The sequence below is a fragment of the Paenibacillus sp. MDV22-iso6 genome (genome assembly GCF_058408365.1).
On the sequence record NZ_JBZVDZ010000001.1, the window covers coordinates 401,800 to 459,470 of the forward strand.

At 45.3% G+C, this 57,671-nt stretch carries 45 protein-coding genes (2 of these 45 only partly in view); 35 read left to right on the top strand and 10 right to left on the bottom strand.

The genetic code is table 11. The features are described from left to right. The 4 genes in view from AC4PM4_RS01770 to AC4PM4_RS01785 are tightly spaced (at most 58 nt apart) and all read left to right on the top strand, a layout consistent with a single transcriptional unit that may run on beyond the window. Nucleotides 1–464: the end of an ABC transporter ATP-binding protein gene (locus AC4PM4_RS01770; RefSeq protein WP_063563553.1), read on the top strand. 526 nt of this gene lie to the left of the window's left edge; the window shows 464 of its 990 coding nt (coding positions 527–990); the start codon falls outside the window, past its left edge; it ends in the stop codon at nt 462–464. Nucleotides 465–479: 15 nt separating this feature from the next. Continuing rightward, a complete protein-coding gene (locus AC4PM4_RS01775) occupies nt 480–1,733 on the top strand; it encodes a M20 metallopeptidase family protein (protein WP_079694384.1) in 1,254 nt (417 codons plus the stop codon). After that, complete coding sequence (locus AC4PM4_RS01780) at nt 1,726–3,432, top strand: M28 family peptidase (RefSeq protein ID WP_079694383.1); 1,707 nt, start codon at nt 1,726–1,728, stop codon at nt 3,430–3,432. The genes AC4PM4_RS01775 and AC4PM4_RS01780 overlap by 8 nt, the downstream gene beginning before the upstream one ends. A 58-nt stretch (nt 3,433–3,490) precedes the next feature. After that, on the top strand, nt 3,491–4,255 hold the full coding sequence (locus AC4PM4_RS01785; protein ID WP_491612570.1) for an SDR family NAD(P)-dependent oxidoreductase: 765 nt from the start codon (nt 3,491–3,493) through the stop codon (nt 4,253–4,255). 49 nt (nt 4,256–4,304) lie between these two features. Here AC4PM4_RS01785 and AC4PM4_RS01790 read toward each other — a convergent pair whose 3' ends face one another. Next, nucleotides 4,305–5,222 carry a LysR family transcriptional regulator gene (locus tag AC4PM4_RS01790; RefSeq protein ID WP_218670775.1) on the bottom strand — a complete coding sequence of 306 codons (918 nt, stop codon included), beginning with the start codon at nt 5,220–5,222 and terminating at the stop codon, nt 4,305–4,307. 253 nt (nt 5,223–5,475) lie between these two features. Between AC4PM4_RS01790 and AC4PM4_RS01795 the strand changes: the two genes are divergently transcribed. The 3 genes from AC4PM4_RS01795 (at nt 5,476) to AC4PM4_RS01805 (ending at nt 8,539) form a co-directional block, all read left to right on the top strand. Then, on the top strand, nt 5,476–6,063 hold the full coding sequence (locus AC4PM4_RS01795; protein ID WP_063563558.1) for a TetR/AcrR family transcriptional regulator: 588 nt from the start codon (nt 5,476–5,478) through the stop codon (nt 6,061–6,063). Nucleotides 6,064–6,126: 63 nt separating this feature from the next. Beyond that, nucleotides 6,127–7,608: a DHA2 family efflux MFS transporter permease subunit gene (locus AC4PM4_RS01800; RefSeq protein ID WP_064640890.1), complete on the top strand. Its 1,482-nt coding sequence runs from the start codon at nt 6,127–6,129 to the stop codon at nt 7,606–7,608. 277 nt (nt 7,609–7,885) lie between these two features. After that, nucleotides 7,886–8,539 (top strand): protein kinase family protein, encoded by a 654-nt coding sequence (locus tag AC4PM4_RS01805; protein ID WP_491612572.1) that lies wholly within the window; start codon nt 7,886–7,888, stop codon nt 8,537–8,539. Between the two features lie 97 nt (nt 8,540–8,636). On the opposite strand, the gene AC4PM4_RS01810 is transcribed toward AC4PM4_RS01805, so the two are convergent. Then, entirely contained in the window at nt 8,637–9,617 is a 981-nt protein-coding gene (locus tag AC4PM4_RS01810) for an alpha/beta hydrolase (RefSeq protein WP_491612574.1), read from the bottom strand. Nucleotides 9,618–9,883: 266 nt separating this feature from the next. Here AC4PM4_RS01810 and AC4PM4_RS01815 point away from each other — a divergent pair, with 266 nt between their 5' ends. Next, a complete protein-coding gene (locus AC4PM4_RS01815; protein WP_063563561.1) occupies nt 9,884–10,855 on the top strand; it encodes an MBL fold metallo-hydrolase in 972 nt (323 codons plus the stop codon). A 64-nt stretch (nt 10,856–10,919) separates the two neighbouring features. On the opposite strand, the gene AC4PM4_RS01820 is transcribed toward AC4PM4_RS01815, so the two are convergent. Further along, nucleotides 10,920–11,501: a LysE family transporter gene (locus AC4PM4_RS01820; RefSeq protein WP_063563562.1), complete on the bottom strand. Its 582-nt coding sequence runs from the start codon at nt 11,499–11,501 to the stop codon at nt 10,920–10,922. Nucleotides 11,502–11,635: 134 nt separating this feature from the next. Here AC4PM4_RS01820 and AC4PM4_RS01825 point away from each other — a divergent pair, with 134 nt between their 5' ends. The 5 genes from AC4PM4_RS01825 (at nt 11,636) to AC4PM4_RS01845 (ending at nt 16,161) form a co-directional block, all read left to right on the top strand. Next, nucleotides 11,636–12,190, top strand: coding sequence for a helix-turn-helix domain-containing protein (locus AC4PM4_RS01825; RefSeq protein WP_063563563.1), 555 nt, complete (start codon nt 11,636–11,638; stop codon nt 12,188–12,190). 90 nt (nt 12,191–12,280) lie between these two features. Further along, nucleotides 12,281–12,958 (top strand): response regulator transcription factor, encoded by a 678-nt coding sequence (locus AC4PM4_RS01830; RefSeq protein ID WP_063563564.1) that lies wholly within the window; start codon nt 12,281–12,283, stop codon nt 12,956–12,958. Next, nucleotides 12,955–14,046, top strand: a complete 1,092-nt coding sequence (locus AC4PM4_RS01835) for a sensor histidine kinase (RefSeq protein WP_491612576.1) — start codon at nt 12,955–12,957, stop codon at nt 14,044–14,046. The genes AC4PM4_RS01830 and AC4PM4_RS01835 overlap by 4 nt, the downstream gene beginning before the upstream one ends. A 231-nt stretch (nt 14,047–14,277) precedes the next feature. Further along, entirely contained in the window at nt 14,278–15,435 is a 1,158-nt protein-coding gene (locus AC4PM4_RS01840) for an FAD-dependent oxidoreductase (protein WP_491612578.1), read from the top strand. Nucleotides 15,436–15,450: 15 nt separating this feature from the next. Continuing rightward, nucleotides 15,451–16,161, top strand: a complete 711-nt coding sequence (locus AC4PM4_RS01845) for an MBL fold metallo-hydrolase (protein WP_491612580.1) — start codon at nt 15,451–15,453, stop codon at nt 16,159–16,161. A gap of 100 nt (nt 16,162–16,261) precedes the next feature. Here the strand turns inward: AC4PM4_RS01845 and abnB are convergent, their stop codons facing one another. After that, nucleotides 16,262–18,676: an arabinan endo-1,5-alpha-L-arabinosidase AbnB gene (gene abnB, locus AC4PM4_RS01850; protein WP_491612582.1), complete on the bottom strand. Its 2,415-nt coding sequence runs from the start codon at nt 18,674–18,676 to the stop codon at nt 16,262–16,264. A 388-nt stretch (nt 18,677–19,064) separates the two neighbouring features. Between abnB and AC4PM4_RS01855 the strand changes: the two genes are divergently transcribed. The 6 genes from AC4PM4_RS01855 to AC4PM4_RS01880 all read left to right on the top strand — a co-directional run bounded on the left by AC4PM4_RS01855 (nt 19,065) and on the right by AC4PM4_RS01880 (nt 30,148). Further along, nucleotides 19,065–22,916, top strand: a complete 3,852-nt coding sequence (locus AC4PM4_RS01855; RefSeq protein ID WP_491612583.1) for an alpha-L-arabinofuranosidase family protein — start codon at nt 19,065–19,067, stop codon at nt 22,914–22,916. 167 nt (nt 22,917–23,083) lie between these two features. Then, nucleotides 23,084–23,989, top strand: a complete 906-nt coding sequence (locus AC4PM4_RS01860) for an ABC transporter permease (protein ID WP_491612585.1) — start codon at nt 23,084–23,086, stop codon at nt 23,987–23,989. 15 nt (nt 23,990–24,004) lie between these two features. Beyond that, complete coding sequence (locus AC4PM4_RS01865) at nt 24,005–24,895, top strand: carbohydrate ABC transporter permease (protein ID WP_491612587.1); 891 nt, start codon at nt 24,005–24,007, stop codon at nt 24,893–24,895. 76 nt (nt 24,896–24,971) lie between these two features. Beyond that, nucleotides 24,972–26,723, top strand: a complete 1,752-nt coding sequence (locus AC4PM4_RS01870; protein ID WP_491612588.1) for a sensor histidine kinase — start codon at nt 24,972–24,974, stop codon at nt 26,721–26,723. Nucleotides 26,724–26,727: 4 nt separating this feature from the next. Further along, nucleotides 26,728–28,386: a response regulator transcription factor gene (locus tag AC4PM4_RS01875; RefSeq protein WP_491612589.1), complete on the top strand. Its 1,659-nt coding sequence runs from the start codon at nt 26,728–26,730 to the stop codon at nt 28,384–28,386. Between the two features lie 118 nt (nt 28,387–28,504). Next, nucleotides 28,505–30,148 carry an extracellular solute-binding protein gene (locus AC4PM4_RS01880; protein WP_063563573.1) on the top strand — a complete coding sequence of 548 codons (1,644 nt, stop codon included), beginning with the start codon at nt 28,505–28,507 and terminating at the stop codon, nt 30,146–30,148. Between the two features lie 73 nt (nt 30,149–30,221). Here AC4PM4_RS01880 and AC4PM4_RS01885 read toward each other — a convergent pair whose 3' ends face one another. Together AC4PM4_RS01885 and AC4PM4_RS01890 are read right to left on the bottom strand one after the other, a co-directional pair. Beyond that, on the bottom strand, nt 30,222–31,832 hold the full coding sequence (locus AC4PM4_RS01885; RefSeq protein ID WP_072732685.1) for a response regulator: 1,611 nt from the start codon (nt 31,830–31,832) through the stop codon (nt 30,222–30,224). Continuing rightward, nucleotides 31,813–33,564 (bottom strand): sensor histidine kinase, encoded by a 1,752-nt coding sequence (locus AC4PM4_RS01890; protein WP_072732686.1) that lies wholly within the window; start codon nt 33,562–33,564, stop codon nt 31,813–31,815. Before AC4PM4_RS01890 ends, AC4PM4_RS01885 begins: the two co-directional genes overlap by 20 nt. A 335-nt stretch (nt 33,565–33,899) precedes the next feature. Here AC4PM4_RS01890 and AC4PM4_RS01895 point away from each other — a divergent pair, with 335 nt between their 5' ends. From AC4PM4_RS01895 to AC4PM4_RS01905, 3 genes are read left to right on the top strand one after another with little or no spacing between them, the layout of a single operon-like run. Beyond that, nucleotides 33,900–34,823, top strand: coding sequence for an ABC transporter permease (locus AC4PM4_RS01895; RefSeq protein WP_063563576.1), 924 nt, complete (start codon nt 33,900–33,902; stop codon nt 34,821–34,823). 40 nt (nt 34,824–34,863) lie between these two features. Further along, complete coding sequence (locus AC4PM4_RS01900) at nt 34,864–35,760, top strand: carbohydrate ABC transporter permease (RefSeq protein WP_063563637.1); 897 nt, start codon at nt 34,864–34,866, stop codon at nt 35,758–35,760. Nucleotides 35,761–35,799: 39 nt separating this feature from the next. Continuing rightward, nucleotides 35,800–37,413 (top strand): type 2 periplasmic-binding domain-containing protein, encoded by a 1,614-nt coding sequence (locus tag AC4PM4_RS01905; protein ID WP_090949649.1) that lies wholly within the window; start codon nt 35,800–35,802, stop codon nt 37,411–37,413. An 81-nt stretch (nt 37,414–37,494) separates the two neighbouring features. Here AC4PM4_RS01905 and AC4PM4_RS01910 read toward each other — a convergent pair whose 3' ends face one another. Further along, a complete protein-coding gene (locus AC4PM4_RS01910; protein ID WP_063563578.1) occupies nt 37,495–37,758 on the bottom strand; it encodes a hypothetical protein in 264 nt (87 codons plus the stop codon). A 233-nt stretch (nt 37,759–37,991) separates the two neighbouring features. Here AC4PM4_RS01910 and AC4PM4_RS01915 point away from each other — a divergent pair, with 233 nt between their 5' ends. The 6 genes from AC4PM4_RS01915 (at nt 37,992) to AC4PM4_RS01940 (ending at nt 44,709) form a co-directional block, all read left to right on the top strand. Further along, a complete protein-coding gene (locus AC4PM4_RS01915) occupies nt 37,992–40,028 on the top strand; it encodes a catalase (protein ID WP_491612591.1) in 2,037 nt (678 codons plus the stop codon). Nucleotides 40,029–40,112: 84 nt separating this feature from the next. Continuing rightward, nucleotides 40,113–40,871 (top strand): TrmB family transcriptional regulator, encoded by a 759-nt coding sequence (locus tag AC4PM4_RS01920; protein WP_064638684.1) that lies wholly within the window; start codon nt 40,113–40,115, stop codon nt 40,869–40,871. A gap of 106 nt (nt 40,872–40,977) precedes the next feature. Then, complete coding sequence (locus AC4PM4_RS01925) at nt 40,978–42,141, top strand: MFS transporter (RefSeq protein WP_491612593.1); 1,164 nt, start codon at nt 40,978–40,980, stop codon at nt 42,139–42,141. A 241-nt stretch (nt 42,142–42,382) separates the two neighbouring features. Beyond that, nucleotides 42,383–42,958: a sugar O-acetyltransferase gene (locus AC4PM4_RS01930; RefSeq protein ID WP_488730793.1), complete on the top strand. Its 576-nt coding sequence runs from the start codon at nt 42,383–42,385 to the stop codon at nt 42,956–42,958. Between the two features lie 41 nt (nt 42,959–42,999). Next, nucleotides 43,000–43,587 carry a sugar O-acetyltransferase gene (locus AC4PM4_RS01935; RefSeq protein ID WP_072732690.1) on the top strand — a complete coding sequence of 196 codons (588 nt, stop codon included), beginning with the start codon at nt 43,000–43,002 and terminating at the stop codon, nt 43,585–43,587. 117 nt (nt 43,588–43,704) lie between these two features. After that, a complete protein-coding gene (locus AC4PM4_RS01940; RefSeq protein ID WP_491612594.1) occupies nt 43,705–44,709 on the top strand; it encodes an ROK family protein in 1,005 nt (334 codons plus the stop codon). Nucleotides 44,710–44,838: 129 nt separating this feature from the next. On the opposite strand, the gene AC4PM4_RS01945 is transcribed toward AC4PM4_RS01940, so the two are convergent. Then, entirely contained in the window at nt 44,839–46,272 is a 1,434-nt protein-coding gene (locus AC4PM4_RS01945) for a glycoside hydrolase family 1 protein (RefSeq protein ID WP_072732692.1), read from the bottom strand. A gap of 166 nt (nt 46,273–46,438) precedes the next feature. Here AC4PM4_RS01945 and AC4PM4_RS01950 point away from each other — a divergent pair, with 166 nt between their 5' ends. The 3 genes from AC4PM4_RS01950 (at nt 46,439) to AC4PM4_RS01960 (ending at nt 49,167) form a co-directional block, all read left to right on the top strand. Then, entirely contained in the window at nt 46,439–47,407 is a 969-nt protein-coding gene (locus AC4PM4_RS01950; RefSeq protein WP_063563584.1) for a LacI family DNA-binding transcriptional regulator, read from the top strand. Nucleotides 47,408–47,488: 81 nt separating this feature from the next. Then, nucleotides 47,489–48,697 carry a macrolide family glycosyltransferase gene (locus AC4PM4_RS01955; protein ID WP_090949654.1) on the top strand — a complete coding sequence of 403 codons (1,209 nt, stop codon included), beginning with the start codon at nt 47,489–47,491 and terminating at the stop codon, nt 48,695–48,697. A gap of 176 nt (nt 48,698–48,873) precedes the next feature. Next, complete coding sequence (locus tag AC4PM4_RS01960) at nt 48,874–49,167, top strand: DUF3817 domain-containing protein (RefSeq protein ID WP_090806051.1); 294 nt, start codon at nt 48,874–48,876, stop codon at nt 49,165–49,167. 113 nt (nt 49,168–49,280) lie between these two features. Here the strand turns inward: AC4PM4_RS01960 and AC4PM4_RS01965 are convergent, their stop codons facing one another. Further along, nucleotides 49,281–49,424 (bottom strand): hypothetical protein, encoded by a 144-nt coding sequence (locus AC4PM4_RS01965; protein ID WP_176854328.1) that lies wholly within the window; start codon nt 49,422–49,424, stop codon nt 49,281–49,283. Nucleotides 49,425–49,623: 199 nt separating this feature from the next. Between AC4PM4_RS01965 and AC4PM4_RS01970 the strand changes: the two genes are divergently transcribed. Beyond that, on the top strand, nt 49,624–49,944 hold the full coding sequence (locus AC4PM4_RS01970) for a thioredoxin family protein (RefSeq protein WP_491613056.1): 321 nt from the start codon (nt 49,624–49,626) through the stop codon (nt 49,942–49,944). Between the two features lie 121 nt (nt 49,945–50,065). Then, nucleotides 50,066–50,914, top strand: a complete 849-nt coding sequence (locus AC4PM4_RS01975) for a methyltransferase domain-containing protein (protein ID WP_176854330.1) — start codon at nt 50,066–50,068, stop codon at nt 50,912–50,914. 3 nt (nt 50,915–50,917) lie between these two features. Here the strand turns inward: AC4PM4_RS01975 and AC4PM4_RS01980 are convergent, their stop codons facing one another. After that, nucleotides 50,918–56,002 carry a DUF7507 domain-containing protein gene (locus AC4PM4_RS01980; RefSeq protein WP_491612597.1) on the bottom strand — a complete coding sequence of 1,695 codons (5,085 nt, stop codon included), beginning with the start codon at nt 56,000–56,002 and terminating at the stop codon, nt 50,918–50,920. A gap of 181 nt (nt 56,003–56,183) precedes the next feature. Between AC4PM4_RS01980 and AC4PM4_RS01985 the strand changes: the two genes are divergently transcribed. Next, nucleotides 56,184–57,206 (top strand): LacI family DNA-binding transcriptional regulator, encoded by a 1,023-nt coding sequence (locus AC4PM4_RS01985; protein WP_063563590.1) that lies wholly within the window; start codon nt 56,184–56,186, stop codon nt 57,204–57,206. 198 nt (nt 57,207–57,404) lie between these two features. Then, nucleotides 57,405–57,671 carry the start of an ABC transporter permease gene (locus AC4PM4_RS01990; RefSeq protein WP_052016450.1) on the top strand. It continues 645 nt past the right edge of the window, so only the first 267 of its 912 coding nucleotides appear in the window; its start codon is at nt 57,405–57,407; its stop codon lies off the right edge, out of view.

Below are 57,671 nucleotides of genomic sequence, written 5' to 3' on the forward strand. Positions count from 1 at the left end.
TGGCCCTTGGACCGAAGCTCATTATATGTGATGAACCCGTATCAGCGCTGGACGTATCGATTCAATCCCAAGTCATTAATTTGCTGGAAGAGGTCCAAGAAGAGCTCGGCATTTCTTATTTATTCATTGCACATGACCTTAGCGTTGTACGCCATATTGCCGACCGTATTGGTGTGATGTATTTGGGCGAGATGGTGGAGCAGGGGCCCGCGGAAGCCTTGTTCGCCGATCCTCTGCATCCTTATACCAAATCATTATTGTCTGCGGTACCGATCCCGAATCCCCGTGCCAAAAGGGAAAGAGTTGTATTAAGCGGTGAGATTCCATCGCCACTTCATCCACCTGCGGGCTGTGTTTTTCATACCCGATGCCCATACGTTATGGAGACATGCCGACAGGTCGTTCCACAGAAAAGATTCGTCGCTCCAGACCGTGAAGTGCAGTGTCATTTATACGATGAATAGAGGAGGAATGAAACAATGAGTTTTCGTAGTTCAGCCGAAAAGTGGAAGGACGAGGCTATACGGCTTCGCCGCCATATTCACCAGAATCCTGAGCTTGGTCACCAGGAGTTTGAAACAGCCAAGCTGGTTGCTCAATTTTTGGAGGATGCTGGTCTCGAAGTAGAGACGGGTGTAGGCGGCACAGGGGTTGTTGGGCTTTTGAAAGGTGGACGCGAGGGAAGAACCATTGGAATTCGTGCCGATATGGATGCACTGCCTATCGTAGAGCAGACAGGATTGCCGTTTGCCAGCGTTCGCGAAGGGGTGATGCATGCTTGTGGGCACGATGTGCATACTGCCATTCTTCTTGGAACAGCAGCGGCATTAAGTGAGCACAGGGATGAGCTTCAGGGAACAGTGAAGTTTATATTCCAGCCTGCAGAGGAAGTTCAGGGAGGCGCAACGGATCTGATTGCTGCAGGTGTTTTGCATAATCCGGAAGTGAATGCGATCATTGCGCTCCACGTGTGGCCGGATTTGCCTGCTGGCAAGATTGGTTTGAGAAAAGGGGCCATGCTGGCAGCGGCAGATGCTTTTGATATTCGAGTGACGGGAAAAGGTGGACATGCTGCCTATCCACATCGAACCATCGATCCGGTCATCATTGCTGCCCAGATTATAACTGCGTTGCAAACGGTAGTATCCCGAAACCTGTCTCCACTTGATTCTTCCGTCATCTCGATTACGAAACTGCAAAGCAATAGCAATGCGTATAACGTTATCGCTGGGGAGGTTCAACTCAGAGGTACCATTCGTACGCACAATCCTGAGACGCGTGAAGCTGTGCCCGTATATATGAAGCGCCTCATTGAGGCCATTGCCGAAGGGTTCGGTGGTAAAGCGGAATTTGATTACTACCGCGGCGGTTCTCCTGTAATAAACGATGATTATATCGTCGATGTGATTGAACAGGCAGCGGAAGATACTATTGGCCGGGAGGCCGTGGTGTATCTGAAGGAGCCATCCATGGGCGCCGAAGATTTTGGTGCGTATCTCGAATTTGTGCCGGGTGCCATATTCCGACTCGGCACAATAACAGAAGAAGATGCCCGTTCAGAGCTTCCCCTTCACAGTGATTCCATTATTTTTGATGAGCAAGCGATTGTTACAGGAATATCGGTTCTTGGAGAAACAGCCATCCGTTATTTGAACCAGAGCAGTGATGATGAATCAAGGGTTGCCCTGGGTGTTGCAGCAGGCAATGAGGAGAGAGGGAATCGACATGACTGAGTTGAAGCAACAGTCGGAGGTGCACTCCATACTGCATGAGATCGACCGTGATCTCCTGCTTGAATATAACAGACAGATTGCGAAGGAGATTCGTTTGTCGGGTTCCGAAGAGGAACTACGGGCTTTCCATTATATTAAGGAACAGCTTGAGGATTTTGGGTTGACCACCGAGCTTACGTTTAACAAAGCCTACATCAGTATCCCTGTCAGAGCAGAACTTAAGGTCGGCGGCATTTCTTTTGCAGCTATTACGCACTCCATGTCAGCCAAGACGGAACAGTTGAGCACACTTCTGAGATTCATTGAGCTAATGGATATAGACCAGACCGACTGGGCCAATCAAGTGACAGGTCATGCGGTGGTCGTTCATGGGCTTGCGAATGGGCCCACGATTTATCGTTTGCAGCAGTTGGGTGCAGTAGCGGTCATATTTATCAATAGCGGTCCGTACACGCATGAAATGATCGTTTCCTCCGTGTGGGGAAATCCGACACCAGAGGATGATGGCTATCCGTCTATTCCGGTTCTGTCGGTCAACCATTCAGATGGAGAGCAGATCAAGTCTTTAATCGCCGTGGAAGAAAGAGAGAATGTAGAGATTACGTTGACCGCGGAAGTGCGCACAGACTGGGTGAACATTCCGACCTTGATTGCTGAGATAAAGGGGACGGAAGAACCAGAATCCTTTGTGTTGTTTAGCGGACATGTGGATTCATGGCATTATGGGGCGATGGATAACGGCTCCGCCAATGCCGTCATGGTGGAGACGGCACGGGTATTATCATTGCATCGTAACACGCTGCGGCGCTCCGTTCGGTTCGCATTTTGGTCAGGCCATTCCCACGGCAGATATGCCGGCTCTGCATTATACAGCGATCTTCATTGGGAAGATTTGCACGAAAACGGGGTGTTGCATATCAATATTGATTCCGTGGGCGCCAAGGGAGCGAGTCACCTCGGTGCAGCCAATACAATGTCAGAGACACGGACACTATGTGCTGATGCCATACGCACCGTAACGGATGAACCTTTTCGCGGTTCTCCGTTTGGAAGGTCGGGAGATCAGTCTTTCTGGGGTGCTGGACTTCCGTCTGCTTTTATGGGGCTGTCCTATCAGCCTGAGGGCTGGTTTGGCTGGTGGTGGCATACGACAGAGGATACGCTGGATAAAATTGATGGAGATTATCTGGCCCGTGATTGCAAAGTGTACGTAGCTGCCGTCTATAATGCTGCCTCTGCTCCCATTATTCCAATTGATCAGAGACACGCGATCCGAACCCTTTCCGAACGAATGGGCTATTATAGAGAGCTTATCGGAGACAAGCTTGATCTTTCGCGCTTAACAAGCAGGGTCCAGCAGCTACAGAATGCCACAGACCATTTCTATGACCGGATAGGTTCCTCGTCCCTGGCGGATGCTTCTGTTACAGAAGCGAACCGAACGATATTGTCACTTAGCAGATGGCTGGTTCCCATCAATTATGTTCGAGGCAGCCGGTATGATCATGATGCGGCAGGCAGTCATACACTTGTGCCTGCGCTGTCAGACATCGAACTTCTGGCGGTAGCCGAAGTAGGCAGTGAAGCCTTTTTCAGACTCCAAACATCACTTATACGTCAGGTGAATCGAATTGGCTATGAGATAAAGCAGGCAGAGCGACTTGTCGTGGAGGCCGGAAAGAATCTCGTTTGGAATTAACCCAAGGTGAAGCAGACTGTTTACAGCAAGAACATCATGGTATAGAGGAGCGACAGTCATGCCGGAACGAACATTTGCAGGGAAAAAGGTAGTTATTACTGGAGCGGCAGGTGTATTTGGCCAATGGATTGCACAAGCATACGCCGCCGAAGGCGCGAGCCTTTATCTGTCCGATATCCGGGAGGATGCACTAAGGAATACAGTAGATGAGCTGAAGCAGGAGGGAGTGGATGTTCATTGGCATGTAACGAATCTTGTGGATGAAAAGTCCATTAATGAATTGGTTCAAGCGGTCGAACAGCAATGGAAAGCGCCGGATATCGTCATCAATAATGCGGGAATATATCCATACCGCACACTCATGAACATGACGCTTCAACATTGGAATGAGACGATGGATCTAAATCTGGCAGCACCATTTCTGCTTACTCAGCATTTTGCCAAACAGATGATTGCGAGCGAGGTCGAAGGTTCCTTCATTAATATAAGTTCTGGGGCAGCTTCCACCGCAGGTGTCGGCATGGGGAATTATTCGGTTTCGAAAGTAGGAATCGAGATGCTGACCAAAACCTTTGCCCTGGAGTTGTCCCCCTATCGCATTCGGGTAAATGCAGTTGTGCCGGGTTATGCACCCGGCAGTGAGGTTAGTGTGATGACGAAGGAGCATACGGAACATATGATTAACATTACACCGCTAGGCCGAACATCAGGTCCAGATGACGCTCCCCAAGCGATATTGTATCTGACTTCTGACCAGGCTTCATTTATTACAGGCAGCATACTAACGGTAGATGGTGGACGCACGGCAGGCAGACTCAAGTAGTAGTTTGCGCCCTGAAAAAGAAAATAGAATGGCAGCTGGTGAGTCAATTCTATGGCATAGCCAGCTGGGAAGGGAGTTCAAATTCAGGAACATATAAATTGCTCTGAAGCAGCGCAGCTCGAATGTCTAGCATCAGCTTTTCGCTCGCGGAACCAAGCGGTATATTTCGCTTACGCAAAATGCCTGCAATGGGCCCAACCTTGAGATCGGCAATTTTTTGGATAACTGTACCGGGAATGGCTGGGCAGATTGTTGCAATCGGAGCGATGGTTATGCCTAATTTGGCTTGTACATAATATTTGTGAGATCGGATATTACTTATTTCGATTCCCTGATAATCGCTGTCGATTTTCTCGGCCAATAGCTGCTCAATACGGATGCGAATCGGGCAATTAGGGGGTGTGAATAGGAATTGTTGTCCTTTCAGATCTGCCAAATGGATTTCATCACCCTGAGCAAATGGATGTGAATCATACAACAGCAATGCCATCGGTTCAAAAAGCAGCGGTTGAAACTCGGTTTCCATACTCGTCTCAGGAGAAGGGCAGACGGCAAAGTCAAGCTGCTCATCAATTAGCAGTTCATTAAGCAGCTTACTGTCCCCGATGCGCACACTGAGCTTAATCTTGGGATTCTGTTTTACAAAAGAAGACAGAATAGCAGGAAGCCGATGGCTGGCTGTTGGCTCAGATACTCCGATTCGTACAAACCCCGCTTGTCCCTGTTGAATGTCGGTGATCGTATTTGTCAAATACTCGTATTCCTTCAGAAGTTGATCGGCTCTGGCGTAAAATATTTTCCCCGCTTCCGTCAATTTAATCTTTTTGCCTCTATCCAGTAATTTCATACCCAGATCAGCCTCAAGTTTCTGCATATGCAGCGTAATGGCGGGTTGTGAATACTGCAAAGCTTCTGCTGCCTGTTGAAAGCTCCCGAGCTTTACAATCGTTTGAAAGGTCTTGATCATTCGCATTTCCATGGCAAACACCTTTCTATTCATTATTGTAATGATCAGTATATCATGGTTAATGTATACTATCCCAATAGGATATTATGTTTTTATAATGTTATCAAGGATAATTTGCTCCCTGTTCTTTCCGTGCACTGAATTGATAGCGCTATCACGAATATTGGCCGAAATATAAGGGTTGACAGTGTTTTTCGAAACGGTTTTAATTATATAGACCGATTGTTATAATTCATTTAAGGATGTGGCTTTATTGAGTGAAAAGTCTAATGCTAGAGAACTAATCGTCAGCACAGCAGCCAGACTGTTTTTTTCACAAGGATATCATGCGACCGGTCTAAATCAGATTATTAAGGAGAGCAGTACGCCAAAAGGCTCGTTATATCATTATTTCCCACATGGCAAAGAAGAGCTCGCTCATGAGTGCATTCAAAAAGCCAATGAAAACATTCTGCAGAAGTTTGAAGAAGTGTTTGCTGCTCATGATAATACGGGGGATGCCATTCAGCAATTTATTCATGACTTAGCCATTGAAACGGAGGCGGCAGGTTTTACGGGTTTTCTTCCATTTAGTTTCTGGGCAGCCGTGGAGACCTCGTGCATCAGTCAACAATTGCGAATTGCCTGTCAGGACGTGTTTGCAGGATGGCAGCAAATCATTACGAAACATCTGATTTTGGATGGCATAGGTGAAAAGAAAGCACAAGAGATGGGACTACTCGTCATTTCCTTAATGGAGGGCGCATTAATTATCAGCCTGACCAACCAGGACAAACAGCCTTTGCTGACGGCTGCTGATTATTTGTCCGTTGTGGCGAAGAATGCAAAAGAGAAGCAATAAGCTTCGTAAAGAGAAATAGAAATCGTCAGATTGTTTGAGGAGGATGGGATCGTGGAGGCTTCCATGAAGGCTGGTTCTGTACAGGATCAACAAGAAACAAAACAATATAAAGTATTTCCGATTTTATTCGCCATGTTACTTAGCGGCTTTATTGGTCTGTTCGGTGAAACGGCACTAAATGTGGCATTGACACCGCTTATGGGCTTGCTCGAAGTTGGACCTACTACCATTCAGTGGTTAACGACAGGTTATTTGCTCGTTTTGGGTATTTTGGTGCCGGTTTCCGGTATGCTGTTACAATGGTTTTCGACGAGACAGTTGTTCACGACTTCTCTGATTTTTTCGATTGCAGGAACGATAGTTGCTGCTATTGCACCGAGCTTTGAAATTCTGTTGGTGGCGCGGGTATTGCAAGCTATAGGTACAGCTCTGTTACTGCCACTAATGTTCAACACTATATTGGTTATCTTCCCGATTGAAAAGCGTGGCGCTGCCATGGGATTGATCGGTTTGGTTATCATGTTTGCACCAGCAAGTGGACCGAGTATCTCGGGTCTGATTCTGGCCAATCTGAGCTGGCACTGGATTTTCTGGATCTCCTTGCCGTTCTTCATTATTTCATTGGTATGCGGCTTGCTGTTCTTACCGAATATCTCGAAGCTGACCAAGCCCAAAATTGATGTTCTTTCCATTGTGCTCTCCACACTTGGTTTTGGTGGTATCGTGTACGGATTCAGTAGTGCAGGAGGACATGGGGAAAGTGGCGGTGGCTGGACCAGTCCTATCGTTGTAGCCACACTGGTTATTGGAGTATTATCTTTGCTGCTGTTCAGCATCCGTCAATTGAGAATGAAACAGCCGATGATGGATCTGCGGGCGTTTAAATATCCAATGTTTACAGTTGGCTTGATTCTGATCTTCCTTTGTATGATGATGATGTTGTCATCCATGCTGATCCTGCCGATGTACCTGCAACAAGGTATGGCGGTTACGGCTCTGACTGCCGGTCTGGTTCTGCTGCCGGGCAGCTTGCTGAATGGATTCTTGTCCCCGGTTATGGGGCGTCTGTTTGACAAATTCGGTCCGAAGTGGCTTGTGATTATCGGTCTTGCGATCGTAACTGTTGTACTCTTCTTGTACACTGGAATCACTCCGACAACGACTCTGGGCAAGATTATTACGCTGCATATCTTCATGATGATCGGGATTTCAATGATTATGATGCCTGCACAAACCAACGGCTTGAATCAATTGCCACCTGATTTCTATCCTCACGGAACGGCGATTATGAATACATTGCAGCAGGTATCCGGAGCTATTGGTACAGCTGTTGCGGTAAGTATACTGAGCGCAGGTCAGACCCGCTTCTTGAGCGGTGTGACGGATCCTGAGAGCCCAGAGAATCAGTTGGCAGGTTTCACATCCGGTGTACAAAATGCATTTATTTTCGCACTGGTTCTTGCTGTGATTGGTCTGATCACTTCACTCTTCGTAAAACGAGTTAAGGTCGGTGCTCAGCAGGGCCAACAAGGTCCTATGCATTAATTAAAAGTCATATAAGAAATGAAACGATGCTCTCTCTTCAATAGAGGGCATCGTTTTTTTGTACCTTGACATGAAACGGGTTCCATCCATTAGAGTGAAAATAAACCTGACAGTCGAAAAGAATAAATCTCGATGTTGGAAGCAAATAGTTCATGTTCTGGTGAAATTGTATATGTTCATATGGAATTTTAAAGATAATATAGAGAGTAGATTAATGAATGATAACGGATAGAGGAAAACGTTTTAGAGTGTATTTTATAATCGAGGAGACGTCTTTATGAGAATCGTTAAATCAATTCCTGCGAATATTGAACAATTGCTAGATCGTTATGAGAAAAATGGTCATCTGACCATGCAAGCTTCACTAATGGGAAAGCAGTCGGTTGTTTATCGTTTACAAGAGTACTGCCTTAAGGTATATACTCCTCGTGGAAAAGTGGATGGAGAATTTGAATGTGAGGCGCTCTTATCATTGCAAAACAACCTTCATGTTCCCGAACTGTATGCGTACGCTCCTGGGAATTTTGTGCTGACAGAATGGATCGAAGGATTCAATCTGAGACAATATCGGGCAACGTATGGACACATACCGCACAATCTAATATATGATATGTTTTCAACAGAACTTCAGCAGATTCAGGCAGGTTATCGTGATTGGGATGTCATTCGATATGAGAATTTGTTATGGACTGCAACAGGGGAGGTCAAACGAACTGATTTTTGGCTATGTGAACCTGTTAGTTGCCTGCGGATTCGAGAGCGATTACAACAAGAGATTATTCGAAAGATTGAGCGGATATACAGCGGTGATGGAGCTGACCTGGGGGAGATCGTGCATTATTTTGATCGACACGGTCTCACGACCACGGAGGTCCAAGAGGCATTAGCACATTTCAGATCGCTAACACCGAGGATGGCACTAGCACAGTAACGGCACTAACGAAATAAAAACCCTGACGATTACCAGAATCGTTAGGGTTTTATTTTGAAACGAATTGTACTGCTTGTTTAGCGTTTGTTCAGGGAATCTACTTCTTGACCAGTTCCAATATTTCATTGGCAACAAGATCCGGGTGATATTGATGAATATAATGCTCGGTATCCATAACAGTTACATGTTTGGAATGTTCCGACCAGGACGTAAATTCAGCTTGGGTTTTATCCCATATCGGCTCACTGGCTCCGAAGTAATCTGCTGTCAGTATGGTAAGTGGAAACGGGAAGGGCTTTTTGTTGTCGACGACAACCTTGGCATTGGCTGTCATTTCACGCAACTCATCCACGGTGTTGGCATTCCCATAGTTAAGCAATAGAGCCGTGGTATCTATTTTCTTCAGATCATCTGGTACAAACTTCAGGCCGTTGCGATTGGCATTGGAAGCTTCCACAACAGCGTCAGACTGTAAAGTCAACCGAAACAAACCCGTTTTGATCCGGAATTGGTTCATGAAGCCACCAATCACACTTGCTATATCGTCAGTGTCATTGGCGTAATATTCCGGACTTCCCCCATCCAACATGACAATACCTTGAACTTCATCCGGATATTTTTGCGCAAACCGGAGTGTTTCCAGCGAACCGAGGGAGTGGCCCACCAGAACGTATGGTGGCTTTTGCCCAGATACCTCTAATAACTCGTGCAATTCATCTGCCACGGTATCGACATCGCGTTTCTTATCGGTCATATCGCTATAACCATAACCAAAGCGATCGTAAACCGCGAATTTCGTATAGGGTGCAAGCTTTTCGTAGAGCGGATAAAAGTCTACATAAGGATCAGCTGTGCCCCACCCGGATGCAAGGACAACTGTTGCATCTCCTTGACCACCCGTATATAAATGCATATTGTCACCATGTATGCTGTAGAGCTTGCCAGGCGGAATAAATGTTTTCTGATCCTGACGGGTACTCACTTGTTGATAGATCAAGCCCGTAACCAGAAGGAGAAGTAAAGCCACTGCTCCGAATATAAACGTCTTAAATAATCTTCTGCGAAATTTTTTCATCATCTCTCACATACTCTCTCTGTATTTTCTCTATCATATATGCCCAATCTTATTGGAGAGAAAACAGAGTCTTAATTCCACCTTAATTTTCGAATTGGTCCATTGGCTCCATTGAAATGAAGTTAATTGAAATATTACATTCAGATAACCGAAGGCGAATTGATTATAAACGAGCAATGATTTAATATAAAGGCTAATATTGCTCCTGTTTTACTCAAGATTGAATGATCGCTCGAATGATTGATTATAGAGAACAGAAGGTATGAATAATGACAAAATACGAAAATCAGGTTCCGACATCCGCAGGTATGAGCTTCAGCTCCCTCGTGAGCATGTTGAAAGATTCCATGCGGAAAAGTATAGAGCGAAGACCTGCGGGTAACATTCCCGTAGAAAAATATGAACCAGCGGAATCGTTAAATGTATCCGATCATCCGCAGGTAACATGGTTCGGTCATTCGGCTTTTTTGCTTGAGATCGAAGGACACAGATTGCTCTTTGATCCAATGCTGGGCAACCGTCCATCTCCTGTATCTTGGGCGGGTACGAAACGATACAGCACTAACCTGCCAATTCAACCCGAGGACTTTCCAGCCTTGGATGCGATCATTATATCGCATGACCATTATGATCATCTGGACTATTCCTCTATCCGCAGATTGAAAAATAAAACACAGCGGTTTATCGTCCCACTCGGCGTGCGTCGAAGACTAATTCAACTGGGTGTGCCCTCGGAACAGATTACCGAACATAACTGGTGGGATGAGCTATCCTTCAAAGGTCTGACATTAGCCTGCACGCCGGCGCGGCATTTCTCGGGCAGAGGGTTGTTGGACCGCAATTCGACACTGTGGTGTTCGTGGGTTATTGCTGGACAAGAAACGAAGGTTTTCTTTAGCGGCGACAGCGGATACGGTCCTCATTTTAAGGAAATCGGCAGTAAGTATGGACCCTTTGACCTGACCCTGATGGAATGCGGACAATATGATGAGCGTTGGTCCAACATTCATATGATGCCGGAAGAAACGGTACAGGCTCATTTGGATGTAAGGGGAGGGCTGCTCATCCCGATTCATTGGGCAGCATTTACGTTGGCCTATCATGCCTGGAACGAGCCGATTGAACGAATCACCAAGGCTGCACATGCCCTGAATGTCACCATTGCAACACCCAAAATCGGTGAGAAGGTTGTGCTGCATACGGGAGCTTACCCAAGCCAACCGTGGTGGAGATCAAACTGAGGTAATTTGAAATAAACATAAAAGCGTCCAGCCATTCGATGGGAGGACGCTTTTTCTCTTGCATTTATTTTAAAATCGATAGGGCGCTATAGATGAGCAAAACACCCATTAGAATATTAAAAGGACGTTCATATTTCAGTAAAAAGCTCTGAAATAACATACCGCATAACCCCCAAGTCATATTGGCACTAATGCCAATGATGGTTAGAAGTAACGAAAATACGATCATATGAACATGAGAGTCTCCAAGAGGCATAACAAATACCGAGATGGCCGTAAGACCATACAGAATGACTTTAGGGTTGATGAATTGCAGGGTGAAGCCAAAGAGAAACGTAAAACGATTGACCTTTGGATCTTTGGCATTTGCAGGTTTACTTCGCATGATTTTGATCGCCAAATAGATCATGTATACACACCCCAATATGTTCAGGGCCGGTTTGATCCTAGGGATGTATTGATGCAGAATAAGGTTGAAATAACTAGACAGGAACATAATAAGCAAGCAGCCAGCTGCTACGCCGGCAATAAACGGAATAATTTTTTTGAATCCCTCGTTTCTTGCGTGAGTCATGGCGATGATGTTGTTGGGACCCGGTGTGAATGAAGCAACGATTGCGTAAGTCAGTAACGGAATGATATTCATAAGTCCTCCACATTTCATTCTTGTTGTATGTTATATTTAACTGAAACGTGCGATATAACGTACGATCTTTATAATTGTACAATATGTACGCTATATAGCACAATATAATCTTTTAAAACAGAGGTGACTGTATATTGAAAAACATTAATGTTGTTCTGGCTCAGAATTTGAAGCAGCTCAGGGAACAAAGAAAGCTTAGTCTGGACAAGGTTGCCGAAATGTCTGGAATTAGCAAGACGATGCTGGGTCAGATAGAACGTGGTGAATCCAACCCTACAATAGCGACGGTATGGAAAATTGCGAACGGCCTGAAAATTTCGTTCACTGCCTTAATCCACGAGCCAAAGTCGGACACTACAGTTGTAACGGGCAGTGATATTCAAGCATTGATGGAGGATGAGGGAAAGATTCGGATTTATCCCCATTTTCCCTTCGAAGAAGGACGCCGTTTTGAAATGTACATGATGGAAATGGATGAAGAGTCTTCTTTGAATGCTGAACCACATATAGAAGGAGCAGAGGAATTTATTACAGTTTTTGAAGGGGAAGTTACGATTCGGGTTGGTGCAGAGGATTATACGGTAAAACAAGGGGAGTCGATCCGTTTTCGCGCGGACAAACCCCATGGCTATAAAAATTCGGGTGCCTCTGCGAATAAATTAAGCATGGTCATTCATTATTCAAAATGAGATGGTCATACGAATAGATTCTACGCTATTTATATTTTGTTTAAATTCGTGTCGTACGATCTTCCTGAATGAGTGAAAGGGGGTCCGGTAATGAATCAAATTCTAATTGTCGATGATGATGTTTATATCCGCGAACTTGTAAGTACGATCCTGAAACAGGAGGGATTTCTTACAATTGAAGCGGTTGATGGACATGATGCGCTGCAAAAAGTAGCAGAAGTGAATCCAAGCCTTTGCATTATAGATATTATGATGCCAAATATGGACGGTTTTGAATTGTGTCGCGAGCTTCGGCGCTATCATGAGGATATTCCGATTTTAATGCTAACTGCGAAGGAGGATATCACTCAAAAAGTCAAAGGATTTGAAATGGGTACGGATGATTACCTCACCAAACCGTTTGAACCTGCTGAACTGATAGCCCGTACGAAGGCATTGCTGAAGCGTTATAAAATAAATGCCTCCCAATCGGTTACCGTTGGACGAATCACGCTAGACAGAAGCAGTTATGCTGTCATTATGGAGGGGAATACTCATACGATTCCTATGAAAGAGTTTGAATTGTTATTTAAGCTTGCGGGTAATGCCAATAAAACACTCTCCCGTAATCAGTTGATTGAGGATTTATGGGGGTATGATTTTGAAGGAAATGAACGCACACTGGATGTACATATCAATCGGTTGAGAGAGCGTTATCAACCGGAGACGGCAGGTTTCAAGATTACAACCATTCGAGGATTGGGTTATCGATTGGAGGAGACACCTTGAAGAAAGAAGGGGCTTTCAATCGAGCGGAGATGGATATGTTTATAAGGCGAACGATTTTCTTCCTGGTGCTCTTCTGTGTATCTCTATGTGTTGGATATGTGCTAATGCAGTGGATCTATAAGGTGACTGGGAATCCCCCGGAACTGATTGCCCATCTTCTTACTGCGATTGTTGGCTTGGCTCTTATGCCGTTGGTAGGTTACGTGTGGGCATGGATCCGTGGCGAAGAACGGAAGGATCGCAGATTCATTTTCAATAAACAACGTACAGAATTGCTTGAAGCGATGAGCAGGATTGCCAAGGGAGATTTCAATGTTTCTGTGAAGATGGAGGTCGAACAGGGCCCGTATCAGGAGGTGGTGGACAGCGTAAATACCATGGCTAGAGAACTTGGCTCGGTGGAAAAGATGCGCCAGGATTTTATATCCAATGTATCTCACGAGATCCAGTCCCCGCTCGCTTCCATCAGTGGGTATGCCTCGTTGCTGAAAAATAAAAGTGTGAATCAAGAGCAAATCGTGTTATATGCAGATATTATTGAAACGGAGAGTAAGCGATTATCCAAGCTGAGTGGTAATTTGTTGCGTCTTTCCGCATTGGAGTCCGATTATACTTCCATGGAGAAGAAAGCTTATCGTTTGGACAGACAACTTGAGAACATCCTTCTTATGCTGGAACCCCAGTGGGCTGAAAAACAAATTCATTTGGATGTATCTCTGCCTGTGACTACGATTATAGGGAACGAGGATTTGCTAAGTCAGGTGTGGATCAATCTTCTGCATAATGCAATCAAATTCACACCAGAAGAAGGAACTATTGGGGTAAAACTTGATTGTCATCAAGATGAGGTCGTATGTGCAATCACGGACAATGGCGTGGGCATCTCACCAGAAGATCAGCTGCACATTTTTGAACGGTTTTTCAAGGCGGATAAAGCTCGAACCCGTTCCCTGGGAGGCAATGGACTTGGGCTGTCTCTTGTCCAAAAAATTGTGATGATGCATGGCGGACAAGTTACTGCCAAAAGTGAGCTGGGACAGGGATCGGAATTTGTTGTGAGTTTACCCCTGATCACTGAAAAATCTTGAAATTAGATTGAATGTGTGGAATATGGGATCGGATTTAGTGGAGCATCAGTCGTTTAACGACTGGTGCTTTTTTGGTTTTTCGTCAGATCTTCAGATGTGAAACATTCTGACGAGAAGATGAATATGCTGATTTCTTTATCCATTTAAATTCAGTTTAACTTCAAGCGCTAAGATGAGTTTGTGAACAGGAAAACAACATGAAATTAACCAATAAATCTAGGAGTGATTGCTATGAGTAATCAACATAAACGTATCGCTATTATTGGAGCGGGTCCTGGTGGACTCACGCTGGCAAGGATCTTGCAGCAGGCAGGGTACAGTCCTGTCGTGTATGAAAGTGACCCGTATCCGGCGTATCGCGAACAGGGAGGTACACTTGATCTGGATCAGGAGAGCGGCCAAAAAGCATTACAGATGGCCGGACTACTCGATCAGTTCCATGCCATTTGCCGCTTTGAAGGACAGGCGTTAAAACTTTCAAATAAAAAAGGAAACATTCTGCTTGATGCCCAGGGAGCCCTTGATCACACAGAACATGACCGTCCAGAAATCGACCGTTCCGTGCTGCGGACGATGCTGCTTGACTCGCTGCAGCCGAATTCCATTCAATGGGGGTGTAAATTGTTGAAGGCTGTACCGCTTGGTCAGGGACAACATGAACTGCAGTTTGACAATGGGTTTACCGAAACCGTTGATCTGGTCATTGCAGCAGATGGTGCTTTTTCCAAAGTTCGTCCATTGGTCAGTGATGCAACCGCAGAATATTCGGGTGTGAGCATGGTTGAACTTAACATCCTGAATGCCGCAGCCCAGTTTCCCGAACTTGCAGCATTTAATGGGATGGGAAGTATGTTTGCCCTGGGTGATCACAAAGGAATTATGGCACAGCTGAATGGGGACAAACGGATTCGGGTTTACCTGGGTTTCAAGGTGGAACGAGATTGGCTGGAACAGAGCAATATTCCTTTTGAGAACTTGGAAGAAGCGAAGAAAAAGATATTGCCGTTATTTGAAGATTGGGACGAACAACTGAAGAGTTATATCCGATGTGCTAACGGGGCAATCACACCCAGACGAATATATATGCTGCCTGTCCCTCACCAGTGGGAACATAAATCTGGCGTTACACTGATAGGCGATGCCGCCCACCTGATGTCTCCCTTTGCGGGAGCAGGGGCCAATCTGGCAATGCTGGATGCTGCCGAGCTTGCCAATTCCATTATAAATCATGCTGATCTTGACAAAGCCGTGCAGGAATATGAAACCAAGATGTTTGAGTACGCGGCGGAAACGGCAACCGTTACCCAGTCCAACATGGAATTGTTTTTCTCTGACAATGCCATTGAAGCATTATGTGAACTAATGAATGAACTCACAATCCAAGCGTAAAAGGAGATCATAAAAATGAAAAAATCAGGTGTAATTTCTCTCGAACTCGGTATTGAGCTTCCGCAAGGCATGTGGACATTCACGCCTTCGCTGTTATATTCGGAAGATGAATTAATTCTTGTGGACACAGGCGTGGCGGGAATGGTGCAAGAAGTATCCTCCAAGTTGAAGGAAGCTGGATATTCCATTGAACAGTTAACAGGTATTCTGCTCACGCATCAGGACCCGGATCATATTGGCAATCTAACCGAAATCATCAAGACCTATCCGGGTAAAAAGGTGTATGCACATGCTGCTGATCGTCCTTATATCGATGGAGAGCTTCCCCTTCTAAAACAAATGCCTCCAACAGTGCAGCTCAAAACGTCCCATTTCCCTTTAGTGTCTGGAGCTGTCGTTACAGATACTGTTGAAGATGGCGACGAATTGGCATTCGGTGGCGGAGTCATTGTTATTGAGACGCCAGGACATACACCTGGGCATATCAGTTTGTACCAACCTGCTTCCAAAACATTAATTGCTGGTGATGCCATGTTAATTCGCGGGGGACAACTGCAAGGACCTAACCCCGTGCAGACACCGGATTTGAAGCAAGCTTACGAATCGCTAAGCAAATTTGCTGCATATGACATCGAAAAAATCCTCTGTTATCACGGTGGTTGGTATGAAGAGGGAAATGTAAACGAACGAATCGCGAAAATTGCAGCAGCCGGACCGCAGGGATAAATACAGACGATTTAAATGATAATACCAATAAAGAAGCCTGAGAAATGGGCTGCTTTATTGGTATTTTTTTTGGATCCAACACCTTTGGCAAGTTTCCTGATTAAGGCTTTTCTTTTGCCTGACGCTGTATTTCTGTGGAGGTTAACGCTTTATCATATACTTTTACGTTATCCATCGAGCCTTTATAGAAGGGATCGGCTGTATAGCGGCTTTTGCCCAAATAAGCTTCCGTTACTTGCAGATCCTTCGGGTTAAACGTGATTTCCGTGCTGCTTGCTACGGATTTTCCATTCACATACAGAGTGGCGGTATCTCTCTGAAGGGTAACAGCGACATGCACCCATTGATTGGAGGGCAGCGGTTCAGCAGCAATTAGGCTCTGATCCCGTCCCTGATCATGAATGGTGAATTGCAGTGCTCCGGTATGTTGGGCGGGAGTAAGGAACATATGTCTGTTCAGGCCATTTCCAAAGTCGAAAATTCGCTGCCAGGCTCCCCCGCCACTCCAGTTGACCCATGCACTAAAGGTGAAATCCGTCGTATCGGTAATGATACCAGGCATTTGGATGTAGCTGTCGGTTCCATTAAAAGCAGCAGCCTGATTCTTACTGCTAATAGCAGAAGTCGCCACATTAAAAGCTTGGCCATGGTATTCATTTTTGCTGAAATCCTGTGCGATTTTTGCAAGTTTCTTTTGATCAAAAGTATATTCTCCAAGCAGTGGACTTACCGCTTGCTGTGGAATGATAACGTTAAACGTTTTGGAGCTTACCGCACTACCTTTGCGAATCGTTGCCGTTAATGCTACCTTGGCATCTCCCTTACCTGTGCGAGGACGATTCACTATTCCGGTAGCGGACAGCGCAGAGGTGTTGGAAGATTTCCATGTAATCTCTGCATCACGAGTTCCCTTGGTCGGGAGGGACAGGTTGAAGAATATGTTCCCTGTGTCGCCGATACTCAGATCCTTTTTCACCGCATTAACAATATCCTGATCCTTCAGTGCAGCCATCTGACTTCCCCAGATTGCCACGCCCGAGGAGGAGAGAGCGCTAAAGGTCAGAACCGTCTTTTGGGAATCTGGCTCCCATTCATGCGTGAAGACACCTTTATACACAATATTATTCGATGTGATTTGCACCTGATTGTCTGCATCAAGACTCCATGTTCCCGTCACCGCACCACTAATCTGCCCATCTGCTGTGAACTGAACGGTCTGTGAAGATTTGATCTCGGCCGTAATTTCCTTCCCGTGATTCACCCATTTGTATTGACCAGCAATATCCTGGGTTTTCAATGCGGCAGTATCCTCTTCTAAGCCCGCATAGCGATAGGGAGAAACAACAGGCCATCCTTCCGAGTTCATATGCATCTCATGGACGCGGACTTCATGCTCTTCGCCGCGTCCTGGAAAGCGGGAATGGAAGATCAGAAATTGTTTTCCCGTTTCAGCGTCAACATAAGCGGAGTTATGTCCTGGTGATACATAGCCGATACCTTGACCTGTGCCGGGGTCACCGATCTGTCTTTGAAACAGGAAGTTTCCTAGTAATTTGACGCCAAATGGCTCGATCGAACGGTCGTCAAACAAGGGTTTGTCCTTGTCCGCCTTGACGTTGATCATATCGTTTCCTTCAGCATCGAGGAAAGGGCCGTCCGGTGTTTTGGAGCGAGCTACCCGAATGTTATATCCCCCGTCAGCACCCAATCCGCCATAGGACAGATACAGATAATAATAGTCGGTTTCGGGATTATAGAGCATATAAGGTGCTTCAATTCGGCTGTGATTGCCTCCGGTCAGTTTTTTGCCATAACCCTGATTAGGGAGAGGTTTCCCCGTCGTTTCGTCCATCTCCAGAATGAAAATCCCCCCGGAATAGGAACCGTATACCATCCAGAGCTTGCCGTTTTTATCGAAAAATACATCTGGGTCGACCACATTCGGATGTATGGTTGCATCATATATAGTGCCATCCTCACTAATCTCATCCCACATGCCGGATTTGAGCAGAATACCCTGATCCTTATAAGGCCCTTCAATGTTATCTGCCACAGCAACACCTAACGCAGAGCGGGGAGAATCCCCTTTGCATGCATTGTAGTACATATAAAATTTGCCATCCGCCAATTGGATGACGTCTGCTGCCCATAATGTATCGGTCTGCGCCCATTGCAGGGCTTCAGCGAATTCCTTGGTTACATTAGGGACAACAGGGTTGTCATCCGTAACCCCGGAGGCGACCGAATCCCAATTCATCAAATCTTTGGACTTTGCCACTTGAAGATGTGAACCAAAAATATAAAAGGTATCACCCACCTTAATAACGGAAGGGTCATGAACGGAAACATTCCTGAATGCTGGAACCGCATTCTCAATGGATGTGGAAACTTGCGGGTTGGAACTGATTGCCCCCGGACTATCCGCGAATACGGAGACGGGAGCCAAAGCTGTTGTCGTAAGTAATGCAGAGCTCAGTAATGAAATATTAAGTACGCTTACCCAATAACGTTTCATACGTTTCCCCTTTCCCAATACCTGAAATGAAAAATCACCCTATTCATTGCCGCAAACGTTATTTGCTCTGACAGCCCTCCTTTTGGTTCTCATAAATTATCAAGCGCTTTCATTTGCTATATTATCAATCAATTTATATATTTGTAAACCATAAATATCAGGGTTAGGGTGACTTTAGGATGGAGAGGGAGATAAGCAAAAGGTCGATGTATTCGAAATAATTCCTATGATATAACGGATTTTTTGTAATTTTGGGATTGAAATCTTTACTCGGAATAAGATACTATACGATTAGATCATTTGTTTATGTATTTATCAATCAATTTATATTTATACGAATTAAAGAAAGCTTATCTATGATAATTTAGGCTACATAGGAGGAATGAACATGAATACATTTCATAATCAACTAATTGCACACTACAAGTTTGAAGATGCAGCCGACATTGGCAAGGATAGTTCAGGAAATGGGCACGTTGGAGGCGCCGCAGGAGAGAAAATACCCGACATTTCCGAAGTGAATGGCAGATGGGCGGTTACTTTTACTGGAGGATCGAACGGAACATCCTATTTGGAATTGCCTTCGAATTTGCTGCAAAATGTAAGCGACAACACTGGAGTAACTGTTGCATCATGGGTCCATTTAGGCAAGGGATCGAACGTGTGGGAGCGGATTTTCGACTTCGGCAAAGGAGAAAAGGGCCCCTATTTATTTCTGACTCGTCAGATGCGGGGCACGTTATATGCAGGTGATGATCTGGTTGTAGACCCGGGACGTGGATTTGCCAGTGGGGAATGGATGCATGTTGCTTTGTCAGTAGCAGGCAGTCAGGGCGGCACACGCAGCAGCGCGGGTCCGGTTGTATATGTGAATGGAGAGAAAGTAGCGGATGGCTCCATCAGTCAGACGTCTAGTGGCAACTATGCCAAGCTGCGCAGATGGTTTGATTCGTTCGTAGATCCTGCGAATTATAGCCGCAATTATATTGGACGTTCTCAGTACGCGGCAGATGTGGATTTTGCAGGCTCACTATCTGATTTTCGGATTTATCAGGCGGCTCTGTCCATGGATGAAGTGATCGAAGTCATGTGCGAGTCCCTGACGGATGAAGAGATTGTGAAGCTGGCAGGAGATAAATATTTGTCTGCTCCAGCCCGGATTATTACCAAAGACGTGTCATTGCCTGTAGATTTGCTGGGGGGCAAGGTAAACGTTCAATGGAAATCAAGTCAGCCAGAAGTTCTGTCAGCGAATGGACAAGTTCAACCCCTGAGCTCAGCACAGGAGATTCGTTTGAACGCACTTTTGACCAAGGGTGGAATTACGCTGAACAAAAGTTTTGATGTGTCCATTGTGCCAGAACACCTTCCGCCTTATACCGTGACAATTCATGGGGACCAGCAGGTGGCGGATATTAGTGAAGTGATGTATGGCCTATTCTACGAAGATATCAACAATGCAGCAGATGGGGGAATCTATGCGGAGTTAGTTCAGAACCGCTCGTTCGAATCTTTTGCATTCGATACGTACTCACATGACTCTGGAGAATGTGGTTGTTCGACAGGTCGGAACCGTGATCCTTTGTTTGCCTGGTCCGGGGATACCGAGAAAATGATCGTACAGCATACCGACGGAATAAACACTCATCTTAACGTGGAAGACCCGGAAGTGAACGCTTATTATGTAACGGTTCAGGCGGGTGCGACCATTCGAAATCGCGGATTCTCGGATTCCAATCAGCATTGTGCCATGTCCATTAAGAAAGGAGAGGCATATGATTTTACCATCTGGGCCAAGGCTGTATCCGCAGGAACGATTACGGTTCAATTGCAGGACGGGAACGGTGATGCCATCAGCGATTCTGTTACCCTGCAAGTTGAGGGCGGTAACACATGGAAGAAGTACGGGATCGCCTATTCCGATACCCGTGTCCTTGTGGCTAATGCCGAATTCAGCGGTCATGCAAGTGGCAGCCATGTGTTGACTCACCCCAATTCTCCCAACATCACCAATTCCAACGTGACCTTGACCGGAACGGAGACCGCGCTTGGGCAATTGGTACTTTCCTTTGAAGGAGACATTTCCATAGACATGGTGTCGTTGATTCCGCAGGATGTATGGGGAGCCGATCCAAAAGAGCAGGGAGTATCCGCTTCAGCACATGCCAACTACACCGGGAATCCGAACTATCGGCTTAGGAAAGATCTGGTTCAAGCCCTTGTTGATCTGCATCCAAAGTTTCTGCGTTTTCCAGGTGGATGCATTTCCGAAGGTTCGTTCATTTGGGACAATGTGTATGACTGGAAGGATTCGGTGGGAGCGGTAGAGCTTCGCAAAGAGAACTATAACGTCTGGGGTTACATGATGACGATGGGTCTAGGTTATATGGAGTATTTCCAACTGGCAGAAGATTTGAATGCTGCTCCGGTTCCGGTTATGGCCTGTGGTGTTCTGTGCCAGGCTCGATCGGATTACGCACATCCGGCGGGTGGCGCTTTGAGGGATTACTATATCCGAAACTTTACAGACCTGATCGATTTCGCGCTCAGCACGGATATTGAACATAACGAATGGGCTGCCATTCGAAGTAGCATGGGACATCCTGAACCATTCGATCTGCGTTATCTTGGCGTAGGTAATGAGAACTGGGGAACCGAATTTTTTGCCAACTTTGAAGTATTCAAGACGTCAATTGATGCGTATATGAAACGTAATTATCCTGATCATGAGCTTCATATCATTTCGACAGTCGGCGCCCAGGCGGACGATGATGCGTACCAACAGGGCTGGAAATTCCTGAGCGGCAATCTGACCGGATCAGCTCAGGTTGCTTTTGCAGATGGCAAAGAGGTCATCGAGGAGACGGTCACTTGGTATGAGAACCAGGACAACTATATGGATACCATTGCGGATGAGCACTACTATCGCTCCAATGACTATTTGCTGAACAACGTGGATCGGTACAACTATTATGAGCGGGCTTATCATGAAGACGGCAGTATGGATTGGACAGAAACATCCAAGGTATTTGTGGGAGAATATGCATCCACGGACAAAAATACACTGGCAGGTGCGATCGCAGAAGCTGCAGTCATGACCGGTTTTGAAAATAATGCGGACGTTGTTCGCCTGGCTGCCTATGCGCCGCTGTTCAACAAAGTACTGACGGATGGTACTTACCGCTGGACGCCGGACTGCATCTGGTTTGATGATGAAACGGTGTGGTATACACCGAATTATTATGTGCAGCAGCTTTTTGCCAAGTATGTGGGTGAGCAGGTGCTGGGCACTTCATTTTCAACGTACAGCAAGGGTCAACCGATAGCACTCATTCCACGTGGAGGCATCGAGATTGCGACAGGCAATGCGGACATTGTGGTGAAACGGATTACGGTCACATCGAACCAGGATGGCAGCGTGCTGTTTACAGAAGATTTCAGGCAGCAGACAGCGCTGAATGAGGTGTGGAATCAGATTCCGGGATCGGCAGGATATACGCTGGAGACGGGAAAAGGACTGATTTTAAAAGCGCAGTCAAGCGGTCTGAATGGGTTATATCTACTGAATGATGAATGGTCAAATTATAAAGTGGAAGTCGAGGCTGAGCGCATAGCGGGTGAGGATGGCTTCACCATCGGTGTGGGGTTGACGGATAGTTCACCTGAGAAAAAGGATGTCATCGAATACGCAATCGGTTATGGCGGCAATGCAACGGGAGTCAAAGTATATAAACAAGGTGTAGAAGGCTACACTCTGGGCGATTATTCTTCCAGTTCAGCGGCGGGGAATCTCCGGGCAACCAACTATGAACCGCTGGCGAACGATACGAATTATACGATTACTGTCAATTATGGTGGCGATACAGGGAAGAATCTAATCTGCTCTTATACCGATGGTCACACGACCAGCAGAATTCTGGATTACAAGCTGGAAGCATACAACCGGGATGTATTCCATTCCGTTACGAGAGATGCGCAGCATGTGTATGTGAAGCTGGTGAACGCAGATGGGGTGGACAAAGCAACCCAAATTCACCTTCAAAATCTGAACGTTACCTCTGTTGCGAAACGGATAACACTTGGCGGAGATGAAGAATTGCTACATGTTCCTAATGTGAACCAGAAGAATGATGAGAAAATTGTTCCACTAGAACAAGTGATTCATCTGCAGGAGGATTCGGTTGTTTTGCAGCTTCCTGCTCATTCGGTCAATGTATTGGTTATGGATGTCCAGAAATAATAAGTTTTAATATTTCAATAGTAACCTGATGCAGCCTTAGAACCGCGATACTCGCGGTTTTTTGGTGTTCCGGGAAGAGAGTCAACAAAAGATACCTAAAGTAAATAGCCTACACTATTGCCGATTCCTGACGGATTCTATAATGAATTTGAAGGAGGAGACAGCTCATGCGTTCCAACTACAGACAATTTATACGAAACGTTCCGCTTCATCTCATGATATTGCCTGGATTGATCATTATTATTGTATTCGGTTACATTCCGATGGCGGGACTCTCCATTGCCTTTCAGAATTTCTCTCCCATTGCCGGATTCAAAAATATGAACTGGGTCGGCCTGGACAATTTCAGGTATCTATTCGATCTGCCGGGGTTCGGTCAGGTCGTATGGAATACGGTATTTATTTCCGCGATGAAAATTGTGTCCGGTTTGGTCATTCCCGTACTTGTGGCCTTGCTGCTGAATGAGGTGCGCAAAACAGGTTTTAAACGAACAATTCAGACGGTCATCTATATGCCGCATTTCTTTTCCTGGGTTATATTGGCCGGTATCATTGTAGACGTATTGTCCCCTAGTACAGGAATTGTAAATATGCTGCTTAAGGCGATAGAGGTTGAACCTGTTCAATTCCTGGCCAGTAACGAATGGTTTCCTTACATACTCGTCATTACGGACCAATGGAAAGAATTCGGATTTGGCACGATTATATATTTGGCCGCACTGACAAACATTGATAAATCCCTGTACGAAGCATCTGTCATGGATGGAGCAGGAAGATGGAAGCAGACCTGGCATATTACGCTGCCTGGCATTCGTCCCATCGTGATTCTAATGGTTACACTGAGTCTGGGTAACGTGCTTAACGGTGGTTTTGACCAAGTGTTCAACCTCTACAATCCACTGGTCTATGAATCCGGAGACATTCTGGATACGATGATCTATCGGATCGGTCTGCAAGATGCTCAGTATTCGGTATCAACCGCATTGGGTCTCATTAAGTCAGTCGTTTCGTTTATCTTTATCGGACTTGGTTATTTCCTCGCCTATCGATTAGCCAATTATCGGATTTTCTAGAAAGGAGGCAAGAACATGCATCACGCTTCGAGAGCCTATCGTTGGTTTCTGGGATTGAATTATGTCATCCTGACCCTTCTTGCCTTGCTATGCCTGTTTCCTATTGTGAATATTCTGGCGATTTCGTTTAGTTCAAGTGATGCAGTCAAGGCGGGGAGTGTGACATTCTGGCCGGTGGACTTCACCTTATCCTCGTATAAATACATTCTCGAAAATCAGCAGTTTCTAAATTCATTCGGTACAAGTCTTCTCCGTGTGGTACTCGGAGTTGCGACCAACCTGATCTTCACGATTCTTGTAGCCTATCCGCTCTCCAAAGAGGCAGCAAAGTTTCGTTCCAGAACGTTCTATGCGTGGGTTTTTGTCTTTACCATGCTATTCAGTGGAGGATTAATCCCGGGTTATCTGATCGTCAAGGAAGCAGGTCTTTTGGATTCCATCTGGGCTCTGATATTACCGGGAGCGGTTCCGATCTTTAATGTATTGCTTATGCTGAATTTCTTCCGGGGTTTGCCGAAGGAGCTGGAAGAGGCGGCTTGGATGGATGGCGCAGGCCATTTCCGCACGCTATGGAGCATTTACCTTCCCATTTCATTGCCCAGTATCGCAACCATTACATTGTTTGCCATGGTGGGACACTGGAACGCGTGGTTTGATGGCATGATCTATATGAAAAGTCCGGAAGGTTATCCGCTAGCCACGTATTTGCAATCGATGCTCCAGCAAGTGACGATGATTCAGAGTGAAATGATGACCCTGGAGGATGCAACTCTGTTAAGTCGGGTGTCGGATAGAACGACCCAGGCATCCCAAATCTTTTTGTCCGTTATCCCCATTTTGCTGGTGTATCCGTTCCTGCAAAGGTATTTCGTTCATGGACTTGTTGTCGGTAGTGTAAAGGGATAAGATCGATGGAGGAAAACCAATGGGAGGAGCCGATTTCCGGCTCCTTTTTGCCGTTGAGGAGAGGAGTGAAAGGGAAATGAGAATCGCGGTGGGCACCTGGAAAAATGCATCCATCGTCGTCAAACTGATGATTGCTTTTGTGCTCGTCATCCTGCCCCTATATGGGATCAGCATTATGATCACGCATACCAGCTCCAAGCAAATGCAGACGGAAGTGGAGAAGGCGCATGAATCAAAGCTATATTTTTACCACAATCATCTGCAATTCGAACTGGAGCGAATGAGTGGGCTTGTTACCGAATTTTCGTTCGATGAAACGATGTCTACCCTAAGTACACGAGCTGCGATTATGAGTAGATATGAGGTGACTTCCAGTCTCAATAATATCCACAACAAGCTGGGGCAGATCATGGTGACGAGTCCCTATATCAGCGATGTTGTGTATTACGTTCCGGCTCTGCATAAACGAGTAAGCGCGGTGGACGGAATTCGCAATGTAGAGGATACAGAATGGAAGGATCTGCTGGAAACTATGGGAAATCTGAATGGTGAGTTGTCTTATTCTGATAACAATCTTTATTTTCTCAAAAGCAATCCGTATAACATGAATCATGAAGAACCACCCAATTTTATATTAGGCATACGCTTGTCTGCAGAAGAACTGAAGCACAGATTACAGCAGCTCGCGGAAACAGGAGGCAGTGATATTACGCTGAGCTTCGGAGAGAAGCGCAATGTCGCCATTTCCTCTTCAGACGAACCTACATCGGCGGCATTATTGCAACGGGTATCACCGGTATCACCTGTATCCATGCAAGTGACGAGATTTCAATCCGATCCATATCTGTATTATTCGCTTTATGATCCCGATCACTCGTTCACGCTGACAGCCAGTATCCCTAATGATGTGCTCCAAGCTCCGCTGGAACAATACAACCTATGGCTGTGGACGTTGACGCTTATTTCAATTGTTATCATTATGATCTTCTCCTTTTCGATCTACAGGTCAATTCACAAGCCGTTATCTGTGCTCATTCGCGGGTTCAGAATGGCGGAGCAGGGCCAGACAAATATTCATATTCCGCAATCCAGACGCGATGAATTCGGTTATTTATACTCTCGCTTCAACCACATGATAGAGCGCTTACATATTTTGATTGATGAAAATTATGTTGCCCGGATTCGAACCAGCGAGGCAGAACTCAAACATTTGCAGTCCCAGATTCAGCCTCACTTTCTATATAACAGTCTGTTCAGCATCAAGCAAATGGCCGAGGTCGAGAATGTTGAATTAATTCAGGAATTCACCGACTATTTGGGTCAATATTTCAGGTATATGTCCAGGGATTCTCATTCCGAGGTATCGCTCGGTGAAGAGGTGGACCATGCCTTGGTCTATGCTTCTATTCAGAAAATTCGATTTGGCTCAAGAGTCCAACTGCAATTGGAGGAACTAAGTAGGGAGTATCGAGACATCGCCATTCCTCGAGTCATCATTCAGCCGATTGTGGAGAACGTTTTCGAGCATGCCCTTGCCAAGCGCAGTCAGGGAGGAATTCTGAAATTATCCTATCAAGTGGACCATCACAAATTGTCCATTCGGATAGAAGATGATGGTGATCAATTAAAGGATGAAATCCTGAGCAGCCTGCAAGCATCCTTTCAGGAATCTGCGAACCCGAGACATGGGGATGAAGAGATTACGGGACTAATGAATGTGAATCAACGTTTACGGATCAAGTTCGGGACGGGCTATGGTCTTTGTGCGCAGCGTAGTGAGTTGGGCGGTTTATGCATGATTTTAAATATTCCATGGAGACGGGAGTAATCGTATGCAGCGCATGTTAATTGTCGATGATGAACCGGTTATTTTGGATGGTCTTTATGCATTCTTTCAAAAAGCGGATTTTCAGGATATGGAGATCATTAAGGCATACTCTGCCTTTGAAGCAATCGAGTGGTTGAATTCTGTCAAAATTGATATCGTGCTCAGCGACATCTGTATGCCAGGCATGGATGGCATGGAACTGATCGAAAAGATTATGGATCGCTGGCCACGATGCAAAGTGCTATTGCTGACAGGTCATAACGAATTTGATTATGCACACCAAGCAATACGTAACCCTTGTGTTGTGGATTACCTGTTAAAGACAGAGGGCATGAGTCATATTCGCGCAGCGGTAGAGCGGGCGTTAACACAAATATCGGAGGAAAATGATTTCCGTTACCAGCATGCCTGGTTCCGCAGCAAGCTGCCCAGAGCGCTGCCGCAGCTACAGAGACAGTTACTGCTGGATCTCCTAAAACGAACGGAAAGACATGATACCGCCTCGCTTCAGGAAGAGTTGGATGCGGTCCAGTTACCTTTCATGTCCAACGAGCCTGTAATTCCGGTCATTATACGGGTTGAGGAGTGGAACAACTATCAATCCCAGGCGGACCGAAGTTTAATTCGCTATGCGGTTGCCAACGTTGCGGAGGAGCTGCTTCAGGATAAGGCCAAGGTCAAGGCTATTGATCTGGATTATCAGGTGATCGCCTGCTTTGTTCAGCCAAAGGTGGAGCCATCGAGCTTCCATACAGGACAGCAGGAGAAGTGGGAACAGACACTGCGTTTCGTCTATGGAACGCTGGAGTCTGTGCAGCAATCCTGTGCGGATTGTCTGAATCTGTCCGTCTCCATTATGGTGAGCGAACAGGCGGTGGAGTGGATGGAGTTAAGTCAGGCGATTACACAGCTGCGCCTGTCGATCCATGAGGGCCCTGGACTTGGGATGGAGAAGCTTCTTCGGGTCAAAGTGCAGCATGATTCGCCATACACCCCCAATAGTCTGAATCAGCAGAGTGTTGCAGCTCTTCATCTGGATCAGATCAGGCAGCGTGTTACAGCAGGTGACAGAGAGTGGATGGAGTCGTTTCACAAATGGACCGAGGCTTCAAAAGAAGGACTTCAGGACCCTTTCTTTCGAATGAAGATCTATTCAGGAGCAGGTAATGGACTGATCGAGCTTCTTCATGAACTGGGCTTGTACGAATCAGCGATGAAGGAAATTGCGTTATCTCGTATGCTTCATTTTGACATCCATACTCCTTGGTCTGATCTGGTGGTTTTCTATCAATCGGCATATGAATGGATTATCTCCAAAAGAAGTGTTACACGCATCCATGATCAGTCGCAGATTCTAATTACGATTCATCATTATATCAAGCACCATCTGGAGGATGACCTATCGCTAACCCGAATTGCACAGGAGGTTTCCCTTAATCCGTCATATCTGTCCCGTTGGTACAAACGTATTACAGGCAAAGGCATATCCGACTATATCCATGACCGGCGCATTGAGCGCAGCAAGGAATTACTTCTCGGCTCCACCTGCAAAATGCATGAAATATCCGCTAAGGTCGGATTTAGTGATCAGCATTATTTTTATCGTTTCTTCAAAAAGGCCACCGGCTGCACGCCGCAGGAATATCGGGATCAAAAAAGTTAGATCAAGTCTGAAATGGTAAATCAAAGATACCAGATGTCAACGGGGTACACTCGAAGTGATAGCGCTTTCTTTATACAATAAAATTATACCTCACGGGGGAATAAAAAGGGGGATTCGCATGAACATGTCATTAAAGAAATTCTCATTGTTAACGTTAACCATGGTTCTGGCAACCACGCTTGCAGCCTGTTCATCGGGTACGGGTAGTGCTGAGAATGAAGCGCAACCGAACAAACAGCAGGATGCGGGAGGCCCGCTTACGAAATATGATCCACCCATCAAATTAACATCAACTATGAATGAAACAGGGAAAGAAACGCTCGCCGAAGGCGATACACACGCCAATAACATATGGACCAGAGGATACAAGGACGAGCTTGGGATCGATGTCACCTATGACTGGATTGTCCCGGATGCCAATTATAACGATAAAATGAACGTCACCCTGGCGAGTGGCGATTTGCCAGATGTATTGAAAGTAAGTGCTGTGCAGTTCGAACAACTGCACGAAGCTGGGATGTTGGAAGATTTGACAGAGGTTTATGATAAGTATGCATCCGATCTGGTCAAGGAATTTATGTCTGCTGAGGATGGAGCAGGCTTGAAACCGGTAACCAAGGATGGGAAAATTTACGCGATGGTGAGTTTCCCAGGCTCACTTGATTCCTCAGATATGGTCTGGATTCGTCAGGACTGGCTGAAGAAAGTGGGACTGGAAGCGCCAAAGTCTATGCAGGATATCATTAAGATTGCGGAAGCCTTTACCTTTGAAGATCCTGACGGAAATGGTAAAGATGATACGTATGGTATTGCACTCAACAAGGATTTGCCAATTAATGCGTTCCTGCTCGGCTATCATGGTTATCTCGAAACCTGGATCAAGGATGCTTCAGGTCAGGTTGTGAATGGAACCATTCAGCCTGAAGTGAAGGAAGGATTGCGAGAACTGCAAAATCTGTACCAGAAGGGCGTTATTGATCCTGAGTTTGGAGTGAAGGACTTTGCAAAAATGATGGAGGATGTCAACGGGGGTAAGTCAGGCATATTCTTCCTCCCACAATGGGCACCATTTCAAGTCAGCAGCATGATCAAGAAGGATAAGAACGTGGACTGGCTGCCTTATCCGGTTCAATCTATTGATGATCAGCCTGCCAAAACGCAGAACCACCTTAGCTTGGGCGGCATATTCGCCGTTCGTAAAGGATACGAGCACCCGGAAGCCTTAATCAAGCTGCTGAATTTCCAAGCAGAGAAAATGTTCGGTGAGTCAGCCAAGGAAGAGCGTGCTGCATATTTGAACGGGGTAACCGGACTCGGTTTTCAGAATGCGACCGTATCCAATCTGCCTGCCAACAAAAACGTAAAAGCACAAGATGAAGTCGAGCAGGCGCTCAAAACGGGAGATACTTCCGGATTAGAGCTCGAAGCAAAGCTATTCTACGATGATATTATGGATTACCGCAATGGAAATCTGGATAAGTGGCATATGGAACGTATTTTTGGACCGGAAAGCTCGCAGGGTGTCATTAAATATTATCGGGATAACGACCTCATTGTCATGAATGAATTTATCTACGCCCCGACGAGAACCATGAACACCAAACAGGCAACCTTGGATAAATTGCGCGCTGAGACATTTCTGAAAATCATCTATGGCAACCTGTCTATTGACGAGTTCGATAAATTTGTTGCAAATTGGAAAAAGCTTGGCGGAGACCAGATCACTCAGGAAGTGAATGAAGTCATTAATGCGAATAAATAAGGCATAGCAAAACAGCAAATGCCACTCTGCGTGCGATACGCAGGGTGGCATTTTGTATTACAAGCGAGAAAGGTCATCCTGTTTCATGAGAGTTCTCTTTCTGCTTCTTGCGATATTCATTGGGGCTGCAGCCCATCTCTTGCTTAAACAGTTTGGTGAAGTGAGAGTAGTTGGTATAACCGACATTTCCAGCAATGGTATGCACCGATTGTGCGGTGGTCTCCAGCAAATGTCGGGCCGCCACAAGACGGGTATGGATGACATAATGGCCCAGTGAAATGCCCATTTCTTTCTTAAACAGTCTTGCTAGATAATCTGGATTCAGATAGACCATCTCCCCCAGGTTATTCCTCGTTAGATCTTCTCCATAGTGAGTGCGTATATAATGGGTAATCTCATGTACAACCGACTTGGGCTGCTCGGCAACATTCAGATATTCCGCAGCCGTATTGACCAGGTAGGCAATATAGGATTGCATGTCTTCAATAGAATGCAGAGATTGCATGAACAACTGATCATTCGTTTTGCCCATATACAGCTTGTGCACTTCGATCTCCTTACTCTTCAATTGGGCATACACAAGTTGCACCAGATCAAGACGCAACAGACTTAGAACAGCGGTGCCTACCACCTCTTCACGGACAAGTTGATGCATATAACGCCCTGTTTCATCCAGAAACGCCTGGAAGCGATTTTCATTCAACAATTTCTCCAGCAATCCCAGATCAGGCGGTGTGTAATTCAATTCAGGTCTATTATAGTTTTCCAGTAAAAAGGTTTGGTTGCGGTGTTTGATTCGTTCTTCATTCATAAGCAACAACTCGTTGATGGTATGACGAATCTGACCCAGTGGCAGAGAGAACCCGATACTACAGCAGACATCCGACTTCAGGTAATTATTAACCTCCGGGATAAACGAACCGCACATGGATTCGATCAGCTGTGCATCCGGCGCTCTGTTCCATTTTAGAATAATCATCCAGTTATGATCCTTGATCTCGGTAATGGCTTCAATGGAGAAGAGAGTGTCCTGAAACCGTTCAACCATCACATTCAAACAAGCGTAATCGAACAGGTTCTTGTCGGTCTTGCCCAGCGTATGATCATACGGAAACAGGTTAACCAGAATAGGCAGAAACAGATCTGTTGTGTCATAAGGCAGGTTTTGTTCTGTCAAAAAGGCAGAGACGTCGGCAGGGCCGGAAGGAAAGGCTTTACCGGAGATCAGCCTGCGCCAGCTATCCTCAATTAGTTTGCTCCGATTTTTCTGCCACAGTTCACCCTCATGAATGGCTTTCTCAATGAACTGCTGGTCTCGGGCTTTGGCAACCGCCTTTTGTATAATAAGCGTTAACTTGTCAAACTCAATAGGCTTCAGAAAATAATCAAAGCTTTGCAGCTCAATTGCTTTCTGGGCATAGTTGAAATCGGCATAGTTGGTCAGAAATATCGTCTGTACATTATGCGATTCGTCCCGGACCCATGCGAGTAATTCCAGCCCGCTGCCCTGGGGCATCTCAATATCACAGATGAGAATTTGAACGGGATGATTTTGCAAAACCTCCTTGGCCTGCGCAATATTGTAGGCTGTGAATATCGTATGAATCCCCAAGGCCTTCCAATCGATTTTCTTTTCCAAAGCCATAACTACAAAATAATCATCATCAACCAGCAATGCATTCATGGTTTGTCACCTCTCCCGAAGTATCTGAATTCAGTATCATTTTAGGCAAGGAAAGCGTGATCCGAGCGCCACTTGCATCGTTTGCAAAGGTAATATTCGCTTCATCCCGATATAACAACTCCAAACGTTGGATGGTATTCATAATGCCAATCCGGTTACCACCGGTTTGTTCCAGCGCTTCTCCACGCATCAGTGCGTCAAGAACATCCGGGCTGAATCCTGGACCTGTATCCGAAATCCGGATCAGCACATGATCGCCATTTTCCTGTCGTTGTTCCGTTACGGATAAAGTAATGCATAATTCCCGGTCTCGGGAGACCCCATATTTGACGGCATTCTCGATGAATGTCTGAATGACGAGTGGTGGCACAGCGATGCCCGTGATCACATCTGGATGTTCAATGCGGTAGGAAAAAGCATCGCGGTAACGCGACTTCTGGATATCCAGAAACGTTCTCACATGTTCAATCTCATCCTTCAGAAGAACGAAATTCTCCCCACTTTGAAAGATATATCGGAAATATCGGGACGTAGCCAGGGCCATACTCTCAATTTCCTCGTACATCTGCATCTGTGCCATACTGTACATGCTCGTCAGACAGTTCAGGAAGAAATGGGGCTTAATCTGCAATTTCATATAATCCAATCGTATTTTCTGTTTCTCTAATTCCTGCTCGTAGCGATCGATCTTGAACCGTTTAATCTGGGCTACCAGTTCTTTAAACTGTGCATTGACCTGCTCCAGTTCCATAATCCGACTGCTCTTGAAGTCTGTCGCTTCGTCCCCTTCGTTAATACGCGCCAAATTTTTGGAGAATCGCTGAATGGGAACAAGCAGATTTCTCCTGAAAAACATGATGATTGCACTTAATGTGGAGGTCACAATCAGAAAAAGCAGCATAATGAGCAGCTGAGCTACCATAATTTTCTCGAATGCACCAAACTTGATGGCCATGCGCACGCTGAATGCCGCATTGGAGAAGTCGCTGCTGACAATATTATGAGACTGGAACAGATCGAGAAATGAATGTCTCACTTCTGGTATGTGATCCCCGCCGGCAGGTCCAGAAAGTTGCACTCCATTCTCGTCTACCAGAGAGGCGTATCCGTTGGCCCCCAGATTAATCTGCTGGAGAGGGGCGATCAGTTCATCTGCGGATATCAAGGCAATAAGATAACGGTTGTAGTACGGCACAATATTGATAAGATAAGAAGTGCCGTTCACGTGAATTGGTGTCCAATGGGAATAGAACTTCTCATACACACCTTTATCACGGGTCAGCGTAATGATCTGCTTCTTCACTTCTGAATAATCCGAATAGGAGATACTTATTGGCGCGCAGTTGAGGAAATATTCACTATTCTCCAAATAATAAAAGAAATTGTACGACTGCCCGTAGTTTCGCTGTAGTTCGGCGAAGAGCAAATGTAATTTCTCGTTGGCTTTTAGGAACGGAATACTGTTCACGCCATATGTATTCATGTTGTCGAGATTCTCGTCATTGGCCAGTGTCCACCCCATGAAATGATTAATGTACGCAAAATCGTGATTAATGCGATTGATATACAGATCGGCTGCATCCTGCAAGTATTGGGTGGATTGCTGTTTGACCATGGAGATGGAAGCAATGCTGATTACGAGATCCAAGATGAGCACGACAAAGGAAATGACGAACATCATGCGGATATAATGCCGAATGGGGTAGGGTTTGATGGTGTTCAGGTTTGCCATGGAACAATGCACCACTTTCTTGATTGCTTGGTTATGAATACGCTTTAATATCTCAGGAATAGTATAAAACCTTTATTTGAAAAAAACATAAAGATTTGCATCTTTTGATTCATAAGTCCGGATTACACACACGAAAGTCTGGATAACGATATGATTTTTGCTTGTAAGCATCTTGGTTACTTGTAAAGTTCATTGATGGAACCATAGAAGTCCGAATAACGTCCTTAGCGGTCCGGTAAACCCAATGTGAAGCAGTTTATACTGAAGCTATTCCAGAGATGACAGGTCCTACGGGAGAGCAGCATCAGTATATTTACAGGAGGGAAGGAAGAACCATGAGGACCAATCCACTTTATATTGGAAGAACGTTGGAGAGAATCAGGCGAAACTGGGGCCTTTACGTTTTGCTTTTTCCAGCGGTTCTGTTGACACTTTTATTTGCCTACAAGCCGATGTACGGCGTATTAATCGCTTTTAAGGACTACAGTCCGGCGTTGGGAATCGGAGACAGCCCTTGGGCTGGATTCAAATACTTTGAGAAATTCTTTCATTCCTATCAATTTACCAATACGATACGTAACACACTTGTGATCAGTCTGTACAGCTTGGCTACTTTTCCGATCCCAATTATGCTTGCACTACTGGTGAACCAGATGAGAGCAGGAAGATTCAAGAGGCTTTTTCAGACAGTCTCCTATATGCCTCACTTTATTTCAACGGTAGTTATGGTTGGGTTGATGCTGATCCTGTTCTCGCCAAGTACAGGGCTCGTTGGCAATATGTATCAGCTGTTTGGAGCACAAGCACCGGACTTAATGGGTTCATCAGCTCTGTTCAGCAGTGTGTATGTATGGTCTGACGTGTGGCAGCATGTCGGTTGGGATAGCATTATCTATATTGCCGCGCTGTCTGCCGTAGACCCAAGCCTCTATGAAGCGGCCACAGTTGATGGGGCAAGTCGATGGCACAAGGTTCGTTATATTGATATTCCTATGCTGCTGCCGACTGCCATCACGCTGCTTATTCTGCGGGTAGGCGGATTACTGGGCGTAGGATTTGAGAAGGTGTATCTGATGCAGAATGACCTGAACATTCTCTCAAGTGAGATTCTGTCTACTTATGTATACAAAATCGGGTTACTGAGCAGCCAATACAGCTTCTCCTCAGCGATAAACCTGTTTAATACCGTCATTAATTTCATTTTGCTTATTCTGGTCAACCAGTTGTCCAAGAAATACAGTGAAAACAGTCTATGGTAGGGGGGAGACAAACAAGATGAGCGTTATGGAACCGGCAGCAATGACCAGAACTCCCCGTACAAAACGTCGACCACGTGTTACGGTTGCAGAAGTTGTACTGTATGCCTTTGCTGTTCTTTTTCTGATTGCTATCATTTATCCGATCTATTTTATTGTCATCGCCTCGTTCAGTGATCCTTCATCTGTGGCTAACGGACAGGTGTGGGTTTTCCCCAAAGGTTTCACGCTTGAAGGGTATAGGGAACTGCTGCGACACGAAAATATCTGGATCGGATATCGAAATACCATTCTGTATACGGTGGTGGGAACACTCTTCGGGCTTGTCGTTAATATTTCGGCGGCTTACGCATTATCGAGAAAAGATCTGGTCGGGCGCAAATTTTTCTCGCTGTTCTTTATCTTTACGATGTTCTTCAGCGGCGGCTTGATTCCAACCTTCCTGACGATCCGCGACTTCCATCTCTATAACACGTTCCTGGTGATGGTGCTTCCGTTCTCCGTCGTGGTTTTCGACATGATCGTCGCCCGGACATTTTTCCAGACCAGTATTCCGGGAGATTTATGGGAAGCTGCCCAGATCGATGGCTGTGGTAACCTGCGGTATTTTGTACTCATCGTATTGCCGCTGTCCAAAGCAATCATCGCAGTCCTTGGACTATGGATTGCTGTAGGGTATTGGAATTCATATTTTAATGCCCTGATTTATCTAAAAGATCCGAATCTGTATCCGCTGCAACTAATTTTACGTAATATCCTCATCACGAATCAGATGCAGTCCGGCATGGGTACAGGAGAAGCAGCACAAGTTGCCCTGCGTCTTGCCAATTTGATGAGGTATTCCGTTATTATCATCGCTACAATTCCGATCATGTGTGTGTATCCGTTCATCCAAAAGTATTTCAATCAGGGGGTGATGATCGGCGCAGTGAAGGAATAAGGTGGGTTGAAATTCATTACGAATCAAGGGGGTTCCCAAATGGGGAAAAAGATAGGCAAGAAGTTATTCACCAAAATGAACAGCCTGCTTCTCGTGTCGGCCATGTTGGTCAGCGTTGTTGGTTGTAGTAGTGGAAATAGTAGTGAACCTGCGGAGACTACGATTTCAAGTGATTTTAACAAGGAAGGTCTTCCGATTGTCAATAAACCGGTCACACTCAAGGTACTGACGGTTCGTTGGGGGAATATGGGCGACACCTTTACACAGAACCAATGGCTCAAGGATTTGGAGAAGGATTCCAATGTGAAAATTGAGTGGCAGGTCATGTCCTCTAATGACTGGGGGGAGCAGAAATCCATTATGCTTGCCAGTGGTACACTCCCGGACATTATCTTGGGTGACCAGGTGTTCAGCGATTCGGACATTGTAAACAACCTGAGCTATTTCCGTCCACTGGATGAGTATATTGACTCGTATATGCCCAACTTGAAGGCTGCTATGCAAGAGACGCCAGACATGAAGAAAATCAGTACGTTTCCTGATGGCAAAATCTATTCCATGCCAACAAGACTGCCTGCCCGTCCGAAGAGCCGGAATCAGCCTGTAATTAATAAGGCTTGGCTTGATAAGCTGGGGCTGAAAGCACCAACGACAACAGAAGAACTGTATCAAGTGTTGAAAGCGTTTAAGGAAAAAGATCCGAATGGAAATGGAAAACAGGACGAAATTCCGTACACGGAAACGGGTCTGAATGTGGATTTCCTCAATCCATTTGGAATCACTGACATTAATGCCAGCAGTATGATTGTGCAGGACGGTAAACCGGTCTTCTTCCCAACGACTGACGCCTATAAAGAAGCTCTTATTTATACACACAAGCTGTATTCAGAAGGGTTGATTGATCAGGAACTGTTCACACAAGACAATACAATGACATCAGCCAAATGGCAAAATGCAGACATTCCAATCGTCGGCTTCAGCAACCAATGGACGCCCGATGCAGTATTTGGCAAGTGGAGCGACGAATATGAAGCGATTGCGCCTATTGCCGGACCTGATGGCAAACGTTATCAACCAGGTGATCCGGGCGGTATGAATCTGGCCCGTAATGAACTGCTCATTACAAGTTCATGTACTGTTCCAGAAGTAGCGGCACGCTGGGCTGATCAGTTCTATTCCAATGAAGCCAGCATTCAGAATTTCTGGGGTGCGATTGGAACTGTAATCAAGAAAAATGATGATGGCACATATACGCTGATGGACCCGCCAGCAGGCACTAGCGCCGATGCTTGGTACTGGGATCAATCCCTGCGTGATTTCGGACCCAAATATGTAAGCCCTTCCTTTGAAGAAAAAATTAAGCTTAATCCGAAGGCTGGTGACGGACTCAAGCTGCAAATTGATCAGTTGGGCAGTGCAGATGTAACGACACCTTATCCGAAGGTTATGTACAATGCTGAAGAGTTCCAGGAGCTGCCAACGCTGACAACGGATATTGACGGTTATGTAGCGACGATGCGAGCTCAGTGGGTAACCAAAGGCGGCATCGAAGACGGCTGGGATGCTTATATCAAAAAGTTGAATGATATGGGACTTGAACAGTTACTGACCATCCGTAATGATGCCTTCGAACGTTATATGAACGTCAAATAGAGTGGAGTTCAGTCACATCATTCATTGATTAAATAACAAACAGGTGCACTTCCTTATTGAAGGAGACACCTGTTTGTTCGTTTAAGATCTGCGTTTCAACAATAAAACGCCACTGATGCTCGATGTTTTTTTGCTATACACCACTTTAAAACCAATATCATTGTCCAGCAAACAGTTTAAGGCATTAATCAGCAATGCACCACGCACCAGTGTGAAGGTACAAGGGGATGTGTTCCCGATCACACGTACACTTCTGATTCGGCGTGCAGAACCGGGAACGAGCGGATTTCTGGACCAGTAGATCAATACCAAATCCGGTTGTGGAACAGCTTTTACACTAGCCATCCTCATCATCTCTTTTCTATTAGATTCTTTATAGTAAATGAAAAGGGAATGAGGAAGGTGTTAGACAATGGACGCGATATTTCATAAATGGACAATCGCCAGCTATGCCTCATGGCAAAGCTCATGTTATCCGTATTTGTAATTCACACACATGATTCGGACCAAAGTATGGTGTATCAGTCAATCATAAGTGTACTTCCAGTCCCATACATATAATGCTGGAGGTGATTGGAATGAGCAAGGAACCCATGGATGAGAACAAAAAGATAGAACAGCGAAATGCCTTTCTTCGGGATAATAACGGAAAAGAGATGTCTTCCAACGAAGGGGTTAAAATATCGGATGATAGCAACTCGCTAAAAGCGGGGGATCGCGGACCCACGCTGCTTGAAGATTTTCTGATGCGTGAGAAATTGTCTCACTTTGACCGGGAACGCATTCCGGAGAGAGTTGTGCATGCCCGGGGATATGGAGCCTACGGTGAATTTGAGTTATATGAGTCACTTGAAGAGTTAACGATGGCACATTTTCTTCAGGATACCGGTGTGAAGACACCGCTATTCGTTCGTTTTTCCGAGGTTGCAGGCTCCAAAGGAGTGAACGAAACGAATCGGGATGTGCGTGGGTTTTCAGTAAAGTTTTATACCGAAGAAGGCAACTTTGATCTGGTCGGCAATAATATTCCGATCTTCTTCATTCAGGATGGGATCAAGTTCCCGGATTTGATTCATGCACTGAAGCCGGAACCCAATAATGAAATTCCACAAGGCTCCACTGCGCACGATACCTTCTGGGACTTTATCGCGAATAATCAGGAGTCGGCAGCGATGGTCATGTGGATTATGTCTGATCGCACGATACCACGAAGCTTTCGAATGATGCAGGGATTTGGAGTACATACCTTCCGGCTGGTGAACAAAGAAGGCAAATCCAGATTCGTAAAATTTCATTGGCGGCCTGTACTTGGCATGCATTCTTTTGTGTGGGATGAGGCGCAGAAGCTGGGCGGGGCGGACCCGGATTTTCATCGCAGGGACCTGTGGGAGAATATCAATGCAGGTAACTTTGCTGAGTTCGAACTTGGAATACAGGTGCTGGAGGAAGCGGATGAATTCAAGTTTGATTTTGATATTTTGGATGCAACGAAATTATGGCCTGAAGAAGACATTCCGGTACGAATCATTGGCAAAATGACGATTAACCAAAATGTCGAGAATGTATTTGCGGAAACGGAACAGTCGGCTTTCCATCCTGGCAACATTGTACGTGGCATTGATTTCAGCAATGATCCACTGCTTCAAGGCCGGCTATTCTCGTATACGGATACACAATTGGCAAGGGTTGGCACGAATTATCAGGAATTGCCGATCAATCGTCCTGTATGCCCTATACATAACAACCAGAGAGACGGCGCTTCCCGATTTACTATTGATCGGGGGAGAGTCGCCTATCACGATAACTCTCTTGCCAATAATTCTCCCTATACTGTGCCCGGTACAAAAGGTGGGTTTGTAACCTATCCTTCCACGGTGCAAGGTCTCAAGGAACGGAAAACGGCACCTAGTTTCCTGGATCATTTCTCGCAGGCACGTTTATTCTGGAACAGCATGACAGGCGTGGAGAGGAGTCATATCATTCAGGCGCTCACGTTTGAACTTGGGAAAGTAAAGGACGTTTCAATTCGTCAACAGGTCGTTGATATGTTAGGGAATATCAGCACAGAGCTGGCGACCATTCTGGCCCACGAGCTTGGAGTCGCTGTACCGAACGTTCCCGAATCTTCAGTGACAAAATCCTCCCCTGCGTTAAGTATGGCCAATACTGTGTTTTCTCCCAAAACGCTGCGCGTCGGGGTGATTGTCGGTGAAGGATTTGATGGTCCCAGCACACAATACATTTTGGATGAGTTTAAGAGCGCGGGACTTCGTCCAGTCATTGTTCATGAAAGACAAGGTGTGGTCCATGGAACGAGCGGTGTGGAGTTGAAAGTGGACGACAGCTTTTTGACCGGATCACCTTTGGTATATGATGGGTTATTCATTGTTGGAGGACAGAAGGAAGATGATTATTTTCAGAAATACACCCGATCCTATGCCATTGAAACGTACAATCATTTTAAACCGATAGGAGCTACACCGACGGGGGCGGCCCTGATTCAGCCAGTCGGCATTATCGGCAAACCTGGTGTCATTGTGGAACAGCAACCTACAGCTTTTGCAGAACAATTCATTCAAGCCATGACCCAACAACGCTTTTGGGATCGAACGTAATTAGGTGGGATAAACTGGACATGGGAAGTTCAGGAGTCTAAACTGTATAGAACGATACAAACAAGAAGGAGCCCGAATCGAACCATGTTGCAGAAATTCGGTTTTACACAATATGAAAGTCAGGTATATGAGGCCATATTTGCGCAGGATGCACCGCTCGATGCCACATCCATTGTTAATTACTCCAATGTACCCAAGGCTAAGATATACGAAGTGCTTAATCGGCTTATTGATAAGGGAATCGTCCTAACAACTATGCATGGGAAGAAAAAATTGTACATGGCGGTTGATCTTCAGTCCATTATTCTCAAAATTAGGGCTGACTTTGAGAAGGATATTGAGGAATTAAAGACATATAAAATCAAACGTACATTCACAGATGAACATATCTGGACATTGAAGGATGCATCATCCATTGCATCGAACATTGAACAGCTCATTGAGGAAGCGGATTCGTATATCCTTTTTCTGGCCTGGAACGAACAAATGGAGAAATACCGGGAGCTTCTGGAGAGAAAAGAGGCAGAAGGGGTACATGTAGAGGTCTTGGCTGTAGGAGGACTGCAAACGTCTCTAACCCATAAATATTCGTTAATTCCGATGCTTGAGGACAGTAATCTTGAGCCCTCGCAGCTAATCATTGTTGACCATGGCTATCTCTTGTTTGCAGGTATCGAGCATGATTCATGGAAGGCCATCAAGACAACATCCAAACCGATTGTTAAAGCAATGACGGATTATTTCTATCATGACGTCGCTCTTACTCAAATTACCAAAAAATATGGTGACCAGCTGCTTCAGGACGAAGAAATCGCACGTCTGCTGGCGCGATTAATTTATTAAAACGATGGTTCCAAAGCTATTCTTTCGGAGAATAGCTTTTTTTGTATTGAAATCTTCTCTTGATTAAGTTACTATCGTAGTTGTAACTTTCGAGGAGGCTTCAAAAATGAATAAAAAAGTATATGTCCTGGCAATCGCGGCATTTGTGGTTGGTACCGTTGAACTCATTTTAGGCGGGATTCTGGACTTGATTGCAACAGATCTTCATCTGACCTTGGCCAAAGCCGGGTATTTAATTTCCATCTTCTCACTTGTCTATGCGTTATCTGCGCCAATTTTGTTAAATATGACGGCCAGATTCGAACGTAAAAAAGTATATATGTGCACTTTATTCGTTTTTCTAATCAGCAATCTCATCTCTGCGTTCAGTGCTAATTTCTATATTCTTTTGGCAGGCAGAGCATTGGGGGCTGCAACGGGCTCGCTGATTTTTGTCCTGTCTTTGACGCTCGCAGCTCGTATTGTGGAGCCCCAATATAAAGGGCGTGCTGTGGGAATAATCACGATGGGAGGAAGTGCATCACTGATTCTGGGTGTACCTCTCGGAATCTTTGTGGGTAATATCGCTGGATGGCGTGAAGTGTTTATTTTGATCGCGATTTTGACTGCAGTAGTCATGGTTGCCATTGGCATTGCCATGGACCGTGTGCAGCCGATTCCGGCAGTATCCCTGAAGAAGCAGCTTACTGCTCTATGGAATCCGAAAATGCTGGCAATCCATGTTACAACATTGCTTGTGCTTGCAGGACACTTGACGTTATATGCTTATTTCACACCATTTCTCCAGGAAGCGCTGGGAGCCAGCTCAACAATGGTCACCTTTATCTATATGATGTTTGGTATCGCTGCTGTAGCAGGCGGCGGCATCGGCGGCATCTTATCAGATCGCTTGCATCCAGCCAAAGCCATTATCATCGTGCTGATACCCTTTATTATAAGCATGGCGGTTATTCCGTTTAGTACCGGGTTGCCTTTAATTGCTTTCCTGATTCTGCTAAGTATCTGGAGTGCGCTAAGCTGGACCGTTACCCCGGTACAGAATAGTCTGATTATCAAAACCTCACCGGCAACGGCTGAAACGTTAATTAGCACCAATTCAGGAATTGCACATGCTGGTATTGCTCTGGGAACCTATATAGGTGGGATGGTTATCGATCATTCGTCCATTATGTATACAGGATGGGTGGGATCGGTTCTGATCCTGCTTGGTCTGGTGTCGGCCGTTTACGCAATTAGTCGCAAGGAGCAAACTGTTCAGGCGGCTGGATAATGTGTTGATTTAAAAGTTGTCTTTGCAAACTGCTATATATTTTTTTACTTCAGCAAACCTCTGCGATCCAATAATTATTGGATCGCAGAGGTTTTTTTAATAACATTAGGCATAATACCTCTATATTCAATTTGCAAAGAAACTTGATTTATTTAACTTATCCCATATAATTATTATAGCTTTATAAAGTATCTTAATTTAACAGTTCGAATATTAATATAGACGTAAAGGGGAAACAATCATGAGCAATATCACAACAAAATCAGAAAAACAAAAGATGATCGATGGTGAGCTGTACTTGGCTTCCGATCCCCAATTGTCTGAAGACAGGGAACATGCTAGAAAAATGACACGCATGTACAATCAGACTACAGAAACAGATGGTGAGCTCCGTACAAAAGTATTGAAAGAGCTATTGGGTTCAACGGGTGAACACCTGAGCATGGAACCGAACATTCATTTTGACTATGGATACAACATTCATGTTGGAGAGCATTTCTATACCAACTTTAACTGTACGATACTTGACGTATGTGAAGTGCGCATTGGGGATAACTGTTTAATGGGACCTGATGTTCACATATATACTGCTACCCATCCCTTGAATCCATTCGAACGGATAACAGGTGCAGAGTATGGTAAGCCAGTAACCATAGGAAATAATGTATGGATCGGAGGCAGGGCAGTCATTAATCCAGGGGTCACCATTGGGGACAATGTCGTTATTGCTTCCGGTGCCGTAGTCACAAAAGATGTTCCGGACAATATGATTGTTGGTGGAAATCCTGCTAGAATCATTAGAGAGATAGAGCTTTAATCTATTCATTTTGGACAGAAGAGTTGGAGGCATAAGAATTCATGACTGAAAAAGAGAAATCACAACTGGGACTACTGTATAATGCGAATTACGACAAAGAATTAATTGATGAGCGGTTGTACGCGAAGGGACTTTGTTACGAGTACAATCAGCTTCATCCAGGTAAGATCACTGAGAGAGAAGTATTGATCAAAAAGTTGCTTGGAAAAACGACGGATCGTTTCCTGATCGAGCAGCCATTTGTATGTGACTACGGCTATAACATTGAAATTGGCGAGAACTTTTATAGCAATCATAATATAGTTATGCTGGATGGAGCTAAAATCCGGTTTGGTGACAACGTTTTTGTTGCACCGAATTGTGGATTCTACACTGCTGGTCATCCTTATGATGTGGAACAACGTAACGAAGGGCTTGAAATTGTAGGTCCCATCACAGTGGGCAATAATGTATGGATTGGTGGCGGCGTGACTGTGCTTGCGGGTGTGACCATTGGAGATAACACAATCATCGGTGCAGGAAGTGTAGTTACCAGAGACATTCCTTCGGATGTAATTGCTGCGGGTAATCCATGCAGAGTTATTCGCAAAATAACGGAAGCAGACAAAACGAAGTATAGAAGAAGCTAACACAAATGTATACGAACCCTCAGAATGCCCGATGTTTTTTCATCGGGTGTTTTTAAACCCTTTGGAGATATTGTATAGTTACTACATTGGAGAAGAAACTATGGAGTAGGGGTGCTTATGAAAATAGCGAACGCGTATTTGATGAAAGAAATTAATATAAACCATGTACGCCAGGTCATGAAACGGGTAGAAACAGCAACCAAGCCACAACTGGCCTCTTTGACCAAGCTCAGTGTAGTAACCGTCAATTCACTGGTCAAAGAGTTGTGTGAACTGGGTGAACTGTTTGAGGACGAGACAGTACCTTCCAACGGGGGGAGACCTGCATTAACCTACAGATATAATTACGATTTTAGCTTGGCTTTGGTCATGTATATCAACGAAAAGCAGGGGCAGGATCTGATCACAGCCACTGTCATTAACTTAGAGGATAACATGGTGTTCAGAGAAGAATATACGATGCCCGCCTTTGACCAGACACACTTCTATGAAATCATTGGGAACGTACTGGCTCAACATGCTTCCATTAAAGTCATCGGTATCGGTATTCCGGGGCAAACCGTGAACGGAGAAATTACGGTGAGCAGTCACCGGCAGTTAGAAGGTGTCCGCATGATTGAAGATCTTGAAGCACAGTTCGGATTACCAGTCATGGTGGAAAATGATGTGAACGCTGCAATTAGCGGATATTGCGCAAAAAGAGAGTTAGACGAGGATCAGTGTGTCATCGGAATTTATTTTCCAACCAAATATCCTCCAGGCATGGGCATTTATGTGGACGGTAAAGTGATCAAAGGAAAACGTGGCATGGCCGGGGAAGTCAAATACCTTCCTATGGGAATTGATTGGTATGATACAGTGGAAAAGGAAGCGTTTATTGCAACGGTATGCAAAATGATTCAAATGGTAAATGCGATTCTTGCTCCAGACCAGGTGGTGATTTACCAGAAGATGGTTGAAGAAGATGCAGTGGTTCAAGCGTGGCAAATGTATCAAGGCGATCTGTCGATGCCATCTTATCCTGACATCATTCTGATCGATTCCTTCCAGGAAGACTTTGAAGCAGGGATGAGATGGTTAACGTTGAAATCGTTGGAACCGGACCTGGTCCAATTCAACTGAAGACGGGACTCCCATATTAATAAAAATCCCTCAGCAGAAAACAATACATCATCACATCGTATACCAATGTATGTCCTTGTTTTCTGCTGGGGGAGAGCAGGAATGTACCTGCTCCAGGTGTATCCATTCTTAGCGTTTCAGGCTTTTGCCATTACTGCCGATGACATCTTTGTACCAGTGGAACGACTTTTTGCGATACCGTTCGAGTGTTCCTGAACCATCGTCATGGCGATCAACATAGATATAACCATAACGCTTTTTCAATTGTGCTGACGAAGCACTGACCACATCAATACATCCCCAGGACGTATAACCCATAACTTCAACGCCGTCTTCAATGGCTTCCCCGACCTGAACAAGATGATCATTCAAGTACTGAATGCGATAGTCATCTTCAACTGTCTTTTCACCATCAGATCCGGTAATAAGCTCGTCCACAGCGCCCAACCCATTTTCCACAATAAAGAGTGGTTTCTGATAACGGTCATAGAACATATTCAAAACATAACGCAGTCCTTGCGGATCGATCTGCCATCCCCATTCACTTGCAGGCAAGTAAGGGTTAGGTATACCTCCAAGCAGGTTACCTTCACCTGCGACTTGTTTATCCGGATCAGCCGTTTGGCAGATACTCATGTAATAGCTGAAAGAAATGAAGTCGACGGTATGGAGCAACATGTCTTCGTCGCCATCTTCCATCTGAATCTGGATTCCATTTTCACGGAAGTAACGTTTCATGTATCCAGGATAGCGGCCTCTCACATGTACATCTCCGAAGAAATAATTGCTGTGTTCGAATTCCATCACTTTAATCATGTCATCGGGATTCGGTGTTAGTGGATAGGTCGGCATACTGAGCATCATACAACCAATCTGTGCAGTTGGAATGATCTCATGACAGAGTTTCACAGCAGAAGCGCTGGCTACAAACTCATGGTGTATTGCCTGATAAAGATCCTGCTTGCTCAATTTCTCTTTTGGTGTGTAGATCCCACCGCTCATGAATGGTGCTTCCAGAATCGAATTGATTTCGTTGAACGTGAGCCAATATTTCACTTTATTTTGATAACGTTTAAATACAGCAGTCACATAACGCTCGTAGAAGCCGACCATCTTCCGATTAACCCAGCCATCATATTCCTTGGAGAGATGGAGAGGTGTCTCGTAGTGGGAAAGGGTGACCAGTGGTTCGATTCCGTATTTAAGACACTCGTCAAAGAGATCATCATAGAATTGAAGGCCTTCTTCATTGGGTTCCAGCTCATCGCCTTTAGGGAAAATACGGGACCAGGCGATGGAAGTACGGAATACCTTGAATCCCATCTCAGCGAACAGCTTCACGTCTTCTTTATAACGGTGATAGAGGTCAATCCCGATCAGTTTCATGTTATCTTCAGTCGGTTCTTCAGTAATGGGACCCATGATACCTTTGGGAGCCACATCCTGAGTGGACAAACCTTTGCCACCTAGATTATATGCACCTTCAGCCTGGTTGGCGGCAATCGCACCACCCCACAGAAAGTTTTCAGGGAAATGAAATGATGGATGTTGAGAATGAGTCATGTGTATCGCTCCAATCGTTATGAATTCGTTGTGAATATTACATACAGCAGCACTGCATAAAAAAAGCTTAATCGTTGGAACGGGTTACACGTCAAGTTTTACTTTTTATTTATTTTGAGGCAAACTGTAAATCATCATAGAAAGTCAGCAAGAAAGGAGACTTCATGTGTCCAAGTTCGATGAAATTATGAAGCTGTCCGGCTACTCGAAGGCCACGGTGTCCAGAGTAATTAATCATTCACCACATGTGAGTGACGAGGCCCGGCAGAAAATAACGCAAATCATGAAACAGCTCAACTATATCCCGAACCGAAATGCCGTTTCGTTATCTACCGGACAGACCAAGCAAATTGGAATTGTCACATCCGCAACCAACGAAATTATTATTACGTTCATGAATCAATTCATTGATACAGCGATGGATTATGGATTCCAGACCCTGATCTATACTTCGCGTGGAGATAAAGAGATTGAATTGCAGGCGTTCGAGGATCTGCGGAGTAAACGAGTAGATGGACTGGTGATTATGACCTGTGTCAATCATCCAGACAAACTGAAAGCCTACTGCGAGTATGGTCCGATTGTATCTTGGCAGCGGATGGGAGATGACGAAATTCCGTCAGTGGCTATGGACCAGGCGCAAGGCTACAGGCTAGCTCTTGAACATCTGGTGTCCAAAGGCTATACCCGCATTGCCAATGCCTTTGGCAGAGCAGAAAGCCTGAATACTCAGAGTCGGCGGGAAGCCTATGAATCATTTATGGCAGATAAGGGTCTGCCTGTATTGCGTGAAGCTTATCAATATTCCGTGTTCAGCTCATCTGACGGAGAAGAGGCGATGCGAAGAATGGCAAGTGGGCCAGAACTTCCTCAAGCGGTGTTATGTTCGAATGATTATGCAGCAATTGGAATCTGGTCCGAAGCACGCAAACAGAATATACAAGTTCCTGAACAACTTGCTATTGTTGGTTTCGATGACATTGAGTTGTCGCGTGTGCTTGGAATAACAACCATACATAATCCAATTGCAGAACAAGCTACGCAGGCCTTTCATCGATTATGGGCCGTCCTTGGCAAGCAGGAGCTACAGCCTCAGCAATTGGAATTTCAACTGATAGAACGTGCAACCACCTAAATTTTTTTGGGGAAAAGCACATCATTGCATACGAATTCTTACACCTTTTAGAGAACGTAGCATAGCAAAGGAGGGATCGTTATGGCACGTGTTTTATTTATTAACGGTGGATCAGAGGGTCATGTCAATCCAACAATTGGCGTCGTGCAAGAGCTTATTTCACGCGGGGAAGAGGTCGTGTACTTCACTATAGAAGCTTATCGGGAACGTATGGAAAAGACGGGGGCTATAGTCCGAACCTTTGACGGTCAAAAATTCATTAAAGCCTTTGTCTCAGGTGGCAGAGATTATGTGCTCGAGCGAGTCAACGGTCTTTTACTTACGGCAGATATCGTCATTCCGAGCGTGCTTGAACAGATTAAGGGTGAACATTTTGACTACATCATCCATGATTCCATGTTTGGCTGCGGACGTTTACTTGCGCAAATTCTGAAGCTGCCTGCAATTAATTCATGCACTTCTTTTGCGCAGAATGAAGAATCTTTCGATCATTTGATGCAACACTTTTTCTTAAATGTTCCTACCGAAATCGCCCAACCTATAAACGATACATTCCATAGCCTGACGATCAGGTTACAGGAAAAATATGATGTGGAGATTGCTTCTCCCTACGAAGTGTTTTGCAATCCCGCGCCGCTTACCATCGTATATACAACAAGGGAATTTCAGCCTTATGGAGATGCATTCGACCACACGTATCATTTTGTAGGTCCGTCCATCTTCTCGCGATTAACGCATGAAGACTTCGACCTGACAGCAATTAAAGGGAAAAGACCTATTTACATTTCACTGGGTACAATTTTTAACCAAGCTCTTGATTTCTATAAGCTTTGCTTGGAAGCATTGGGGAATACCGATCATACAATCGTCATGTCTGTAGGGGATAGAACACAAATTACGGATCTGGGAGAAATTCCGGGGAATTTTATGGTTAAACGTTATGTTCCACAAATGGATGTATTGCAGTCCGCTAAATTATTTATTACACATGGCGGGATGAACAGTACCAATGAAGGTTTATATTATGGGGTTCCCCTCATTATACTCCCTCAAAGCGCCGATCAGCCGATCATCGCTGAGCAGGTTGTTAGTAGAGGAGCAGGTATCAGCTTACAAATGCAAACCTTGACTGCCAGTCAGCTGCGTGAAGCTGTGGATCATGTGTTGAGCGTTCCTTCTTTTGAGAAAGCTGCTGCGAATTTGAGGGAATCCTTTCGAAAATCAGGCGGATATCATTATGCTGTTGATGCGATTTTTGAATTTAAAACTCAACATTTCATTCACGGATAGTTCAGTCATTAATTATTCAAAATTGAAGCATTTCCGGACCTGAACCATGCGGTATACTGAACAAGACGTTTCAAGAGAAGCTGCATTATTATAGATGATGTGGCTTCAAGTTGAAACATGTTTTAACAAGTTACACATTTCACAAACTAGCCGCTGGAAAGGTGAGATTGAACAGGATGAAGACAGTGACGGGTCGATTTAGAATTGCAGGCATTTGGGAAGGTATATCATTGCTGCTGTTGATTTTTATAGCCATGCCGCTAAAATATTTAGCCGATATGTCTTCCCCAGTAATGATTATGGGTATGATTCACGGTATTCTTTTTCCGCTATATCTGATTACACTTGTGCATTTGGCAGTTGTGAAGAAGTGGAAAGCTTCACGCTGGTTCATGGGATTGGTAGCAGGCTTATTGCCTTTTGGAACATTTGTATTCGAATCCTATCTTCGCAAGAGGGATTGGAAGTAAAGATTGCTGAAAAGAACAATGACAATGACAGCAGGCGACCAACCCGGATGTTATCCGAACTGGCCGCCTGCTGATTTTCTGTACAAATTCTTTCTTGGAAAGAGTGCGAACGCTTATTTTACTGTGCCTGATTGACGATCGGATAGCAGGCTAACTCCAATATCACCAGAGGCATCAGATGCAGATGCAGGTGCATACGCGGAGAAGGAGATAACAGCAATCAGGGCAGTAAGCAGAAAAACAAATGATTTTTTCATACAATAACCTCTTTTCATATGGGATGATCTTCCAACTTCATTTTAATGCAGATAGGCTGTGTTTGAAAAGAAAATGTTTAGGTGAGTGCGAGATTTGTACAGTCAATCATTCGTGATAAACTATAGTTTAACTATAGTTGCCAACTGACCGAAAGGGATGACCCCTATGAAAGAGCTCCATACTTTAACATCCATAGAAATGATCGAAGAAATGATTAAGCAACATGAATTGGTTTTTTTGTACGTATCACGGCCAGAGTGCAGTGTATGTCACGCCTTACTCCCTAAGATTAGGGAGTTACTTGAACCGTATCCAATGGTGCACTTGGCCCACATCAATGCTAACCAAGTAGAAGAGGTGGCGTCCAGGTTTCTTATTTTCACAGTTCCCACGATGATTATGTTGGTGGAGCAGAAGGAGTATATTCGAGCCGATCGTTTTGTTCGCTTTGATCGATTGGAAGAGCAGGTACAACAAATTTATCGTATGTACACCCAGAACGGGGAATTAGAAGCATGATTATCGGCAGCTCATATATGAGCTGCTTTTTTTGCATAATATGCCATGAACATAGGGTGAACGCTTATACACGTAGTCCCACTTTGGAATAAAATACAGTATTAAATTGTATGAGGAAGAAGTGAGCGGATTGAGAATCGATTTGGGTAGCGGAAAAAATAAACACCAAAATTGTACGGGAATTGATCGAATAGCATATCCCACGACTAACATTGTTCACGATATCAATTCGCCCCTCCCGATTGATGATAACTGTGCCACATTTGTGATGTGTTCACACAGCTTGCAATATGTTGATCATTTGCAGCAGGTGATGGAGGAAATATACAGGATTAGTACACACAAAGCGATTGTCTGTATCGTAGCCCCCTATGCACATGTAACCTCACATATGGTTAATCCCCATTTCAAGCAGTTGTTTAATGAATACATGCCCCAATTCTGGACTTCTCAGGTCAATGAAATACATGATGACAAGTCACCTTTGTATAGTTCAGATCGCCTGCAGCTTCAGGAGGAGACAGTAGAATCCCCTATCGATTTCAGGTTGCTCAACATGGAGTTTTTCTATTTCCCTTCCTATCACGGTTTATACAATGAAACGGAACTGGAACTGTTACGACACTCCCAACTGAATGTAGCTTATCAGATTATGTATCATCTCCTTGTTGTAAAGCAGTCGATTTCAGATGCCGAAGTTGCTGGATACCAATCAAGCGAACTGCTGGAGGAGCCGGATTACATCAAAGAGCAAAGAATTCAATATCAGGATCAGGAAGGACTGGAGAAGCCCTTTTATCTGGAACACTTGTCTCCCACATTAGGGCAAGAGAAGCGTGAAATACCAGAGAAAAAACTCCCCTTACCGCAACGCAGTAAGAGGAGTGTAGGCACGACAGTTAACCGTCGTTTAAAGTCCGGACGCAAAAGCAATATGCGATCACCAAAGCGGAAAAAGAAAAGAGATTGAATTTTACTCTTCGGCCTCAACAACAGTGACGATAACCTTGTTGGAAGCCAGCGTAATGGGAATTAAACTGCCGTCTGGAAGAACAAAGGAAAGGGAGACTGTAGCCTGATTCATGACCTTTCCGTTGGATGGCTGATGTTTGATTATGGCTGTGTATCCAACCTCCACCGATGTTCCTGGCAGCAGATCACCCAAGGAGACTCCACTCGCCAAACTACAATTATGTTGAGCAATACCCTGTATTGTGACACTACCAGAAACCAAAGTAACGCCAGATTGCAGTTGATCCGTGAGAACCAGATTTTTGGCTGCAAATGCACTCGTATTCTGAATGAGGACCACATAATCAACGCTTTCTCCTACCTCAACAATGCTTTTGCTTGCCGTCTTCTGGACAGGAATCACAGGTGCTGAGATTGGTATGGAAGGAACGGATGGGGTGGACGGTTGTGAAGAACCAGGCGTTGTTGGTGTAGTCGGATTAACAGGTGGTAACGGCGGCGTTGGAGGCTCAGGAGGCCCGGGTGGTACTGGCGGTACTGGTGGAACTGGGAAAATCACCTGCATGAGAACGACATTGGACAGAACGTTAAATGAAACCTCGCCCAATGTATAGGAAACACTGGCCTGATTGGTGATCTGAGCCAATGTAATTCCTTGATTCACAATGACTTGGAAGGTGATAGGAATCGCGGATAAGGGTGCGATATTATCTACCTCAAATCCATTAATCGGATTGACTCCGGGTACACTCACATCTCTGATCGTAACACTGTTATTAACAAAAGTAGTTGCTTCAGGGATTCGATCCGTAAATATAATGGAACTAAACGGGACATTGTTACCATTCGTCAGCAGGAAGGAGAACGTAATCGTTTCTCCCGGGACGACCTGACTCGGCAAAGCAGATTTGACAATTTCCAGAAGAGGATCGCTGATAAAAGTAGTGACTGAATCGGACTCCACAGAATTGGAAATGACATTGCCATCAGGAAGAGTGAAATTATAATTGACTATCGCTGTGTTCACAACCTGATTATTCGATGGGAATGACAGAATATTTACCTGAAAGTTAATCGTGAATGTTTCACCTGGTGCCACTTCCCCCAATGGAATACCACTAACCGGATTATCGCTTATTTCCACTCCGTTTACGGTTAAAGATCCAGGGATAAAGAATGATTCAGGTGGAATTGGATCAATAACAGTTACATCGGCTGCAATATTGCCTGTATTTTGAACAACAAGCTGATAGAACACGGTATTTCCAAGATCTACGGCATCGGGGGTACCGGATTTAAGAATGGTAATGACAGGATTATAGACAGGAATGGAAACGACATTGGACGGTGAACTTCCACTTACTCCGTTTATGGCAAAGGTAACGGTGCCCTGATTGGTTAACGTCTGGGTCACAGGCTGCGGTGTAAGTGCATTGACGTTGACCTGGAACGTCACTGTCGTAGAGCTGCCTGCACCTATAGTGCCGATACTTACACCTGTGGAGGGATTAACCCCAGGTTGAGCTACACCATTCAGGGTGAGGCTGTCAGGCACAAAACTTGACCCAGCCGGAATCGGGTCCGTAAGAAAGACGGATGTTGCCAGCAATTCTGTAGGATTCTGAACGAGCAGCGTATACGTAATAATATCTCCTGGGGCCGCGGCGGTAACATCAGCTGATTTGGCAAGGGACAGAACCCCCGGTTCGGACACGGGAACCGTCACCGTATTGGACAAGGATGAACCCGGAATGATCCGCCCGTCAGGAAGAGTATAGGTGTAATCTCCAGTAGCCTGATTGACAAGCTCGGGTGGAGTTGGCACGGATGTCACTGTGGCTAGAAAAGTAACCGTCACCGGAAAATTGGGCTGGATCGTTCCCAAGTTAATTCCGGTTATTGGGTTGGCACTGCTCCAACGGTTACCACTGATCAGCACACTATTCGGTACAAAAGCCTCTCCTGCCGGTAATGGGTCAACCAGGATAACGTCAGCGTTATAGTTACCGCCATTGGACACTAAAACGGTATACGCAATAATATCACCCACAACAGCAGTCGATGGGACAGCTGATTTTACCAGCGCAATGACGGGTTCAAACACCCGGACATTGACGATATTGGATAAGGCCGTTCCAGTGAATTCTCCGGTTGTAAACGTAACGGTGGCCTGGTCAACCAGGAACAGGGGAAAAGGAACCGGCGGAGCTGTTCCGACCACACTGACCTGGAACGTGACAGTTGCAGAGCCGTTGGCTGGAATTGTTCCGATAGGGACCCCTGTGCTAGGATCGACTCCTGGGAGAGATGCACCGTTCACCGTTACGCTGTCCGGAACCAGAACAGAAGCAACAGGAATAGGGTCTGTGAGACTGACATTGGTTGCGTCAACCGGATCATTATTCTGAACAACTAGCGTGTATGTGACAATATCCCCAATAACGGCTTGGAGCTCACTTGCTGTTTTGACTACGGTCAGATTGTCTGCCGAAATGGGAATAACGACTAGATTGGAACTGCTGCTGCCAGGAATAATGCGGCCGTCCGGTGGAGTGAAGGTGAAGCTGGCATTACCTTGGTTAACAATCTGAAACGAAGCCGGTAATGATGTAATTACGACTTGAAAACTGACCAGGGTCGAGCTACCTGTCGGTACGAGGCCTAGAGAAATGCCGGCATTCGGATCGGCAAGAGGGACCGGAAGGCTATTTACGAGTACACTTCCGGCAACAAAGGTGGCACCTGGCGGAATGATGTCCGTTAATGTGGTTGTTGCGCCAATATTTCCTGAATTGGTCACGGTAAACTGAAAGGTCACGGCTTCCCCGACTACAGCAAACGTAGGTGTAGCAGCCTTAGTAACGGCTATAATGGCCTGGAACACAGGAATGATGACCATATTGGAAAAGGAAACTCCGCTAAAGGTACCGCTGTCGAAGCTCACCTGGGCCTGATCTGTTAGTTGAGGTGGTGAGGGCAGGGTATTTACCTGAACACTGAAAGTGACTGTGGCTGATGCACCAGGCAAGAGAGTACCGACAGAGATACCAGAAACAGGATCTGCTGTAGGCTGGGGTACACCATTTAACGTGACACTTCCAGTTAGAAACGAGGAACCCGTTGGAATGTTATCGGTCAGTACAGCGTTGGTAATGCTGCTGGCATCCTGATTGGTAACTGTAAAGGAATAGGTAACGGTATCACCAACCACTGCATCTGTAGCAGCAGTTGATTTCACAACACTCAACATAGGTAGCGAGACAGGGATGACAACCGTGTTAGATGTAACAGATCCGGGAATTACACGGCCATCTGGTGGCTGAAAGGTATAGGAGGCTGTTCCCTGATTGACCAATTGCAATCCAGCTGGCTGACTAACAACACTTACCTGGAAAGTGACTGTAGAGGTTGCGTTGGGTGCAACCGGACCAATAGGTATTCCTGCAACAGGGTCAGAAGCTGGTTGAGAAACACCATTGACGGTTACGCTGCCCGGTACAAAGACGGAACCGTCTGGTATATTGTCTAGGACGGTTGTTGTGGCATCAATATTTCCCGTATTGGTTACGACCAACGTGTAGGTAACTGTATCTCCGACAAGAGCATTGGTTGTGTCTGCGCTTTTGACAATAGCCACATTGGGTTCATAGATGGGAACCACCACTGCATTGGAGGTAACCGCAGTATTAATAATCGGACCATCGGGTACGGTAGGGGCAGTATAACCGACTCTGGCTTGGTTAAACAACTGAGCCGGTACAGGTACGGATGTGACCAATACCTGGAAGGTCACGGTAGCGGAGGTTCCCGAGTTGAGATCTCCAATCGGAAATCCGGTTACCGGATCTGTACCCGGCAGTGAAACCCCATTGAGTGTGATGCTATTCGTTACGAAGGAGCTTCCTGCAGGAATGTTGTCAAAGAACATAACGTTCGTTGCATTAACCAATGAAGTATTAGAGATGATAATGGTATATGTTACCGTATCTCCGACGACAGCATCAGTTACGTTGGCACTTTTGACGGCATTAAGGGCAGGGAGGTTGATATCGATCTGTAATCCGTTGCCGTCAACAAGATAGCCGTCTCCATTCGTTGTAAGCTGGAAGGCAGCTTGAGTCTGTGTATTGAGCAATGTAAATCCGACGTCCACGTTCGTAATATCCCAGCCTTGACGACCACCAACGATGTTTGTACCAGGGGTTCCATTGATCTGATTCCTTGTCCCGAACGTACCAGAGGTATCGAGGTTTCCGGCATCATCATTGATCTGTGAAGCGAAGAAGTTGTCGGAGAAGTTGTTCGGACCTGACAGATTCGTCACAGTGGCAATGGTCGGTCCAAAACGAGCCTGATCCCCGGTCTTGTTCGCATCACCCTCCTGTGTACTGAATTGTGCCCGACCTGCCAGTGGACCCATGAATGGTGTGGCAAATCCATCAATAATCATGTTGACAGGACCCGAAGTGGAAAGAATGACATCGGCATTCACTCGAATGGACATGTTTCTCAAAGGCAAGGCAGCATTTTGGTACACTACCGCAAGTGTCCAGCCCGCATGGTTGGAGGTCGGATCGGGTATGGACAGTGTTCCAACTACTCCACTGGTCGTATAGGTTCCTGCTCCTCCAGCAGAGATTAGACTTGTAACGTTTGCAGAACGAACATAGGCATAGGTTGTGGGGAATCCGGAAGCGGTGGACAAGATGACTTCAAAACTGGTTGCCGGGTCCGGAAAAACACTGGTCTGACTTGCTGGAGTTGTAAACTGTACAGCATCATTGATAAAGGCGGAATTGTTCTCCGTATTGTCAATGTATGTACCCCCCCAGATTAATTCGGCATACAGGATGCTGCTGCCTGCGGGGATTTGTAGTACAGCAGAGGAGCTGTTGTTCTGAAAAAGATTCGTTGTTCCTGGTGGATATGTTCCAAACTGCTGTGTGGTATCCGTCGTAATATAAGCCCCGATGCTGTCAACTGTCCCGGGAACACCAACAGTTTCAGAGCGGCTAAGTCCAAGCGTATTGCCTGTGAAAGTCACTGCACCATTTTCATTTATCGCATACCTTTCAATAAAGGCCATTATCATCTTCCTTCCGCATAGTTAGTCTCTACACGTATACTTTCGTAGTATCTTGTACCATGCCAAAAATCGTAAATAAATGAGTAGCAAAAAAAATCAGTGAATAAGTGTTGTATTGAAAACGGTTTTATGCTAATTTAAAATATATAAAAACGTTTTTATAGCAAAGGACCAAAAAATTATGGGAAAGATTACAATTAAAGATGTTGCAAGGGAAGCCGGGGTATCCATTTCTACGGTTTCCAACGCCTTGAACGGCGTGGATGTCTTAAACCCAGAGACCAAATCACATGTCCTGAAGGTGGCAGAGCGTTTAAACTACGTTCCCAACTTGAACGGCAAGCTGCTAAAATCCGGGCAAACCAAAATGCTGGGCTTTTTCACCACAAGTGTGTCGGGTCCATACTTTTATAAGCTGGTTGAATCCATGTCTCGCGAATGCGATCGTCTGGGCTACGGGCTGAATGTGTTTGTGACCAAGGATAAGCAGGTCATTATGAGTAATATTCTGGGACGGCGTGTGGATGGCGTTATCATCTACGAAGAACTGCGGATTGATGAGCAGGATATTGTCGCTATGGAGAAAGACAAGATTAAGGCTGTGTTTCTGGATCGGGTCTATCAGAGCGATACTATGGGAAGCGTCATATTTGACTCTTATGTAGCGGGTTACGAAGCAACCAAGTATTTAATTGGACTGGGGCACAAGAAAATTGCTTACATATCCGGCGTGGACACCATGTTTGACAGTAATCAGCGTAGAGATGGATATTTGGCCGCTTTGCGTGAGTACCAGCTTCCGTTGGATGATGATTACATCTTACAGGGATATTTTGAGGAAGAGGGCACCTACAGTGCTGTAAAATCTTTTCTTCATCTGCATCCTGCCAAGCTGCCTGATGCTTTTCTTGCAGGAAATGATGTGAGTGCAATCGGCTGCATCCATGCGTTGAAGTCTCATGGCTTCGAGGTTCCTCAAGATGTAAGTGTAGTAGGCTTCGATGATATTGATATTGCCCAATATTTTTCCCCGCCATTAAGTACCGTACGAAACCAGATTGCAAGGCAGGGTATCCTGGCGATCAATCACCTGGTTCGCATGATCAAGAAGAAGGAACATGGGGTTTCACAAAAACTGGCGGGTGAACTTATCATACGGGGCTCAAGTCATGTGAAGATGGACCGGAGTGATTTTTTAACATAACTGATTCAATCATTTCCGGTCTTTTTTAATTATAGATTTGATATTAGGGGGTTTTTTTGTCATAAAATAAAAACGTTTTTATGAGGAAATGCTTAAGTTGGAGGGGAGAAAAAGAGCGTGAGTAAATTAGCCGTAGAGACGTCGTCAACCGGTAAAAAGCCTGTAAGACCGGGGGGAAGGAAGCCAATCGGACAAAGAATGAAAGAGTTCGTCATCGATTATCGAAGACAATGGGAAATTCAATCAATGATTATACCCGGCATCATTTTTATGATTATTTTTTGTTACATTCCGATATACGGATTGACGATTGCATTCAAAAATTACACCGTTATTGATACGCTGTCTAGCGCACCATGGGTCGGTTTGGAAAATTTCAGAATCATTATGTCAGACAAATACTTCTGGGATGCCGTAGTGAATACGCTGGGGATCAGCTTTTTGAAATTGGGTATCGGGTTTGTC

What these genes read in the sequence shown, in the direction of transcription:
- AC4PM4_RS01875 (WP_491612589.1), top strand. Translation starts at nt 26,728, where the DNA reads ATGCAGCGCATGTTAATTGTCGATGATGAACCGGTTATTTTGGATGGT.
- AC4PM4_RS01780 (WP_079694383.1), top strand. Translation starts at nt 1,726, where the DNA reads ATGACTGAGTTGAAGCAACAGTCGGAGGTGCACTCCATACTGCATGAG.
- AC4PM4_RS01930 (WP_488730793.1), top strand. Translation starts at nt 42,383, where the DNA reads ATGAGCAATATCACAACAAAATCAGAAAAACAAAAGATGATCGATGGT.
- AC4PM4_RS01775 (WP_079694384.1), top strand. Translation starts at nt 480, where the DNA reads ATGAGTTTTCGTAGTTCAGCCGAAAAGTGGAAGGACGAGGCTATACGG.
- abnB (WP_491612582.1), bottom strand. Translation starts at nt 18,676, where the DNA reads ATGAAACGTTATTGGGTAAGCGTACTTAATATTTCATTACTGAGCTCT.
- AC4PM4_RS01960 (WP_090806051.1), top strand. Translation starts at nt 48,874, where the DNA reads ATGAAGACAGTGACGGGTCGATTTAGAATTGCAGGCATTTGGGAAGGT.
- AC4PM4_RS01980 (WP_491612597.1), bottom strand. Translation starts at nt 56,002, where the DNA reads ATGGCCTTTATTGAAAGGTATGCGATAAATGAAAATGGTGCAGTGACT.
- AC4PM4_RS01895 (WP_063563576.1), top strand. Translation starts at nt 33,900, where the DNA reads ATGAGGACCAATCCACTTTATATTGGAAGAACGTTGGAGAGAATCAGG.
- AC4PM4_RS01865 (WP_491612587.1), top strand. Translation starts at nt 24,005, where the DNA reads ATGCATCACGCTTCGAGAGCCTATCGTTGGTTTCTGGGATTGAATTAT.
- AC4PM4_RS01940 (WP_491612594.1), top strand. Translation starts at nt 43,705, where the DNA reads ATGAAAATAGCGAACGCGTATTTGATGAAAGAAATTAATATAAACCAT.
- AC4PM4_RS01970 (WP_491613056.1), top strand. Translation starts at nt 49,624, where the DNA reads ATGATCGAAGAAATGATTAAGCAACATGAATTGGTTTTTTTGTACGTA.
- AC4PM4_RS01945 (WP_072732692.1), bottom strand. Translation starts at nt 46,272, where the DNA reads ATGACTCATTCTCAACATCCATCATTTCATTTCCCTGAAAACTTTCTG.
- AC4PM4_RS01800 (WP_064640890.1), top strand. Translation starts at nt 6,127, where the DNA reads ATGAAGGCTGGTTCTGTACAGGATCAACAAGAAACAAAACAATATAAA.
- AC4PM4_RS01890 (WP_072732686.1), bottom strand. Translation starts at nt 33,564, where the DNA reads ATGGCAAACCTGAACACCATCAAACCCTACCCCATTCGGCATTATATC.
- AC4PM4_RS01915 (WP_491612591.1), top strand. Translation starts at nt 37,992, where the DNA reads ATGAGCAAGGAACCCATGGATGAGAACAAAAAGATAGAACAGCGAAAT.
- AC4PM4_RS01870 (WP_491612588.1), top strand. Translation starts at nt 24,972, where the DNA reads ATGAGAATCGCGGTGGGCACCTGGAAAAATGCATCCATCGTCGTCAAA.
- AC4PM4_RS01920 (WP_064638684.1), top strand. Translation starts at nt 40,113, where the DNA reads ATGTTGCAGAAATTCGGTTTTACACAATATGAAAGTCAGGTATATGAG.
- AC4PM4_RS01810 (WP_491612574.1), bottom strand. Translation starts at nt 9,617, where the DNA reads ATGATGAAAAAATTTCGCAGAAGATTATTTAAGACGTTTATATTCGGA.
- AC4PM4_RS01965 (WP_176854328.1), bottom strand. Translation starts at nt 49,424, where the DNA reads ATGAAAAAATCATTTGTTTTTCTGCTTACTGCCCTGATTGCTGTTATC.
- AC4PM4_RS01935 (WP_072732690.1), top strand. Translation starts at nt 43,000, where the DNA reads ATGACTGAAAAAGAGAAATCACAACTGGGACTACTGTATAATGCGAAT.
- AC4PM4_RS01815 (WP_063563561.1), top strand. Translation starts at nt 9,884, where the DNA reads ATGACAAAATACGAAAATCAGGTTCCGACATCCGCAGGTATGAGCTTC.
- AC4PM4_RS01910 (WP_063563578.1), bottom strand. Translation starts at nt 37,758, where the DNA reads ATGGCTAGTGTAAAAGCTGTTCCACAACCGGATTTGGTATTGATCTAC.
- AC4PM4_RS01830 (WP_063563564.1), top strand. Translation starts at nt 12,281, where the DNA reads ATGAATCAAATTCTAATTGTCGATGATGATGTTTATATCCGCGAACTT.
- AC4PM4_RS01855 (WP_491612583.1), top strand. Translation starts at nt 19,065, where the DNA reads ATGAATACATTTCATAATCAACTAATTGCACACTACAAGTTTGAAGAT.
- AC4PM4_RS01820 (WP_063563562.1), bottom strand. Translation starts at nt 11,501, where the DNA reads ATGAATATCATTCCGTTACTGACTTACGCAATCGTTGCTTCATTCACA.
- AC4PM4_RS01880 (WP_063563573.1), top strand. Translation starts at nt 28,505, where the DNA reads ATGAACATGTCATTAAAGAAATTCTCATTGTTAACGTTAACCATGGTT.
- AC4PM4_RS01845 (WP_491612580.1), top strand. Translation starts at nt 15,451, where the DNA reads ATGAAAAAATCAGGTGTAATTTCTCTCGAACTCGGTATTGAGCTTCCG.
- AC4PM4_RS01785 (WP_491612570.1), top strand. Translation starts at nt 3,491, where the DNA reads ATGCCGGAACGAACATTTGCAGGGAAAAAGGTAGTTATTACTGGAGCG.
- AC4PM4_RS01955 (WP_090949654.1), top strand. Translation starts at nt 47,489, where the DNA reads ATGGCACGTGTTTTATTTATTAACGGTGGATCAGAGGGTCATGTCAAT.
- AC4PM4_RS01925 (WP_491612593.1), top strand. Translation starts at nt 40,978, where the DNA reads ATGAATAAAAAAGTATATGTCCTGGCAATCGCGGCATTTGTGGTTGGT.
- AC4PM4_RS01860 (WP_491612585.1), top strand. Translation starts at nt 23,084, where the DNA reads ATGCGTTCCAACTACAGACAATTTATACGAAACGTTCCGCTTCATCTC.
- AC4PM4_RS01790 (WP_218670775.1), bottom strand. Translation starts at nt 5,222, where the DNA reads ATGATCAAGACCTTTCAAACGATTGTAAAGCTCGGGAGCTTTCAACAG.
- AC4PM4_RS01900 (WP_063563637.1), top strand. Translation starts at nt 34,864, where the DNA reads ATGACCAGAACTCCCCGTACAAAACGTCGACCACGTGTTACGGTTGCA.
- AC4PM4_RS01905 (WP_090949649.1), top strand. Translation starts at nt 35,800, where the DNA reads ATGGGGAAAAAGATAGGCAAGAAGTTATTCACCAAAATGAACAGCCTG.
- AC4PM4_RS01840 (WP_491612578.1), top strand. Translation starts at nt 14,278, where the DNA reads ATGAGTAATCAACATAAACGTATCGCTATTATTGGAGCGGGTCCTGGT.
- AC4PM4_RS01885 (WP_072732685.1), bottom strand. Translation starts at nt 31,832, where the DNA reads ATGAATGCATTGCTGGTTGATGATGATTATTTTGTAGTTATGGCTTTG.
- AC4PM4_RS01805 (WP_491612572.1), top strand. Translation starts at nt 7,886, where the DNA reads ATGAGAATCGTTAAATCAATTCCTGCGAATATTGAACAATTGCTAGAT.
- AC4PM4_RS01985 (WP_063563590.1), top strand. Translation starts at nt 56,184, where the DNA reads ATGGGAAAGATTACAATTAAAGATGTTGCAAGGGAAGCCGGGGTATCC.